The organism is Clostridium sediminicola, from assembly GCF_050402865.1.
Lineage (GTDB): Bacteria > Bacillota > Clostridia > Clostridiales > Clostridiaceae > Clostridium_AF > Clostridium_AF sediminicola.
Map to the genome: position 1 here is coordinate 115,343 of NZ_BAABMF010000011.1, position 57,671 is coordinate 173,013.

56 protein-coding genes (2 of these 56 running past the window's edge) are annotated in these 57,671 nt (G+C 28.8%); 6 read left to right on the plus strand and 50 right to left on the minus strand.

Annotated elements, in window-relative coordinates; genetic code table 11:
* The 3 genes from yhbH to ACQ3F0_RS17130 form a co-directional block, all read right to left on the minus strand.
* Window positions 1-680, minus strand: the 5' portion of a protein-coding gene (yhbH, locus tag ACQ3F0_RS17120; RefSeq protein WP_428866573.1) for a sporulation protein YhbH. 490 nt of this gene lie to the left of the window's left edge; only the first 680 of its 1,170 coding nucleotides appear in the window; its start codon is at window positions 678-680; its stop codon lies off the left edge, out of view.
* Between the two features lie 4 nt (window positions 681-684).
* On the minus strand, window positions 685-2,610 hold the full coding sequence (locus tag ACQ3F0_RS17125) for a serine protein kinase (RefSeq protein WP_428866574.1): 1,926 nt from the start codon (window positions 2,608-2,610) through the stop codon (window positions 685-687).
* A 352-nt stretch (window positions 2,611-2,962) separates the two neighbouring features.
* Window positions 2,963-3,094 carry a hypothetical protein gene (locus ACQ3F0_RS17130; protein ID WP_428866575.1) on the minus strand — a complete coding sequence of 44 codons (132 nt, stop codon included), beginning with the start codon at window positions 3,092-3,094 and terminating at the stop codon, window positions 2,963-2,965.
* A gap of 109 nt (window positions 3,095-3,203) precedes the next feature.
* Here ACQ3F0_RS17130 and ACQ3F0_RS17135 point away from each other — a divergent pair, with 109 nt between their 5' ends.
* From ACQ3F0_RS17135 to nagB, 3 genes are read left to right on the plus strand one after another with little or no spacing between them, the layout of a single operon-like run.
* A complete protein-coding gene (locus tag ACQ3F0_RS17135) occupies window positions 3,204-3,950 on the plus strand; it encodes a GntR family transcriptional regulator (protein WP_428866576.1) in 747 nt (248 codons plus the stop codon).
* Window position 3,951: 1 nt separating this feature from the next.
* On the plus strand, window positions 3,952-5,094 hold the full coding sequence (nagA, locus tag ACQ3F0_RS17140; protein WP_428866577.1) for an N-acetylglucosamine-6-phosphate deacetylase: 1,143 nt from the start codon (window positions 3,952-3,954) through the stop codon (window positions 5,092-5,094).
* 5 nt (window positions 5,095-5,099) lie between these two features.
* The gene (gene nagB, locus ACQ3F0_RS17145; protein WP_428866578.1) at window positions 5,100-5,825 is read left to right on the plus strand and encodes a glucosamine-6-phosphate deaminase; all 726 of its coding nucleotides are present in this window, start codon (window positions 5,100-5,102) and stop codon (window positions 5,823-5,825) included.
* Between the two features lie 85 nt (window positions 5,826-5,910).
* On the opposite strand, the gene speB is transcribed toward nagB, so the two are convergent.
* The 32 genes from speB to ACQ3F0_RS17305 form a co-directional block, all read right to left on the minus strand.
* Window positions 5,911-6,768, minus strand: coding sequence for an agmatinase (gene speB / locus ACQ3F0_RS17150; protein ID WP_428866579.1), 858 nt, complete (start codon window positions 6,766-6,768; stop codon window positions 5,911-5,913).
* Window positions 6,755-7,609 (minus strand): polyamine aminopropyltransferase, encoded by an 855-nt coding sequence (gene speE, locus ACQ3F0_RS17155; RefSeq protein ID WP_428866580.1) that lies wholly within the window; start codon window positions 7,607-7,609, stop codon window positions 6,755-6,757. The genes speB and speE overlap by 14 nt, the downstream gene beginning before the upstream one ends.
* Window positions 7,610-7,649: 40 nt before the next feature.
* Entirely contained in the window at window positions 7,650-8,066 is a 417-nt protein-coding gene (speD, locus tag ACQ3F0_RS17160) for an adenosylmethionine decarboxylase (RefSeq protein WP_428866581.1), read from the minus strand.
* A 36-nt stretch (window positions 8,067-8,102) separates the two neighbouring features.
* The gene (locus tag ACQ3F0_RS17165) at window positions 8,103-9,551 is read right to left on the minus strand and encodes an aminotransferase class I/II-fold pyridoxal phosphate-dependent enzyme (RefSeq protein WP_428866582.1); all 1,449 of its coding nucleotides are present in this window, start codon (window positions 9,549-9,551) and stop codon (window positions 8,103-8,105) included.
* Window positions 9,552-9,926: 375 nt separating this feature from the next.
* Window positions 9,927-10,616 (minus strand): response regulator transcription factor, encoded by a 690-nt coding sequence (locus ACQ3F0_RS17170; RefSeq protein WP_428866583.1) that lies wholly within the window; start codon window positions 10,614-10,616, stop codon window positions 9,927-9,929.
* A 26-nt stretch (window positions 10,617-10,642) separates the two neighbouring features.
* Window positions 10,643-12,106 carry a sensor histidine kinase gene (locus ACQ3F0_RS17175; protein ID WP_428866584.1) on the minus strand — a complete coding sequence of 488 codons (1,464 nt, stop codon included), beginning with the start codon at window positions 12,104-12,106 and terminating at the stop codon, window positions 10,643-10,645.
* 151 nt (window positions 12,107-12,257) lie between these two features.
* On the minus strand, window positions 12,258-13,853 hold the full coding sequence (locus ACQ3F0_RS17180) for a MutS-related protein (protein ID WP_428866585.1): 1,596 nt from the start codon (window positions 13,851-13,853) through the stop codon (window positions 12,258-12,260).
* 139 nt (window positions 13,854-13,992) lie between these two features.
* Window positions 13,993-14,916, minus strand: a complete 924-nt coding sequence (locus ACQ3F0_RS17185; RefSeq protein WP_428866586.1) for a tetratricopeptide repeat protein — start codon at window positions 14,914-14,916, stop codon at window positions 13,993-13,995.
* Between the two features lie 9 nt (window positions 14,917-14,925).
* A complete protein-coding gene (locus ACQ3F0_RS17190) occupies window positions 14,926-15,558 on the minus strand; it encodes a trimeric intracellular cation channel family protein (RefSeq protein WP_428866587.1) in 633 nt (210 codons plus the stop codon).
* A gap of 80 nt (window positions 15,559-15,638) precedes the next feature.
* Window positions 15,639-16,178, minus strand: a complete 540-nt coding sequence (locus tag ACQ3F0_RS17195; RefSeq protein WP_428866588.1) for a helix-turn-helix domain-containing protein — start codon at window positions 16,176-16,178, stop codon at window positions 15,639-15,641.
* 154 nt (window positions 16,179-16,332) lie between these two features.
* Window positions 16,333-17,295 carry a DUF4349 domain-containing protein gene (locus ACQ3F0_RS17200; RefSeq protein ID WP_428866589.1) on the minus strand — a complete coding sequence of 321 codons (963 nt, stop codon included), beginning with the start codon at window positions 17,293-17,295 and terminating at the stop codon, window positions 16,333-16,335.
* Between the two features lie 322 nt (window positions 17,296-17,617).
* Entirely contained in the window at window positions 17,618-17,818 is a 201-nt protein-coding gene (locus tag ACQ3F0_RS17205) for a cold-shock protein (RefSeq protein ID WP_428866590.1), read from the minus strand.
* A gap of 268 nt (window positions 17,819-18,086) precedes the next feature.
* Window positions 18,087-19,421: an NADP-specific glutamate dehydrogenase gene (gene gdhA / locus ACQ3F0_RS17210; RefSeq protein WP_428866635.1), complete on the minus strand. Its 1,335-nt coding sequence runs from the start codon at window positions 19,419-19,421 to the stop codon at window positions 18,087-18,089.
* A gap of 82 nt (window positions 19,422-19,503) precedes the next feature.
* Entirely contained in the window at window positions 19,504-19,929 is a 426-nt protein-coding gene (aroQ, locus tag ACQ3F0_RS17215) for a type II 3-dehydroquinate dehydratase (protein ID WP_428866591.1), read from the minus strand.
* Window positions 19,930-19,933: 4 nt separating this feature from the next.
* On the minus strand, window positions 19,934-20,455 hold the full coding sequence (locus tag ACQ3F0_RS17220; protein WP_428866592.1) for a shikimate kinase: 522 nt from the start codon (window positions 20,453-20,455) through the stop codon (window positions 19,934-19,936).
* Window positions 20,452-21,315: a shikimate dehydrogenase gene (aroE, locus tag ACQ3F0_RS17225; RefSeq protein ID WP_428866593.1), complete on the minus strand. Its 864-nt coding sequence runs from the start codon at window positions 21,313-21,315 to the stop codon at window positions 20,452-20,454. The genes ACQ3F0_RS17220 and aroE overlap by 4 nt, the downstream gene beginning before the upstream one ends.
* A 144-nt stretch (window positions 21,316-21,459) precedes the next feature.
* On the minus strand, window positions 21,460-22,629 hold the full coding sequence (gene pheA, locus ACQ3F0_RS17230; protein WP_428866594.1) for a prephenate dehydratase: 1,170 nt from the start codon (window positions 22,627-22,629) through the stop codon (window positions 21,460-21,462).
* Between the two features lie 12 nt (window positions 22,630-22,641).
* Window positions 22,642-23,712 (minus strand): chorismate synthase, encoded by a 1,071-nt coding sequence (gene aroC, locus ACQ3F0_RS17235; protein ID WP_428866595.1) that lies wholly within the window; start codon window positions 23,710-23,712, stop codon window positions 22,642-22,644.
* The gene (gene aroA, locus ACQ3F0_RS17240) at window positions 23,690-24,970 is read right to left on the minus strand and encodes a 3-phosphoshikimate 1-carboxyvinyltransferase (RefSeq protein ID WP_428866596.1); all 1,281 of its coding nucleotides are present in this window, start codon (window positions 24,968-24,970) and stop codon (window positions 23,690-23,692) included. Before aroA ends, aroC begins: the two co-directional genes overlap by 23 nt.
* Window positions 24,971-24,983: 13 nt before the next feature.
* Window positions 24,984-26,051: a 3-dehydroquinate synthase gene (gene aroB / locus ACQ3F0_RS17245; protein ID WP_428866597.1), complete on the minus strand. Its 1,068-nt coding sequence runs from the start codon at window positions 26,049-26,051 to the stop codon at window positions 24,984-24,986.
* Window positions 26,052-26,388: 337 nt separating this feature from the next.
* On the minus strand, window positions 26,389-27,402 hold the full coding sequence (aroF, locus tag ACQ3F0_RS17250; RefSeq protein ID WP_428866598.1) for a 3-deoxy-7-phosphoheptulonate synthase: 1,014 nt from the start codon (window positions 27,400-27,402) through the stop codon (window positions 26,389-26,391).
* Window positions 27,403-27,437: 35 nt separating this feature from the next.
* Window positions 27,438-28,298, minus strand: a complete 861-nt coding sequence (locus tag ACQ3F0_RS17255) for a prephenate dehydrogenase (protein ID WP_428866599.1) — start codon at window positions 28,296-28,298, stop codon at window positions 27,438-27,440.
* 13 nt (window positions 28,299-28,311) lie between these two features.
* The gene (aroF, locus tag ACQ3F0_RS17260; RefSeq protein WP_428866600.1) at window positions 28,312-29,325 is read right to left on the minus strand and encodes a 3-deoxy-7-phosphoheptulonate synthase; all 1,014 of its coding nucleotides are present in this window, start codon (window positions 29,323-29,325) and stop codon (window positions 28,312-28,314) included.
* Window positions 29,326-29,438: 113 nt separating this feature from the next.
* Window positions 29,439-29,579, minus strand: a complete 141-nt coding sequence (locus tag ACQ3F0_RS17265) for a hypothetical protein (RefSeq protein ID WP_428866601.1) — start codon at window positions 29,577-29,579, stop codon at window positions 29,439-29,441.
* 205 nt (window positions 29,580-29,784) lie between these two features.
* The gene (locus tag ACQ3F0_RS17270; RefSeq protein ID WP_428866602.1) at window positions 29,785-30,285 is read right to left on the minus strand and encodes an acyl-CoA dehydratase activase-related protein; all 501 of its coding nucleotides are present in this window, start codon (window positions 30,283-30,285) and stop codon (window positions 29,785-29,787) included.
* Window positions 30,286-30,388: 103 nt separating this feature from the next.
* Window positions 30,389-30,937, minus strand: coding sequence for a hypothetical protein (locus tag ACQ3F0_RS17275; protein WP_428866603.1), 549 nt, complete (start codon window positions 30,935-30,937; stop codon window positions 30,389-30,391).
* A gap of 22 nt (window positions 30,938-30,959) precedes the next feature.
* A complete protein-coding gene (locus ACQ3F0_RS17280; protein WP_428866604.1) occupies window positions 30,960-33,761 on the minus strand; it encodes a hypothetical protein in 2,802 nt (933 codons plus the stop codon).
* A 144-nt stretch (window positions 33,762-33,905) separates the two neighbouring features.
* Window positions 33,906-34,910: a LacI family DNA-binding transcriptional regulator gene (locus ACQ3F0_RS17285; RefSeq protein WP_428866605.1), complete on the minus strand. Its 1,005-nt coding sequence runs from the start codon at window positions 34,908-34,910 to the stop codon at window positions 33,906-33,908.
* 425 nt (window positions 34,911-35,335) lie between these two features.
* The gene (gene ileS, locus ACQ3F0_RS17290; protein ID WP_428866606.1) at window positions 35,336-38,443 is read right to left on the minus strand and encodes an isoleucine--tRNA ligase; all 3,108 of its coding nucleotides are present in this window, start codon (window positions 38,441-38,443) and stop codon (window positions 35,336-35,338) included.
* Between the two features lie 551 nt (window positions 38,444-38,994).
* Window positions 38,995-39,888: a hypothetical protein gene (locus tag ACQ3F0_RS17295; protein WP_428866607.1), complete on the minus strand. Its 894-nt coding sequence runs from the start codon at window positions 39,886-39,888 to the stop codon at window positions 38,995-38,997.
* Window positions 39,889-39,907: 19 nt separating this feature from the next.
* Window positions 39,908-40,840, minus strand: a complete 933-nt coding sequence (locus tag ACQ3F0_RS17300; RefSeq protein WP_428866608.1) for a CPBP family intramembrane glutamic endopeptidase — start codon at window positions 40,838-40,840, stop codon at window positions 39,908-39,910.
* Window positions 40,841-40,930: 90 nt separating this feature from the next.
* Window positions 40,931-42,952 (minus strand): N-acetylmuramoyl-L-alanine amidase, encoded by a 2,022-nt coding sequence (locus ACQ3F0_RS17305; protein ID WP_428866609.1) that lies wholly within the window; start codon window positions 42,950-42,952, stop codon window positions 40,931-40,933.
* A 315-nt stretch (window positions 42,953-43,267) separates the two neighbouring features.
* Here ACQ3F0_RS17305 and ACQ3F0_RS17310 point away from each other — a divergent pair, with 315 nt between their 5' ends.
* On the plus strand, window positions 43,268-43,906 hold the full coding sequence (locus ACQ3F0_RS17310) for an MBL fold metallo-hydrolase (RefSeq protein ID WP_428866610.1): 639 nt from the start codon (window positions 43,268-43,270) through the stop codon (window positions 43,904-43,906).
* A 278-nt stretch (window positions 43,907-44,184) separates the two neighbouring features.
* Here ACQ3F0_RS17310 and ACQ3F0_RS17315 read toward each other — a convergent pair whose 3' ends face one another.
* The 4 genes from ACQ3F0_RS17315 to ACQ3F0_RS17330 all read right to left on the minus strand — a co-directional run bounded on the left by ACQ3F0_RS17315 (window position 44,185) and on the right by ACQ3F0_RS17330 (window position 48,753).
* Complete coding sequence (locus tag ACQ3F0_RS17315; RefSeq protein ID WP_428866611.1) at window positions 44,185-45,144, minus strand: P1 family peptidase; 960 nt, start codon at window positions 45,142-45,144, stop codon at window positions 44,185-44,187.
* Window positions 45,145-45,291: 147 nt separating this feature from the next.
* Window positions 45,292-45,885: an ECF transporter S component gene (locus tag ACQ3F0_RS17320; RefSeq protein ID WP_428866612.1), complete on the minus strand. Its 594-nt coding sequence runs from the start codon at window positions 45,883-45,885 to the stop codon at window positions 45,292-45,294.
* Window positions 45,886-46,140: 255 nt separating this feature from the next.
* Entirely contained in the window at window positions 46,141-47,532 is a 1,392-nt protein-coding gene (gene pepV, locus ACQ3F0_RS17325) for a dipeptidase PepV (RefSeq protein ID WP_428866613.1), read from the minus strand.
* A gap of 15 nt (window positions 47,533-47,547) precedes the next feature.
* Window positions 47,548-48,753 (minus strand): patatin-like phospholipase family protein, encoded by a 1,206-nt coding sequence (locus tag ACQ3F0_RS17330; RefSeq protein WP_428866614.1) that lies wholly within the window; start codon window positions 48,751-48,753, stop codon window positions 47,548-47,550.
* A gap of 341 nt (window positions 48,754-49,094) precedes the next feature.
* Here ACQ3F0_RS17330 and ACQ3F0_RS17335 point away from each other — a divergent pair, with 341 nt between their 5' ends.
* The gene (locus ACQ3F0_RS17335) at window positions 49,095-49,859 is read left to right on the plus strand and encodes a tetratricopeptide repeat protein (RefSeq protein ID WP_428866615.1); all 765 of its coding nucleotides are present in this window, start codon (window positions 49,095-49,097) and stop codon (window positions 49,857-49,859) included.
* 29 nt (window positions 49,860-49,888) lie between these two features.
* Here the strand turns inward: ACQ3F0_RS17335 and ACQ3F0_RS17340 are convergent, their stop codons facing one another.
* Window positions 49,889-50,065 carry a small, acid-soluble spore protein, alpha/beta type gene (locus tag ACQ3F0_RS17340; protein WP_428866616.1) on the minus strand — a complete coding sequence of 59 codons (177 nt, stop codon included), beginning with the start codon at window positions 50,063-50,065 and terminating at the stop codon, window positions 49,889-49,891.
* A 238-nt stretch (window positions 50,066-50,303) separates the two neighbouring features.
* Between ACQ3F0_RS17340 and ACQ3F0_RS17345 the strand changes: the two genes are divergently transcribed.
* A complete protein-coding gene (locus ACQ3F0_RS17345) occupies window positions 50,304-50,447 on the plus strand; it encodes a hypothetical protein (RefSeq protein ID WP_428866617.1) in 144 nt (47 codons plus the stop codon).
* 102 nt (window positions 50,448-50,549) lie between these two features.
* Here the strand turns inward: ACQ3F0_RS17345 and hisE are convergent, their stop codons facing one another.
* The 10 genes from hisE to ACQ3F0_RS17395 form a co-directional block, all read right to left on the minus strand.
* Window positions 50,550-50,882: a phosphoribosyl-ATP diphosphatase gene (hisE, locus tag ACQ3F0_RS17350; RefSeq protein ID WP_428866618.1), complete on the minus strand. Its 333-nt coding sequence runs from the start codon at window positions 50,880-50,882 to the stop codon at window positions 50,550-50,552.
* A gap of 4 nt (window positions 50,883-50,886) precedes the next feature.
* Entirely contained in the window at window positions 50,887-51,228 is a 342-nt protein-coding gene (hisI, locus tag ACQ3F0_RS17355) for a phosphoribosyl-AMP cyclohydrolase (protein ID WP_428866619.1), read from the minus strand.
* Between the two features lie 59 nt (window positions 51,229-51,287).
* Entirely contained in the window at window positions 51,288-52,049 is a 762-nt protein-coding gene (hisF, locus tag ACQ3F0_RS17360) for an imidazole glycerol phosphate synthase subunit HisF (protein ID WP_428866620.1), read from the minus strand.
* Window positions 52,050-52,064: 15 nt separating this feature from the next.
* On the minus strand, window positions 52,065-52,781 hold the full coding sequence (gene hisA / locus ACQ3F0_RS17365) for a 1-(5-phosphoribosyl)-5-[(5-phosphoribosylamino)methylideneamino]imidazole-4-carboxamide isomerase (RefSeq protein ID WP_428866621.1): 717 nt from the start codon (window positions 52,779-52,781) through the stop codon (window positions 52,065-52,067).
* On the minus strand, window positions 52,778-53,383 hold the full coding sequence (gene hisH, locus ACQ3F0_RS17370; protein ID WP_428866622.1) for an imidazole glycerol phosphate synthase subunit HisH: 606 nt from the start codon (window positions 53,381-53,383) through the stop codon (window positions 52,778-52,780). Before hisH ends, hisA begins: the two co-directional genes overlap by 4 nt.
* Window positions 53,384-53,397: 14 nt before the next feature.
* Complete coding sequence (hisB, locus tag ACQ3F0_RS17375) at window positions 53,398-53,988, minus strand: imidazoleglycerol-phosphate dehydratase HisB (RefSeq protein WP_428866623.1); 591 nt, start codon at window positions 53,986-53,988, stop codon at window positions 53,398-53,400.
* Between the two features lie 14 nt (window positions 53,989-54,002).
* The gene (gene hisD, locus ACQ3F0_RS17380) at window positions 54,003-55,295 is read right to left on the minus strand and encodes a histidinol dehydrogenase (protein WP_428866624.1); all 1,293 of its coding nucleotides are present in this window, start codon (window positions 55,293-55,295) and stop codon (window positions 54,003-54,005) included.
* Window positions 55,296-55,310: 15 nt separating this feature from the next.
* Window positions 55,311-55,955 (minus strand): ATP phosphoribosyltransferase, encoded by a 645-nt coding sequence (gene hisG / locus ACQ3F0_RS17385; RefSeq protein ID WP_428866625.1) that lies wholly within the window; start codon window positions 55,953-55,955, stop codon window positions 55,311-55,313.
* Window positions 55,956-55,985: 30 nt separating this feature from the next.
* On the minus strand, window positions 55,986-57,248 hold the full coding sequence (locus ACQ3F0_RS17390) for an ATP phosphoribosyltransferase regulatory subunit (RefSeq protein ID WP_428866626.1): 1,263 nt from the start codon (window positions 57,246-57,248) through the stop codon (window positions 55,986-55,988).
* A gap of 248 nt (window positions 57,249-57,496) precedes the next feature.
* Window positions 57,497-57,671: the end of an ROK family protein gene (locus ACQ3F0_RS17395; RefSeq protein WP_428866627.1), read on the minus strand. Its footprint extends 776 nt past the window's final position; the window shows 175 of its 951 coding nt (coding positions 777-951); the start codon falls outside the window, past its right edge — the gene reads right to left on this strand; it ends in the stop codon at window positions 57,497-57,499.

The following is a 57,671-nucleotide window of genomic DNA, read 5'->3' on the forward strand; positions in this document are numbered from 1 at the left end:
GTCATAGAGCCTGACACATCCATAATACAGGCTATCAAAGCATTACATTCTTTTTTAATTGTAGGCTTAATCCTATGGTATCTTAAATCATCTTCGTTAAATGGAAATCTTTCGATGTTATCATCTAAATTTTGTTCTCTTAGCCCTTTTATATATCCTTGTCTTCTTTTGAGTTTTTCCATAACAGTTCTTTTTTTTGCAAGTCTCGGCCTTATTCCTCTTTTTTGGTAACCAGATCTTTTTGTTGAATTTTCTGTTTCAATTTCCGAGAATTTTTTCTTATTCATATTAGGAAGTTCTAATTCTTCAAATAAATAGTTGAGTATATCTTCGATGGTTACTTCTGTTTCATAAATATCTTCACCCTCATTGTTACCCGCACCATTTTTACCTTGACCCTTCCCATCAGATTTGTCAGTTCCTATTTTATCTCCTCTTTTTTGGTTTCCATCTCCACTACCTACTCCATTAGAGTTTTTTCCATAAATAAATTGATACTCCTTTAAACCTCTAATAGGAATTTTGATTTTCTTGTTCTTACTCTGACCTATAATGCTCTCTTCTGATAAAATATCTGCTAGATTTTTTTTAATTGTATCTTTTACTAGTTCTTTATGACGCCTTCTATCTTCTACTGCTCTATCGTGATCAATGGGATTAAACTGTCTGAAAATTGCCATGGAATCAATCCTTCCATAGGTTATTTGCAGCATATTTTAATATAACATTGCAACAATGATCACAATATCCATTAGCTTTCATTTCTTCTACCATCGAATTATATTTTTTAGCTTGCTGTTTATCTCTTACTCTTGATTTTGTTATTATTCTAGATAAATCTTTCACTGATGCAGTTAATTTAGATTCGATAGCTTCTTTTAATGGTTCATAAGCAGTATAATCTAACTTGCCTCCACTTCTAATCAAATAGAACATATATGAAGTTACATCAGTTCTAAATCCTTTAGCTGAATTCTCTGAAATACCTATTTGCTCTTCAATTGAACGCATAAATTTCAAATCTGGCTCTAATTCCTCACCTGTAGATTTATCTTTTAATTTACTCTTATTCACATAGGCTTCTGCATTATCAAGGTAATTATCAAATAAGCTTTCTGCTTGTTCTCTAAAACTTTGTATAAATGCTTTCGTTATTTCTTTTTCAAGGATTTTATTATACTCTTTCCTTATTGTGTCTTGTATAAATGCTAGATACTTTTTCTTTATTTCATCACTTATATCTACTTCTTTAACTGCTTTAATTAAGCTTTCCATTACACTTAATGGATTAATACAATCATATTCTGAATTAGATAAAGCATCGTCTATACTTTTAATAATAAATCTAGTTGAGATTCCTGACATTCCCTCTCTTAATGATGCAACTTCTTCCTTTAACTCCATTACATTAATTTTTTTAGTAGTTCCTTTTTCTACTATGTCTTCACCATTATATATTCTCAACTTTGTTAATGAATCAACTTTATTTGAAGGAGCTAATCTTGATAAAATAGCAAACATTGATGCTATTTCAATGGTATGTGGTGCCATGTGTGCTTTAAAATAACTTCTGTTTAATATTTTATTATAAATTTTAATTTCTTCATTTAATTCGAGACAATAAGGAACTTCAATTTTAACAATTCTATCTAATATAGCTTCATTAGTATGATCTGATTTAAATTTATTCCATTCTGCCTCATTTGAATGAGCTATGATAACTCCATCAAAGTATATCATGGAATTTTTTCCAGGAGATGGTATAGATTTTTCCTGTGTAGCTGTAATAATAGTATGCAAATATTCAACATCATTTTTAAATACTTCAATGAATTCTATCATACCTCTATTACCAACATTGAAAGCACCATTTAATGAAAGTATTCTAGGATCATCTTCTGGATATAAGTCCATCTTTGATATATCTACACTACCAGTAAGAACACTAGTATCTTGATTATTTGGATCAACTGGAGGCACAACACCTATCCCTTTTCTTGATCTTATAGAAAAATCAGTAGCAACTACAGGGAATCTTTCATATTCACCATTAAATTCGTGTTTCAATTTATATCTACATACAGGACATAAATCTCCTTCGATGTTAACTCCTAAAACTTCTTCAAATTGTGATCTTAAATGTTTTGGTACCAAATGTAATGGATCTTCTCTCATCGGACAACCTTCTAAAGAATAAATTGGTTCACTACTCTCTAAGGCACCCTTTAAGATTTCTACTAAAGAAGACTTTCCTGCTCCAACAGGTCCTACTAAATACAAAACTTGTCTTGATTCTTCACCTTTCATTCCTGATGAATGAAAATAATTCACCAATTTCATTATTACTCTATCGATTCCAAAGAATTCATCTTTGAAAAAATTGTATTTTTTTATAATTTCATTTCCGTATATTTTTCTTATTCTTGGATTTTCTTCAGGTTTTAGTATCTTTAAGCCATCCCTTGTAATTATGTCATATAGTCTTTTATGTGCAAGTTTAACTATATCTGGCTCATCTTTTACCTTTTCCAAATAATCAAGGAATGTACCCTCAAACTTGTTCTTCTTATTATTTTCGCGGTCTTTCTGAATAATATTTTTAAAATCCAAACTATCCCTCCTCCACATAATTTATGGATTACTATTAAAGTCTTCTTTTCTAATATATATGTAGGTACTTATTGAACTTATACCTCATTATTTAAGCTAATTATTTTGAGACGTTAGAAAAATCCTTCTTACATCAATATATAGTGTCTTCTCTAACCTTTAAATACACTATGTATAATAAAAAAAGCTCAAATATCAAAATATGATTGATATTTGAGCTTTTCTATTATTTAGTAGTATTACCTTTTTGATTATTTACCTGATGTTTTTGTTTAGATTCTTTTGACCCTGATCTTTTTTCAATACCTTTCTTTGCCATAAAATATCCTCCTGAATTATAAATTAACTACTTTTATTTTTTATTCTTCTTTTTAGGTTCATTTAAATTCCCGTTGTTACCATTATCACTTTGTTTAATTCCCATTGCGGCCTTTTGTTTATTAGACAGTTTTTCTTTAAATCCCATTTTGATAACTCCTTTCAAAAATATTATTCCACCTCGAAAATCAATTATGCTTGAAAACGTAAAAATTTCATGTTAAAATTGGTATATACAACATATCAACAATACATTAATGTTTTGAGGTGATTATATGAAAAAAGTTAATAAAAATAACCCCCTTCCACTTTATTATCAATTAAAAGAAATACTAAATGAAATGATTGATAATAATGAACTAAACCCTGGTGATTTAATTCCAACAGAAAGAGAATTATGTGAGTATCAAAACATAAGCAGAATGACTGCTAGAAAAGCAGTTATGACTTTAGTTCATGAGGGCGTTTTATATAGAGAACAAGGTAAAGGTACCTTTGTGTCACAACCTAAAACCTTTCATCAATTATACGATTTAAATAAAGGATTTACAGGTGCTATGAAAAAAATGGGGTTACAAACTTCTTCTAAATTACTTCAATTTGCAATTAAAGATGCAAATATGCAAGTATTTAATAATCTAAAATTAAACGAAAAAAATAACAAAGTAATAAAAATCAAAAGATTAAGAATAGTTGAAGATGTTCCTTTTGCCATTGAAACAACATATTTACCCCTTTATTTGTGTAAAGATTTATCAAAATCAGAGCTAGAAGAAAAATCTTTATATTCTATACTAGAAGAAAAATATAATTACTCAGTTTATAGCGATAATCAAACTATTGAACCAATCATTTTAAATGATTACGAAAGTGAACTCTTAAATTTAGAAAATGCACCTTTAGCTTTATACATAGAGAGAACAGTATACTTAAAAGACAGTACCCCTCTAGAATTCACCAAATCCATTTTTACAAGTAATAAGTATAAATATGAAATTGCTTTTAAGTTGGGAGATGATTAATATGAAAGCACTCATAAATGGAAAAGTCATATTAGAAGATAGCATCGTAGAAGAAAAAGTTTTAATTTTTGATGATAAAATTAAAGATATCAAAGATGATTATAATTTAGACTATAGTATTTTTGATGAAGTTATAGATGCTAATGGTGCCTTTGTGTCACCAGGATTTATAGATGTACACATTCATGGTAACGGTGGAAGTGATACTATGGATGGAACTATTGATGCTCTAAAAACAATTAGCTCTAGTATTGCAAAGAATGGCGTTACATCTTTTCTGCCTACAACATGTACAATGAGTAACGAAAAAATTCAAATAGTTCTCAATACTATAAGATTGGCAATGAAAGATAAGATGCCTGGTGCAACAGTTTTAGGAGCACATCTTGAAGGACCCTTTATTAATAAATCTTATAAAGGGGCACAAAATGAGAAATATATATTATTACCTGATTTTAAATTAATACAAAATCATTTGGATGTAGTAAAAATAGTGTCATATGCACCTGAGAAAGATAACAATTTTGAATTTGCTAAAAAAGTAACCGAAAATAGTGATATCATTTTATCAATAGGTCATACTATGGCATCTTATGAAACAGCAATAGAAGCTATAAAGGAGGGTATAAGTCATGTAACTCATACCTTTAATGCAATGACACCTCTTAAACACAGAGAACCTGGAGTAGTTGGTGCTGCTTTTACTACAGATGTAAATTGTGAAATCATTGCAGATATGATTCACATTCATCCTTCATTATTTCAATTTATCATAAATGTAAAAGGTATTGATCATACATTATTGATAACCGATTCCATGAAAGCTGGTAATATAGAAAAAGGTTCTTATGATTTAGGTGGTTTAAAAGTAATTGTCGATGATAACTCAGCAAGACTTGAAAATGGTACATTAGCTGGTAGTATATTAAAGATGAATAATGCTATTAAAAATATATTTAATAATACAAACCTCTCATTACCGGAAGTAATAAAAATGGCATCTTTGAATCAAGCCAGAGAACTAAAACTAGATGAATATATTGGTAGTATTAGTAAAGGTAAAAATGCTGATATTACTATATTTAACGATAGTTTTGAAGTAAATAAAACTTTTGTTAATGGCAAAATTGTTTATGGAAGGTGATGTAAATGAAAATAATAATAACTGAAAACTATGATGAAATGAGTATTAAAGCAGCAAGAATGATATCAAGTCAAATCACCCTAAAAAATAATAGTGTTTTAGGATTAGCAACAGGCTCCACTCCAGAAGGTATGTACAGGGAATTAATAAATATGTATAACAATAAGGAAATAAGTTTTAACGAAATTGTTACATTTAATTTAGATGAATATTATAATCTTGAAAAAGATAACACTGAAAGCTATGACTACTTTATGAGAAAAAATTTATTCAACCATATTGATATAAACAAAGAAAATATTCATATTCCAAATGGTATGACAGATGATATAGACTTTGAATGTCAAAATTATGATAATATGATTAAATCATCTGGCGGAATAGATATGCAAATATTAGGTATAGGTGGTAATGGACATATTGGTTTTAATGAACCTAATATAAATTTTGAAGCAACTACTCATTTGGTAAACTTAACTGAAGATACAATAGAAGCAAATTCTAGATTTTTTGACTCTATTGAAGAAGTCCCAACCAAAGCAATAAGTATGGGAGTTAAAACAATAATGAATTCAAGAAAGATAATTTTATTAGCTAATGGAAAAGGTAAAGCAGAAGCTATATATAACGCTGTTAAAGGAAAGATAACACCAACTCATCCTGCATCAGTTCTTCAACTTCATAATGACGTAACTTTAATTTTAGATAAAGAAGCAGCATCACTGCTATAAAAGTTACAAAAGGGCTATCTCCGATTTTATCTGAGATAGCCGCTTATATTTTTATAGTTAGTAATTAAAATTTAATAATATAGAATTATTTTTTGCATATTGCCAAAACAGTTTCTCTTAAAACTTTGCATGCAACCGCTGTAGATGTACCACTTGCATCATAATGTGGAGATAATTCAACTATATCCGCTCCAACAATATTCAATTTTGATATATGTGTTATTACTTCCATCATTTCTTTAAAGGTAATTCCACCAGGCTCTATAGTTCCTGTTCCAGAAAAAACTGATGGATCTAAAATATCCAAATCAATAGTTACATATACTGGTTTATCCCCTATTAGGTTAACAACTTCATGTAATTTATCACAATTAAATTTATTCATAAAAGTGTGATTTTGTGACCATAAGAATTCTGTCTTCTCACCTGATCTAATACCAAATTGATATATTTTATTATCCCCTACAATCTCCCATATTCTTCTAATTACAGTAGCATGAGATAATTTTTCACCAAGGTAATCTTCTCTTAAATCAGTATGTGCATCAAAATGAAGTAGAACTAGATCATTATACTTATTGTAAACAGACTTAACTGCTGGCAACGTAACTAAATGTTCTCCACCAATCATGAGTGGTACTTTACCATCTTTCACAACATTATCTGTAAAATCTTCTATTATCCCTAATACTTTTTCTGTATTTCCAAAAGGAAATTCTAAATCTCCCCCATCATATATTTTGTATTCCTCTAAATCTAAGTCTAAATACGGACTATAACTTTCAAGTCCATATGATTCGTTTCTCATTATATTAGGGGCAAATCTAGTTCCAGGTCTAAAAGATGTTGTTCCATCAAAAGGACTTCCAAATACAACAACGTCAGATTCATCATATTCATTATCAAAAGACATAAAAGTAAAAACATTTTTATTCAGTTGCATTATCTAGCATCTCCTTAACATACGTAGGAAGAGCAAATGCACCTACATGAATATCCGTATTATAATACTTTGTCTTTATACCTCTTGAATTCCATTTTTCTGCATCTAGATTTTTAATTGGATCTAATTTCTTTGATGCAAAACCAAACAACCAATATCCAGATGGGTAAGAAGGTGTATTATATTGATATGTTTTGCAAATAGGAAAAATATTTTTTATTTTACTATTAGCTCTCTTCATTTCTCTTGCATTATTATCATAAAAAGGACTTTCATTCTGATTTACCAATATTCCATTCTCAGTTAATGCACTATGACAATTATTATAAAATTCATTTGTAAACAATCCTTCTCCTGGGCCTATTGGATCAGTAGAATCTACAATTATCAAATCATAAACATTTTGTTTATCTTGGACAAACTTTATTCCATCTTCAAAATACAATGATACTCTATTATCATCTAATTTGCATGCTGTTTGCTGAAAATGTTCTCTGCAGGCTTTTACAACTATCTCATCTATTTCAACCATATCAATATTTTTTATAGAATCATATTTTGTAAGTTCCCTAACAGTACCCCCATCGCCACCTCCAATAACTAGAACACTCTTGATTTCAGGATTAGTTGCCATAGCTACATGAGTTATCATATCATGATATACGAACTCATCTTTCTCTGTAACCATAACTAACCCATCTATTGTAAGCAACTTTCCAAATTCATAAGTATCAAATATATCTATTTGCTGAAAAGGACTTTTTTCTGAATATAATTGTTCCTTTATTTTCATTGAAAGTTTAACATTATCTGTATGTTTCTCTGAATACCATAATTCCATTCTAAACACCCCTAATTAGTATTTTTAGTAATAATTTTAACTATATATTATCTGGTTTAAATTTTATATCTCCTAATTCTTCCCTTGATATTCTTCTGATTTTATCAACCATTCCTCTTGACACTTCCATAGATTCACTTCTTTCAGCTTTTAAAGCATCTTCTAAATATTCAAAGCCTATCCATGGATTCACTTTATCTCCACATGTAAATAAATCTACTGCTGCATACCCATATTCTGGCCATGTGTGGATTGTTAAATGAGATTCTTGAATAATAACAGCTCCACTTACTCCCCAGGGGTTAAATGTATGGAAACAGCTTTGTACAATTGTGGCTTTTGATTTTATTGCTGCTTCATTCATATATTTTTCTATCAATTCAGTATTATTTAATATCTCTTTATCACAGTTATAATACTCAACTAAAATGTGTCTTCCTAATTGTTCTAATCTCATAATTACCACTCCTTCATACATTTTAATTTAATTATTTTAAATCCCAAGAACTTTTATATATTCAATTTTGGAATCCTCAATATCCGTTATCATACTTTTTTGTTTTTTCAAATACTTAATATAATCTATTATTTCTTTAGTTATTCGTTCCCCTGGAGTTATTATTGGTATTCCAGGTGGATAAATCATTATTGATTCTCCACTTATTTGTCCTGCTGATTTTTCTATAAGTATCCTCTTTTTTCTTGCATAAAAAGCATTTCTTGGTGATACAACTAAATCTGGATTTTGTAGTATTATACCCTCATAGTTTAAGGGTTCACTCTTTTTATATTTTTTGCTAATATCCTTTAAAGCATCTACAAGTTTGGCTAATGATTCCTCACTATCTCCTATACTTACAACTGCTAAAATATTCAAAACATCCGCTAGCTCTACTTGAATTTTATATTCTTCTCTCAAAATATCATAAACTTCGAAACCAGTTAGTCCTAACCCTGATACATTTACTCCAAGTTTTGATTCATCAAAATCAAATACTCCAGCAGTTCCGATCAGTTCTTTCCCAAATGCATATAAGCCGTCTATCATATTTATTTCTTTTCTAGCATTCCTCAGATGAAATAATAGATTCGTAAAAATCTCTTCACCATTTACAGCTAAATTTTTCCTTGCCACATCAACACTGGCCATCAAAAGATAAGATGCACTTGTAGTTTGAGTTAAATTCAATACTGTTTTTACTTTAAATCTATCAATTAAACCTTCGTTCAATAACAAAGCTGAACTTTGTGTTAATGATCCACCTGTTTTATGCAAACTAACTGCAGCCATATCTGCCCCAATCTCCATTGCTTCGTAAGGAAAGTCTCTATGAAATTTAAAATGTGCCCCATGTGCTTCATCTACAAGAACACATATATTTTTCTTATGTGCATAATCAATTATCTTTTTTATTTCCGATACTGCACCATAATAAGTTGGATTTATTAAAAATATTGCCTTTATTCCTCTATTTCCATCTATAGCTTTTTTTATACTTTTAAATGTAACACCCATTGCTACACCTAATTTTTTGCTTGTTTCTGGTTGTATATAAACTGGAATTGCACCACTCAAAATTAATCCATTAATTGCTGATTTATGAGCATTTCTTGGAATAATTATCTTATCCCCTGGAGTACATGCACTCATTATCATTGCCTGTACTCCACCAGTGGTTCCATTTATTAAAAAGAAACCATACTTCGCAGAATACGCCTTTGCTAATAGTTCTTCAGCTTTTTTGATAACTCCATTAGGGTTACTAATATTATCTAATTCCTTCATAGAATTAACATCTACTTCAAGAACTTTTTTTCCTAAATATTCTGCCAATTCGGGGTTACCTTTTCCTCTTTTATGTCCTGGAACGTCGAATGGTAATACACCCAAGGCATCATAATTTTTAAGTGCGGTAAATAGCGGAGTTATATTTTGTTCCATATAATTCGTTCTCCTCCATGAGGGTCGAAAAAAACAACTTATACTATTTTCCTTTAAAAATAAATAACACTTTCATGTTTTCAAAAGAAAATTAAAATTAATTATTGAGACGACCCATAATATAAAAATAAGGTAAGACTAAACTTGAAGTTTACGTCTACTAAACTTTTGCCTAGATAATTATACAAATTTTATTATTGAAAATCAATAGTTTATTTAAAAATTTTTCATAATTTTATTTTATTCTAGTCACACAAAAAATACACTTAATATACCAAATTTTAAAATATATTTTAATAAAAAATTTCTTCATTATTTTATTTATAATATAAAAAGCTAATACACGGCTCTTTCCATGTATTAGCTTGATTAAATTTAAACTTTAAATCTATACCCAACACCCCAAATAGTTTCTATATATTGTGGATTTGATGGATCTTCTTCAATCTTTTCCCTAATTTTTCTTATATGAACAGTTACAGTGGCTATTTCACCTAAAGAATCATAACCCCATATACTCTCAAATATTCTATCTTTACTAAAAACTTTATTTGGATTTGTAGCTAAATGAAATAAAATATCAAATTCTTTTGAGGTTAAAATTATCTCTTTATTATTTATGAATACCCTTCTTGATTCCACCTCAATTTTTAATCCTCTAATTTCAATAGTATTGTCATCAACAACACTTTTTTTTGTTAATCTCTCATACCTAGATATGTGTGCATTTACTCTAGCAACTAATTCACTAGGGCTAAAGGGTTTTGTTATATAATCATCTGCCCCTAATCCTAGCCCTCTAATTTTATCTATATCTTCTTTTTTTGCTGATACTAATAAAATCGGTATATCTTTATTCTTTCTAATTCTTTTGCATATCTCAAATCCATCTATTTCAGGCAACATTAAATCTAAAATAATAAGACTATATTGATTTTCTAATGCTGTTTCCAAGCCTTTTAATCCTGTATGTTCTATATCTACTTTATATCCATTAATCTCTAAATAATCTCTTTCTAACTCGCCTATACTAACATCATCTTCAATAATAAGTATTTTATTCAATATTTACCCTCCAAATTTTCACATTTTTAACCACCGTACTTAAATAGTGTAAACATTATAGTTGTACCTTTCCCTAAAGTACTTTCTACCCAAATTTCACCTTTATGTTCTTCTATAATATTCTTTGAAATAGCAAGACCCAATCCGCTTCCTCCTGTTGTGGAATTTCTTGAAGAATCTCCTCTATAAAATCTATCAAAAATAAAAGGTAACATATCTTTTGATATACCTATTCCATTATCAGATATTGCAACTATAACTTTTTCTTCTTTTTCTTCTAAAGATATTTTTAATTTACCTTTTCTATCTTTATCTAAATATTTGGTACCATTAGTTATAATATTAAGTATAACCCTTTTTAATTGTTGAGGGTCTGCCATAACAAAAATATTTTTTTCTTCATATATAAATTGAAGTTCGATTTCATTTTTATTTAAATCAAAACTCACCTCTTCTACGCAGTCTTTTAAATAGTCAGTCATATTAACTTTCTGAAAATTAAAAGGCACCCTTTTTAAATCTAACTTAGAAAATAAAAACAACTCTTCAATTAATTTATCCATATTATCAGCTTTAGCACTTATTGTATTTATATATCTTTCCATTTTTTCTGGTGTATCTGCAATTCCATCTCTGATTCCTTGAATATATCCATTTATTGATGTAATTGGTGTTTTTAAATCATGAGATATATTAGAAATCAATTCTTTTCTATTTTCTTCATATTGTTGTTGTTGAAGTAGTGATTCTTTTAACCTTATCCTCATTTCTTCAAAAGATTGATATAATTCTCCAATCTCATCTTTTGTATTTATATTAACTTCATAATCTAGATTTCCTTCTTTTATTTCATTTGCTGCTATTCTAAGTTTGTTAAGGGGATCTACTATTCCTTTACTCACAAAATAAGTTATTAGTCTATGGGTTGCAATTAATATTATAATAACAAATAAAAATATTATTATTGAAATTTTATTTACTTGGCTAATAATTGAATCTAATCTACACAAAATTGCTATACTTCCTGTACTTCCATCAGTAAAGTAAAAATCTTCTTGTTGGACTAAATGTAGTTCATTTTCAAATTCACTATGATTTATTGAATTTTTCACTGTGTTTTTTCCAAAATCATTCAGATGTTTTTTATAGTTAAATCCTTCAATGATTTCTGAATTATAAATCTCATCCTCATTCTTCATCACCACTATTCCAGCATCAATATTCAGTAATACATCATCTATATCATCTAAAAACTCTACATCTTGAAGCTTATCTGGATTATTTACTATAATATTATTTAATTTTCTAATATAAGGTTGTGCAATTTTCGGTATATCCTTTATATTAATTTTTTCAAAGGTATTAGAGAGAGGTTTTTGATAATTATTTATATAATGTAGTCTTGCAATAGCTATTAACAACGATACTAAGAGAACTGGTACTAATACCATCGCAACATGCGAATATTTCAATCTTGATCTTATTGTCATGTTTTCACATCCTTTGTAAATTACGAGATATATTTTCCATATCAACATTAGTTTAAAACATACCCTAATATAATTGTACAATTTCTATATAAAATTTTTATAGAATAAATATTAAATTTTTATAAAGAAATAGACCTTTACTCTTACAGGTCTATTTAGAAATCAAGTCTATTCTTTTATCAATCCTGTCTGTAATATCCTTTGGATATCCAAGATATTTAAGTATTCTAATAGCATTTCTTGTAGGGCTTACTCCCTCTTTCAACATATAATCAAATGTCAATTCATTTTCTGATACATGTTCTCTAAAATAATAGTTCTTATAATTATGGAGCATTTCAGTAAGTTCAATATCATGAGTAGCTGCTAAAATAATTGCATTAGAATTATTTAAATAATCTAATATTTCTTCAGCTGCGCTTATTCTCTCGATAGGATTTGTTCCCCTAAATATTTCATCAATCATTGATAGTAATGTTATCTCACCTTGTGCTGATTTCACTACTCTTAGTATCGATTCTGCCTCACCTAGATAATAACTTTTACCTTTAATAATATTATCTTCAGGGTCTATTGAAGTAACGATATTGAAAAAACATGCTTCATATTTCTTAGCTAAACACGTATAAATGGTTTGTGCAAATAGCGCATTTAAAGCCACTGTTCTAAGATAAGTTGATTTCCCTGACATATTTGAGCCTGTTATTAACATACCTTGCTCTTTTAATAGTATAGGATTAGGAATAGCATCATCAATCAACGGATGTTTTAGTTCCTCTCCACAAATATATTTCTTTTTACTAACAAATATAGGTTCTGAATACTCGCCAATTTCTTTTCTGTAAGAAGCTATAGAAATAAGAGCATCTATTTCTCCAACTAAATTAAAAGTTTTTAAAAGTTCACTTTTATTCTTCTCAATTTCAGAAAGTATCTTAAAATAATTTATCTCTTCAATTAAAAAAGCTATAAAAATATAATCAGCAATAACATCTAATCCTTTTAATCTTCCAATAAAAGCTGAACTTTTACCGATTTTCTTACATTTTCTACATAAGTCAACCAATTCCTCAGTATAGCTTTTAATAGATTCATTCTCAAATTTAGTGATTTTCAATGCTGTATTTACTACCATTCCTGCATAACTGGCCGCAGAAGCTCTTTCACTTATTAAGTTTTCCATTTTATGATGAAAAAACATATTCAATAAAAAATTTAAAAATATTAACATAATAAAACTTGATGATCTCGTAATAATTGCAATAATTATATTTAATACAAGACAAGTTGCTAATATAACGCTTAATGATTGATATAGATTATTTTTCTGTAGTTTATCAAACAATATTGAATTGATATTATGTTTTGTTTTTCCAAGTTTATATAAAATAATTTGTATTTTTTCCCTAAGATATTTATTATTTTGAAATTCATTTATAGTAATATTTCTTTTTTCTAATATTTCCTTATCTGAAACAGGATTCCTCAATATTGAATAAAGCTTAAATTCACCTGCTGTACTCATATTTCTATCCAATTTCTTGTACACTTCATCCATAGTCAAATCAATCCATGTAAAATCATCTATATTTATATCTGTTTTATCTGCTGATTCAAAAAATTTTTTTACTCTATCTAACTTTCTTTTTTTCTCAATTTTTTTGCCCCAATGAGCTCTAATATATGATAAAGCTTTTTTATTATTTATTTTTTCTAATAAGTACATCATTGAAAGATTATTATCCACATTTTCTACCTCATATTTTATATTTTTCCACATTATTTATATTAATTATACCATGGTTATTCCATAAACTTAGTATATTATAAAAAAGTGGTAAAATCAATCTTCTGATTTCACCACTTTTCACAGTCTTCTATTACATTTACTCAAAATCTAATATAAAGTTCTCAAATCTTTCAATATCTCTTAGATTGTTTAATTCCATATCCCTTTTTATATACTCAATAAAATCTGAGTTCATCTCTAATGACTTTTCTAAATCATCTAATGCTTTTTCTAATTCATTATTAATTGCATAAAAACAAGCTCTGTTATAATATAAATATGAAGTATCACTATTATTTTTTATACCTTCACTTATAATTGCTATTGCTCTAGTAAAATCTTCTTTTTCCTTATAAATAATTGCTAAATTTAAATAACTAAATGGATAGTCTTTTCTTTGATTAATTGCCTTTTCATAATACTCTACTGCTTTATTTTTTCTATTTAATTTATTAGAAATAACCCCCATATTGAATAATACCATATGATTATTAGGATTAATCATTAAAGCTTTTTCTGTTATTTCATTAGATTTCTCATATTGTTTCTGTTCTTCATAGATAGATCCCAAATTTAAATAGGCCCAAAAATCATCTGAATTTAGTTCAATTGCTTTATTATAATACTCTATAGCTTCTTCTTTATGTCCTAAAGCATCATAAGCGCCTGCTGCAAAAAAATATGCCTTTTGATAAAAAGGATTTATTCCAATAGCTTTATTATAATACAAAATAGCATTATCAAATTCATTTAAGTTATCAAAAATTATTGCTTTTCCATAGTACGCCCTCTCGTCTTGGTTATCAATTCTTATAATTTCGTCATAAGTTGTCATTGCAAGCTCGTATTGCTGGAGTTCATCATAAATTAAAGCTAGCTCTAGAAGAATTTCCACATCTTGTGAATCTTTATTTAATTTTTGTGCTTTCTTATAAAATTGAATAGCTTTTATAAAGTTCTTTTCCTTTTTAAACTGTTGTGCAATATTCTTGTAATTGTTTATCATATAATTTTCTTTCATAACATCATCCTATAATTCTTTATTGTATTTTATATTTCCGGCTCTTACTATAGGCAAATTCAACTTATGCATTATGGCTAGAATTCTTATTAAAAACGTTATCAAAAAACAAATATACATAGCAATGTTATTTGTGAAAATGATATTTGCAAAATAAAAAGATATAGCCCCTATAATTGACGCAACTGCATAAATTTCTTTTCTAAAAACTAAAGGTATATCATTTACAAAAACATCCCTCAAAATACCTCCACCAACACCTGTCAGAAGACCCATTACTACAACAACAAATATTTCATCATATCCATTTGTAAATGCAGAATTTGAACCTATTGCAGTAAAAACACCTAATCCAATAGCATCCATAATTAGTATTATGTTTTGTAATTTAATTATTTTATCATTGAAAATAAATGTTAAAATCGCAAATACAATACCAAGTATACAATATATTGGCTTAGTAAGAGCAGTGGGTGGTATTGTTCCAATCATTACATCACGAAATATACCTCCACCAACAGCTGTAGTTATAGCTAAAAATATTACTCCAAATATATCTAATTCTTTTTTTATTCCCAGTAATGCACCTGAAACAGCAAATGCAATAGTCCCTAAATAATCAAAAATATATAACAGTAACATCTCTATCCCCTCTTTTCAAATAATCCCCTTAATAATTATATATCTAAAATATAAAATGTTAAAGTCGAATTTTGCTTATATTAAAAACTTGGTGGTGTACTTACCCATAGTACTTTAGATTTTAACTTACTTGCATTTTCGATATAATGATTATTCTTAGCCTTATAATAGAAGCATTCACCTTTTCTAGCTCTATATTTCTTATTCCCCAAATTAATATAAATCATTCCAGATAAAACATAACCAAATTCTTCTCCTTCATGAGGTTCATGAATATCATATCTTCCTCCAATATCTAAAGTTAGCAGAATAGGCTCCATCATATTTTTTTGAGCATTTGGTATGACCCATTCTAATTTATATAATAAATCATCATTTTGAACTTCAAAAATATCTTCTCTTGAAAAAATTATTTTTTCTTCTTCTGGTTCACTAAAAAATTCTTTTAAGTTTGTACCCAAACTTTCTAACATATCTGACAAAGTAGCAATTGAAGGTGAAGTCAAATCCCTTTCTACCTGAGAAATAAAACCTTTTGATAATTCACACCTATCGGCTACTTCCTCTTGAGTCAATCCTTTTTCTACTCTAATGGCTTTTATTTTTTTACCTAAATTCATCATTACTCCTTTTAAAATATTATTTTCTATTAATTGTTTACCAATACTAAATATTTCAAAGTATATTATAAAGTTCAATATTCTAAAAATCAATAGATTATATGATTAATTATACAATAAAAAAAGCGGCAAAGCCGCATCTAAACAGTTATTCTTAATCTTTATGTTTATTATTATTTTTATTTTCTTTTATAGTTTTAACTTTTTTTCTAACCTTTAAGATAATGAAAGCTACCAATAAAACTACAATTATATATGGTATCATAACCACTAATACAATAATCATATGCCTTATTAATTTATACAAAGTGTTTAAAGAATTAATAAATCCCTGCTTTATTTGATTAATAAAATCAGTTGGACTTTCTTCAGATAGTTCAGTCACTTCATCAACGTCTATTGAAATAGTACAATAATCTATTAGGTTATCCCATTTTCTTAATGTTCCTGTAAGACTTTCAATTTGATATCTCACATTAGAAAGCTCTTTTTCAATTTGAAGTATATCACTAAGTTCTCCACTTTTCTGTAATAATTCAAGTAACCTTTCTTCTTGAATTTTGAGAGCCTTTAAATGAGCTTCTGAATCAAAATATTCTGCTGTTATTTCTTGAGAATCTTGTCTTTCATTTAATACATTTCCAATATCACCAAGGTCATTAATAAAAGAATCACTTTTTTCTTTAGGAATTCTTAAAATATATGATGCATTTCTTTTTTCATAATCATAACCTTCTAATATTCTTCTTCCACTAACATGTGAGCTTTCTACATAACCTCCTATTGATTCAACTTTCATTACTATTTTATTGTTAGTATCTTCAAAATTTTTAGTTTCTAGACTCACATAATAATTTTTAATTATTTTTCTTCCAGTATCAAGAGTGTTTTCTACACTTTCAGGATTGCTAGACTTATCTGCGGCTTCTTTACTTTTTACTGACTGATTAAATTCTCCTCCAAATCCCTCTTCTGCCATATCCATTTTGTTTTCAGCCGTGCTATTTTCTTCGTAATATCCGTCTGATTTACTACCACAGCCTACAAAAGTAAATGATATCATTAGTGCTAAAATAATAAAAATTGTTATAAATTTCTTTTTACTAACCATTTTCATACAAATCACCTCAACTTTTTAATTATGCCTTATTAGGCACTACAGCTAATTTCTTTACGTGATTTCATCTTTATATATAATTATATACGAAAAATAAAAAGAAAAGTTTACAAAAAACAAAAAATCAGTAGAATAAATTCTACTGATTGGTTTCTTAATTGATTTGCTTATTAATTATTAATTACAGATTACTTTTCTCAAAACTTCATTATTTATCTGAACTCATACTTTAAAGTAATTTCTCATTAATAAACTTGCTTTAGAGAAAGCAAATTCCTCCATTTTTCGGAACATCTGCAAATGAATAATCAAAAGGAATCAATTAAAGTTTAACGATGTTTGCTGCTTGTGGGCCTCTAGCACCTTCAGTGATTTCAAATTCAACTTCTTGACCTTCTTCTAAAGATTTGAATCCATCACCAGTGATAGCTGTGTAGTGAGCGAATACGTCTCCTTCACCTTCAACTGAAATAAAACCATAGCCTTTTTCTGCGTTAAACCATTTTACTGTTCCTTTTTTCATTTAAAAAATCCTCCTAAAAATAAATATTATAATTATTAAAAAAATTTTTAATAACATACTGATAGTAACATAGCTTTCAATCAATGTCAATCAAATTATTCCATGCTACATACTTATTATATTCTATAAATAGGAATATATTCACAATTATATGTTCTTATTTATACTTAAAAAACTACTTTTTCAAAAAAATTATACAAGCCTAAATCTCATTAATTCTTGAGATTTAGAACTTGTATAAATTGACTTTAAATACTATTTATTCCTATTATACTATTCCATGAGCAAACATTGCTCCTGCAACTTTCATAAATCCTGCAATATTAGCTCCAACTACAAGATTATCTTCAGCTCCATATTCTTTTGCTGCATTCTTACTATTAAGGAAAATATTTTGCATTATTTCTTTTAATTTTGCATCTACTTCTTCAAATGTCCAAGAGTATCTCATACTGTTTTGAGACATTTCAAGGGCTGATACTGCAACACCACCAGCGTTTGCAGCTTTAGCAGGTGCAAATAAAACTTTATTTTCTAAATAAACATCAATAGCTTCTAAAGTTGAAGGCATGTTAGCTCCTTCTCCAACTGCAATACATCCATTCTTAACTAAGAATTCTGCTTGCTCTTTGTTTATTTCATTTTGAGTAGCACATGGTAATGCTACATCACATGCAACTTCCCAAACACTAGCGTCAGCTTTATAAGTAGCATTTGGTTTAGCATCTACATACTCTTTAATTCTTCCTCTTCTTACTTCTTTTATTTGTTGTACTATTGTATAATCAATTCCATCTTCATCATATACATAACCTGAAGAATCACTACAAGCTACAACTTTTCCACCAAGTTCATTGATCTTTTGAATTGAATATATTGCAACGTTTCCTGAACCTGAAACAACAACTCTTTTACCTTCAAAACTTAAACCTTTATCTTTTAGCATCTCATCAACAAAGTATACTAATCCATAACCAGTAGCTTCTGTTCTAGTTAAACTTCCACCATAAGTCAATCCTTTACCAGTTAAAACTCCAGGTGTTGACATCTTTCTTACTTTCTTATATTGTCCATATAAGTATCCAATTTCTCTACCACCAACACCAATATCTCCTGCTGGTACATCTGTATCATGACCAATATGATGACATAACTCAGTCATAAAGCTTTGGCAGAATCTCATTACTTCGCTATCAGATTTACCTTTAGGATCAAAATCAGAACCACCTTTTGCGCCCCCAATAGGAAGTCCAGTTAAAGAATCCTTGAATATTTGCTCAAATCCTAAAAACTTAATTATACTCAAGTTAACACTTGGATGAAATCTTAGTCCACCCTTGTAAGGTCCTAAAGAGTTATTAAATTGTACTCTATATCCTCTATTTACTCTAACTACTCCTTCATCATCTACCCAAGGAACTCTAAACATAGTCATTCTATCTGGCTCAATGATTCTCTCCAAAATACCAGCTTCTATGAATTCAGGATGCTTTTCAAAAACTGGTGCTAAAGAAAACAAAACTTCCTTTGCAGCTTGTTGAAATTCCTTCTCGTTTGGATTTCTGTCTACTAGTTCTTGGTAAACTTTTTCTACATACTTCATTGTCATAATAATTGCCCCCTTAATTTATATCTTTATTATTTATAGTAACATTTAAAGCACCTTGAATAAGTATATGTTTATTCTATAAGTCCTTTAATGTTTCTAATGCAAGTTTATACCCCAGAAACCCAAAACCACTTATTTGCCCTATGCAAGCAGCAGCTGTTACTGAATTTCTTCTATACTCTTCTCTTTTATGAATATTGCTTATATGCACTTCAACAGTTGGCAGTTGCACACCTTTTAGAGCATCATATATTGCATAACTATAGTGAGTGTAGGCTCCTGGATTGATTATTATTCCATCAAATTTATCTAAAGCATTATGTATAAATTCAATAATTTCACCTTCATAATTGCTTTGTACTGTTTCAATTTCCATATCCAAACATTTACTTTTCTCTTTAATATATTTGCATAAATCATCATATGTTTTATTACCATAAATATTTTTTTCTCTTATACCTAAAAGATTAAGATTTGGTCCGTTTATAACTAATACTTTCATATCATCATCTCCCAGAATCAAAATTCTTAGTTAAATGAATTATTTGTTCTAATATATTTTCTATTGTAGAATTATTTATTATCTCAAAATCACAATATTTTTTATACAATTGGTACCTTTCATTGTACAAACTCTCTAATGCTTTAATATTATCTTTAAGCAATGGTCGGTCATCAGTCGTAATATCTTTAAAAATTAGTTCTAAAGGCCTATTAATAAATATAATTATTCCTGTTTCTTTAAGAACATCAATATTTTCTTTATCTTTTATAACCCCTCCTCCTGTAGAAATAACAGAAGGTGTTTTTTGACTAACAACTTTTATAGCTTCTTTTTCAATTTTCCTAAAAAAGCTCTCTCCATTCTTAAAAATATCAACTATTTTTTGTTCTTGTTGCTTTTCTATATAAGCATCAACATCATAAAATTCAATTTCGAGTTTTTCTGATAAAAGTTTCCCTATAGTACTTTTACCACATCCAGGCATTCCAATCAATACTTTATTTGATTTTTTTTTGTTTTTCATAAAATTTCTCCACTTTTTTTATCTTTTTCATATAAATTATCCATTATTTTTAATTTTTTCTTTATTTCCTCAGAAATATTATTGGTAATTTTGTAATTTACTTCAATTTCATTCCAGAGCTCTTCAGCCTTTATTGCTTGACTTATTAACATGTATAAACCATTAACTGTTTTTAATCCAAGTTCATTTGCATATTTAAGAAATAGTGTTTGCTCTGGATTATAAATCATATCAACTGCTATTTTATAATTCAATAATATCTCTTTATCAACAGGACTTTTATCAACTTTCGGATACATTCCTACAGGAGTACAATTCACTATAATATCAAAATCTTTAATACTCTCTAAACAAGAGTATGAGATTATCTCTGCGTCTTCATATTCATTTAATTGAATATTGTTATTTCTTGACACTATTTTTATTTCTTTAATATCATTATCGATAAAATATTGATATGCCGCCTTGGCTGCCCCACCAGTTCCAAGAAGAATAACTTTCTTATTCTTCGTTTCCACTCCATATTTTTGCAACATTGCTCCAAATCCAAAATAATCTGTATTATATCCAATAGTTTTGCCATTTTTTAATGCAATAGTATTAACTGCACCGATTTTAGCCGCTTCCGATGATATTTCATCTATAAAATTCATAATATCCACTTTGTATGGAATCGTTACATTTAATCCACAAATATTTAGCACTTTCATTGAATTTACTACTTGTGATAAATCATTTCTATTAACTTCAAATAAGTGATAATAAGCATCCAAATTTATTTTTTCAAATAAGGATGAATGAATTTGAGGCGAATAACTATGTCCAAGTTTTTCCCCTAATAACCCACATAATATTTTCAAAAAACCACCCCTTTTTTAGTTGACAGTGTTCAGTTCTCAGTTATTGATGATAAGGAGTGATTTCTTTTGCTTTAATTAAAAGCTTTCACAAAGTGAAAGCTCTCCTTTACTGTCAACTGTAGACTGTCAACCGTCAACTGTCTCCTATAAGTCTGCTTTGTAATTTCCTAGTACTTTAAAATAATGGCTTTCTTTTTTCAATTCTTCCATTGACTTTTTAACTAAATCATCTTGAATATTTCCTTCAAAGTCTATATAGAAAAAATACTCCCATGGTTTATTAATCATTGGTCTTGATTCGATTTTAACCATATTTAATTTATTTTTCCAAAACACTTTCAACGCATTAAAGAGTGCCCCGCTCTCATGTTGAACTGATAAAACTACACTTATTTTATTGTTGTTTTTATTTTGGACTAATTTTTTTCCGATAATAACAAATCTTGTGTAATTATTTTTATTATAATTTATATTGGATGCAAGTATATCAAGATCATAAATTTCTTTTGTTTCAATGCTCGCTATAGCTGCTTTAGTTATATCATTATTTTCTTTTATAAATTTAGCACTTGTTGCAGTATTTCTATACGGAATCATTTTCCAATCAGAGTATTTATTTAGAAAAGTTTTACTTTGTTCTAATGCTTGAGGATGAGAATACACTTCTTTTATATCATCTAGTTTCGAGCCTTTTAACCCCATAAGATAATGATTAACTTTTATTTTTCGTTCACCAACTATATAGTAATCGTTATTTCTCAACAAATCATAAGTAGCAGTGACTGCCCCTGTAGATGAATTTTCTATTGGTAAAATTCCATATTGTATTTTATCATCTTCTAACGCTTTGAATACATCTGAAAAATTTTCAACGTTTATTTTATTGATATTATCTGCATCTAATTCTTGTCGAAAAAATTCATTTAATGCAATGGAACTAAATGAACCTGGCACTCCTTGATAAACTATATTAATTTTACCATTTATAACTTCATTGATAGTTTCTTCTTTCATACCATAATTTATTACATCTTTACTTTTCCAAGAAGATATTTTTTTTGACTGATAGTTTCTACTTACCATCATAAGATTCTTAAAGAATTCTTCCAAAGAATCATTCAAATCATTGTTATTCAAGTATTCTTTATTTTTTTCAATGACTATATTCTCTCTACCACTATTTAGTATGGGGATTTCATTATTTAACTTATACTTAGCTACATTAATAACAACTTCCATTCTCTTTTCAAATAATTTAACAATTTCTTTATCTATTTCATCTATTTCATTACGATATTCTATTAAATCACTCATTCTACTCGCCCCCTAAATGTACTCTAAAATCCCCATGGCAGTAACAGCTTCAACAACAGGTACTGCTCTTTGAACAATACATGGATCGTGTCTTCCAACTACCTCTAACTCCGAATTCTCTTTTGCATCAATATTAACGGTTCTCTGCTTCTTAGCAATGGATGGTGTAGGTTTTATTGCTACTTTAAACACCAAAGGCATACCATTGGTTATTCCCCCCAATATACCGCCATTATTATTAGAGTATGTTTTTATCTCATCGGACTCTAAATAATACTCATCATTAGCTTCTGAACCATATAGTTCTGTTATGTCAAATCCTAATCCAAATTCTACGCCTTTTACTGCTGGTATAGAGAACAATAATTGAGACAAAGTACTTTCTACAGATTGAAAAAATGGGCTTCCTAATCCAACAGGTATATTTATAGATGCACATTCGATAATTCCACCTACAGAGTCTTTGTTATCTTTAGCATCAAGTATTGTATTCTGCATAATATCATTTTTCGAGTTATCTAATAAAGGAAATTGCATACGTACAAGCTCTTTCAATTTAGATTCACTAATATTGGTTTTATCAAAAGAAACATCTTTTATGTTTTTAATACTTAATATATGACTGCCGATATGTATATTTTTCTTTTTTAAGATTTGCTTTGCAATTGCTCCTGCAAAGACGATAGGTGCTGTTAATCTCCCTGAAAAATGTCCTCCACCTCTATAATCATTGAAATTATTATACTTTATTCTTCCTGAATAATCTGCGTGTCCAGGTCTTAATAAATCTTTTGTCTTGCTATAATCTTTAGAATGTTGATTGCTATTTCTTATAATTGCACATAAAGGTGTTCCAGTTGTCTTATTTTGAAATAAACCGCTTTGAATTTCAAATTTATCTTTTTCATTTCTAGGAGTTGATAGTTTGTTTTTTCCTGGTGCTCTTCTTTCCATTTCTTTTTTAATGCTTTCTATATCTAGTTCAATACCAGGATCTAATCCATCAATAACTATCCCAATTGACTCTCCATGAGATTCGCCAAATATTGAATACTTTACTTTATTTCCCCAAACTCCACTCAACTATATTCCCTCCTAACTTCTCAAAATCTTGCCAAAAATTCGGGTATGATTTTTCAACGGCTTTGCTACCGTCTATAATAACTTCATCTTTACATCTAATGGATGCTATTGCAAGGGCCATAGCAATTCTGTGATCATTCCAGCTCTCCACTTGCCCCCCTTGTAAACTTTCCTTTCCATTTATAACTAGACCTTCTCCAACTTCATTTATATCCGCTCCAAGTTTTTTAAGTTCAGTTGTTATAGCCTTTAATCTATCGCTTTCTTTAATTCTTAATCTTTCTGCATTTATAATTTCAGTTTTACCTTCACTTAAAGATGCTAGAACCGCTAAAATAGGTACTAAATCTGGACATTGTGATACATCAATAACTGTTCCTTTAGTTTTAGACGGTTTAACTACTAAAGAACCATTTACTTCTTCTATATGGCCGTTCATCTCTCTAATAATATCTATAATAGCTTTATCTCCTTGAAGAGATTGAAGATTTATATCACTACATTGGATTTCAGTCCCAATAATACCTGCTGTAAGCCAAAATGCAGCTTGTGAGAAGTCGCCCTCAACTCTATAATCAACAGACTTGTATTTTTGGTTACCTTTTATCTCAAAACTTTTGTAATCATTATTAATAATTTCTACACCAAACTTTTGTAAAATATCAAGAGTCAAATCAACATATCCTATTGATTCTAAATCAGTTGTTATGTTTATTACTGAATCTCCATCTAATAATGGCAATGTGAAAAGTAAACCCGTTATAAATTGTGAACTAATATTACCTTTTACATTATATCTACCTGGCGAAAGTTTCCCTTTTATTCTTAAAGGTAACTCTCCTTCTGTAGTACTATAAGCTACTTCTTTTTCATCAAATATTTTATAATAAACATCTTGAGGGCGTGACACTAGTTTGCCCTTACCAATGAATTTCACATCATTTTCAACTGCTAAAGATAAAGGTATAAGAAACCTAATAGTTGAACCAGATTCTTCACAATCAAATACTTTACGTTTGGAGATAACTCCGCCTTCCCCTTTTATGATTGCACTACTAGAATTTATCTTAGTCTTTGCACCTAAGTTTTCCATACCTTTCAGTGTTGCAGTTATATCTTTAGAATATATCAGATTACTAACTTCACTTTCTCCACTACATAGTGCAGCTGCAATAACTGCTCTATGTGCCAAGCTCTTTGATGGTGGTATATTAATAGTCCCTTTTAGTTTATTTGGAATGATCTTTACCCTATTCATATCTACTATCCTTTCATATAACAATAATATTTTTTACATCATTTTTATTAACTTTTTCAATAAATACATTCCCTATTTCTTTTATCATGATCAAATTCAAGTATTGCCCAGAGTTCTTTTTGTCTACACCTATAGCTTCGATTATTTCATCCATATTCTCAATATTAACTTCATATGGAAGATTATATCCTTTTAATATTGTTTTTATTTCTTGAGAAGTTCCTTTTGCTGTAAGACCTTGCTCTTCCCCAATTCTAGTCATCAAGTACATTCCTATTGCCACGGCTTCCCCATGAGAGTATTTATCAAATTTATAATATTTCTCAATTGCATGACCTATAGTATGACCGAAATTCAATACCATTCTTTCTCCAGTATCTTTTTCATCATTCTCAACAACTCTTCTTTTTATATCACAGCATGTATAAATGATAGGTTCCATTTCAGATAACAATTGCTCTTTTGATTCAATACCACTTAACAAATCAAAGAGATTTTTATCTTTTATGCACCCATACTTTATCACTTCACCCATACCATCATACAAATATCTATCTTCCAAGGTTTCTAAAACATTAGGATCAATTATAACTTTTTTAGGATGATAAAAACTTCCCACCAAATTTTTTCCTCTTGGTAAATCAACAGCTACTTTACCTCCAATACTACTATCAATTTGAGCTAATAGCGATGTTGGAACTTGAACAAAAGGAATTCCTCTAAGCAGTGTAGATGCAACAAATCCACCAAGGTCTCCAATTACTCCACCGCCTAAAGTTATTATTAAATCCCCTCTTGTTATTGAAAAATCTAATAATTCATCGTACAACCCTACTAAGTTCTCTATAGATTTCGTCTTTTCACCTGGTTCTAAAGTTATTTTTTTTACGTTAAAACCTTCATTTTCTAGAGAATTAACAACTATTTCTCCATAATATTTATCAACATTACTATCCGTTATAATAGCAATCTTATTTCCATTAAATATTTTTTTCATCTCAAAACCAATATTATTGATTATTCCTTTTTCAATTATTATGGAATACTCATTTCCTGGTAAGTTAACAGTTAAACTTTTCATTGCTACGCCCCCATTTATAGATAAATCACTACGTGAACTTATCTATCATTGTCAGTTCACAGTGCACAGCGCACAGTTATGGACACCTTTTGCGTAGCAAAAGTACCTTATCCTAATCTGCAAAGCAGATAAAGGCTTAGTTAAAGATTTTCTGCAAGAGAATCATCCTAAGAGTCGGCTTAAGGATTAGTTCTACTTTTCTTTCAAAAATATGCAATCTTCAAGCATTTTTTGAAAAAATTAAAAGAAATTAGTAGATGTTATTCTTCATCGATCTCTTTCCTTTACTGTGGACTGTGCACTAATATAGATAAATCTACGCAGTAGTATATCTATATTAAATTTCTCTATCTTCTATTTTTGCAATCTTCTTCAATTTTGCCATTAAATCATCAAATCTTTCAGGTTTTATTGATTGTTGTCCATCACATTTTGCATTGGCTGGATCATTATGAACTTCAATCATTAGTCCATCAGCACCAGCTGATATAGCTGCTTTTGCAAGTGGCTCAACCATCCACCACATTCCTGCAGCATGACTTGGATCAACAATAACAGGTAAGTGACTTAATTTCTTTATTGCAGGTATAACACTTAAATCAAGAGTATTTCTTGTATATGTTTCAAAAGTTCTTATACCTCTTTCACATAATATTACATTCTCATTTCCACCAGACATAATATATTCTGCACTCATTAATAGTTCTTCAACTTTAGAGGACATCCCCCTTTTTAATAATACAGGCTTATTTGTTTTTCCAACCTCTTTTAACAAATCAAAGTTTGACATATTTCTAGCGCCTATTTGTATAATATCTACATCTTCAACAAATCTATCTAACATACCTATTGACATTAATTCAGATATTATTGGAAGACCTGTTTCTTCTCTTGCCGCTTTTAGTATCTCAAGACCTTCTTCTCTCATACCTTGAAAACTGTATGGTGAAGTTCTTGGCTTAAAAGCTCCCCCACGTAAAACTGTAGCACCTGATTTTTTAATTGATTTTGCTATAGTAAGTACTTGGTCATAACTTTCAACTGAACATGGTCCTGCCATGATTGACAAACTTTTTCCTCCAATTAAGCTATCCTTTACATTAACAATAGTTCTTTCAGGATGAAAAACTTTATTAGCTTTCTTATAAGGTTCTTGAACATACATTACTCTTTCTACAATTCTGTGAGCTTGTATAGTATCATGGTCAATAACAGTTGTATCCCCTACTAATCCAAATATACTTTGCATTTCTCCGATTATTGGATGAACCTCAACACCTAATCCTTCTAAATATCTTTGAAAATTATCAACTTCCTCTTTTTTAACTCCATTTTTTAAAACAACTATCATTTTAAGTCCCCCTCTTTTTTGTTTTAAGCTTTATTTTAAGTTATTTTTTCTCTTCTTTTAGATGATTCAATGAATAATTCAATAAGCCCATCTTCATTCTTATCTTCTAAACATTTTTTTAACTTATCTAGTTTGTTTTGAAATAAATCAATTTGATTAATCAAATTATTTCTATTTCCCATAAATAATTCACACCATAATTTCTCATTAATTCTCGCGATTCTTGTTAATTCTCTGTAACTATCACCTATAAATAAATCTGTTTCTGGTATCCATTCATCACTATCAATCAATGAAACAGCAATAGCATGTGGTAATTGACTTGTATATGCAATTATTTCATCATGTTTATCAACATCAACTCTTGAAACTCTTTTGAAGCCTAAAGCCTTTACAAAAGCCTCAATAAATTTAACATTCGCTTCCTTATTTCTTTTGTTTGGAGTAATTAAATAATTTGCTCCCATAAATACTTCTTTTGAAGCATAATCAATTCCCTTTTTTTCTCTTCCAGCCATAGGATGACCAAAAACAAAATCTACATGCTCAGGTAAAATAGGATTAATCATATCAATGTATCCATTTTTTATACCAGTCACATCTGTGATAATAGCGCCTTTTTTGAAAAACTTCTTATATTTCGTTATAAAATCTGTTATTTGTTTTGGGTATACACATAATATTATCAAATCAGACTCACTTACAGGAATTGTTGAATCTTTATATCCTTCATCTATTATTTCTAATTCCTTTGCCTTTTCTAATGTATAACTGTCTATATCAACAGCCCAAACCTTGTCAACTTCTAATCCTTTAATAGCTTTTGCAAATGATCCACCAATTACTCCTAGACCAACTATTGTTATTTTTAATTTCTTAAAATCAATCTCTGACAATATCATCACCTCATTAAATTTCTCTTCCCACTACCTTTGCGATACCGCTTAAAGAATCCATCAATGCTTCGAATCTTTCTGGTTTTATTGATTGTTGCCCATCACATTTCGCATTAACTGGGTCATTATGAACTTCAATCATTAACCCATCAGCTCCAACTGCTATAGCTGCTTTTGCTAAAGGTTCAACCATCCACCACATTCCTGAAGCATGTGAAGGGTCTACTATTATTGGTAAATGACTTAATCTCTTTATTGCTGGTATAGCGCTTAGATCAAGAGTATTTCTTGTATACTTTTCAAATGTTCTAATTCCTCTTTCACATAGGATAACATTTGTATTTCCTTCAGACATTATATATTCAGCAGACATAAGAAATTCTTCAATAGTAGATGACATTCCTCTTTTCAATAAAATCGGTTTATTAGTTTTTCCTACTGCTTTTAGTAGATTGAAATTTTGCATATTTCTAGCACCTATTTGAATAATATCAACATCTTCAACGAATTTTTCAACCATATCAATTGACATAAGCTCCGTTACTATTGGTAATCCAGTTTCTTTTCTTGCTTTTTTTAATAGCTCTAGTCCTTCTTCTCCTAATCCTTGAAAGCTATATGGTGATGTTCTTGGTTTAAATGCTCCTCCTCTAAGAAAAGTAGCTCCAGATTTTTTTATTGTTCTTGATATATCAATGATTTGCTCTTCACTTTCTACTGAACAAGGGCCTGCCATTGTAACTATTTTCTTTCCACCTATAACAAAATCTCCAACTTTTATTTCACTATTTTCTGGGTGAAACATTCTATTAGCTTTCTTGTAAGGTTCTTGTACATGCATAACTTTCTCAACAAAATCATAAGCCTCGACTTGTCTTGGGTTAATTTTAGTTGTATCACCAACAAGTCCCATAATTAAATACTCGGTTCCTTGAGACTTATGAAGTGATACTCCCTTAGCCTCTAGTGCTTTTGAAAACTTTTCAATTTTATCTTCTGATGTTCCCGGTTTAATTACTATAATCATTTTTCACCCTCCAATAATAAAAATCTAAATAGTTTGATAATAAATTTTAATAATAAAAAAAGGCACTCATCTAATGAGTGCCTGTATTTTCTATAACAGAAAAAAATATATATCTATAATGCTATGCATATCTCATCAGGATTAAATTTATTGGATTTTTTGCAGCAAAAATATCTAGCGCTAAAATAAAAGCCCCAGCTAAAATAAAAATAAAAAAAGTTTTTGCTATATTCTTTTCCAATAAAATTTTCCATTTCTATATCCTCCTACATTATAGTATTCCCTTATGTTTATTACATTTTATACATATTAGCATTTAATGTCAACCTATTTTGCAAAGAAAATTAAATTTTTTTATAATTATATGCATAAAAATACACACCTTAACTCCTAAAGTTTAATAAATATACCTTACAAAATGTATATTTATTAATTTTAAGAACAAATTATATGGATGGCCTAATAATGCTCCCTTGTATTTGCTTTGTCATTATAGCCACAAGTAAATGCAATTTGTCTTTTCATTGCTTTATGAAATGCAATTTTGATTTCTTTATTTTTTGCTCCTATCATTTTGCCAAGATTTTTACACCAGTAGAATAATTTAGTTTTATTATTTATATATAATGGCATAGATGTTATTTGTGGCAATCCAGTAAGAGAGTTAGATATTATCTCTGGTAAACCACAGAACTTTGGACAAATAAACTCTTTGTCTCTAATACTCATAATTCTTGGGATAACTATTAAATCACACTCTTCTTTTATAGATTCTACATGTCCTGTAAAAATTTTAATTGGTACACATGCGTCATCAACGCAATACTTTATACCTAAATCTAATATTCTTTTATTTGTATCTTGAGATAATATCACTTCGGCACCTAAATCATTCAAAAATTCTTGAATAAAAACTCTATATTTATAATAAAATAATCCTTTTTGGACTCCAACTTTCAACTAGTTACACCCCTTTCAATTACACCTTGATATTATTTAACTATTTTTCTAAATTTATTCATTTTTTATACCAAAAAAAGAAGTACTGGTAAACAGCACTTCTTTATAACCTTTTAATTATTTCTTTAGATTTTAATCTATAGCTTTCTTCTATAATTCCACTTTTATAATTAATATTTTTACTTAATCTATTTTTATATTGTTCATATAATTTATCATCTATATAATTTTGAGTCACGATTTTTGAGTCATCAATAATATGCTTTACTTCAACGCCATTTTTTTTCAAAGAATATCCTAATAATACACCTCTTGGACATAATGCTGGATTCTTTTCTATACTTAGTATTGCAATTCTATGTTTTCTTCTTATTCCTTCTATTATCATATTTACACCTTTATTATACTTTGGGTGATTATAGATTTCATTTTGATGCTTAGTATCCATAAAAATATTATTGATGTCTATCCAATTAATCCCCTCCATATTTAGTTTTTGTTTTAAATTATGTTTTAAATACTGACATTGTTCTGGTCTCAAATTAGAATTGTTACTTCTTATATCCATGACACAATCAATCTTCATAGATTTTATAATATTAATAAACTCTGTAAAATTTCTAGTAGAATGTCCTATTGTGTAGCAAACCATTATTAGCCTCCATATTCAATTACTATGCAATTCCTCTATTTACTTTATATTCTTTAATATCTTTTAGAACCTTCTCAATAGATAATTGAGGATTCCTATAAAATTCACTCCCTCTTATTAGAATTGTTTTCCAACCTAAATTTTCAAATTTTTTTCCAATATTATATCTATTCATCAATAAATTATTATTGAATTCAAAATCTCCATCACACTGGATAATATATCTTTCATCATTAGTATCTATAAAGAAATCAAAATAATTCGATGACTCATTATTAATTTTTATATTATACCCCTTCTCTTTAAAAATCTTATATACATCTTTTTTAAATTGAGATTTAAAATCTGAGTTATTATAAACTTCATTATTATCATGAATCCATTGCTCAAACTTTATACTTTGCATATTAGAATAAAGATTTAACTCTTTATATATTTTTTTTGAAAATTGGTAAATACTATCATTGTTTTTATTGTTATAAATTATTTTATCATTATTACATAATTTAGTATTCTCACTCCAAATCATGCTTTTTTTACCTCTCAAAAGTATAGATATGCTTTGCAAACTTATATGATTACCATCAAACATAATGATTAAATCAAACAAATTATTATTTAGAGGCATATTAATTATTACGTCCTCTAATGGCATAACCCATAGCGGTATAAATTTATAACATTTTATCATTTTATTTTGTAGTATATTTTTTTTCTCAATATACTCCTTATAATTACTCCTGCTTTTTTTCAACATTTCAAACCATTGATTTAAATCACTTATACTGCTTTTTCCAGTTTCTAATACTCCATTATAAATTATATTCTCACATATCAATGAAGTTTTTAAATTATCAATTTTGTTCTTATGCTTTTTCAACTTTCTTTGCAAAACATTAATGTCTAATCCTTCATACCTTTTTAAAAAATCATGGAATTTTTTCCACATGAATGCTTTACTAAAATTCTTATATCTATCTAGCATAGTTACTCTATCATCATCAGATATTATTGTTTTTACTAGTATAGGGCACTTATCTCTTAAAGGTAAAATCATCCTATTTATATTTTTAATAGTTATTTCATTAGCTTTAAAATTTTCTACTTTGTTGTATTCTTCTCTTATTACATCTAATCTACTTTTCTTAATAATTTCAGATATTTTTTTAAGTGACTTGTATTGTTTCATAATATCTACAAGATTTTCAATATACATATTTAAATCATTGTATTCTCTTATACCATTCAATGCAATAATGCCTTTATGTATTTCTTCCAAAGAATTTAAATCTGATAAATCAAGGTCTTCATCTACTTCAATTCCATTCATGCTTTCTTTGAATTTTTCTATAAATCCATAAAAATTTATTATTTCTTCTAGTTTTTTTATAGCAATATTAATTTTATTTAAATTAAGTATATTTAATTCTTCAACTTCACCGTATTTATAATAATCTAGATTCTCATTCCAATAATTTATCAATTTAATCTCTATAATATTTTTTTCTATAAAATAATTAAATAATTCTATATTATCCAAATTATCAATCTCACTGCTATCAACTATAGAATTTTCAATAATATAATTATATTTGCTATGCATTATTCTATAAACTTTATTAATCTTCCCTTTGCTTATATACTGATCCTTAGCTTTATTCATTTCTTCAAAAATTGATTCCATTTCCATATCTTCTGGAATTATGAATTTATGATCTTTTATTTTATCATTTATTATTTCTATTCTTTTTGTATAAGAATTTGTTTTTAGAATAAATTCTCTAATATTATCCAATATAGTTTTATTATTATTCGCATTGATAACAATTTGCTTGATCCACTTCTCTTCTATTGAAGTGAAATAATTCTTAATCACACTAATTTCTGTAAGCAACTTTTTATAATTATACTGTTTATTCTTATTAATATTCCATTTTGAAATAAGTTTTTCATATTCACTATATTTTTTAGAAAGCATATTAACTTTTTCGATTTTACCCCAAAGTTCTTCAGAACTTGGAAGATAGCTTAAAATTTCATAACATTCATTATATTCAATAACCTCATTAGGATTTACATTACTCAAAAGATAAATCAATTTCGAAAACTTAGCATCACTCATAGGAGGCTCATCCTCCATTGAAATAAAATCTCCTATCCATCCATAGTTACTTTGATTTAAACTCACCCATTTGGCTAATTGCCATGGTTTTAATTTTTGCTTGTTATATCGAATTATAGAATTTTCCATTTTTTCTACTTCTACTATTTTCGAATAGATTTTTTTATAAATTTTATCCTCTTCATTTAAATTAGTTTTCAATTCTATAATCTTATTTCTAATTATCTCTTTGTTTCTAAAAATAGGTTTATTTATAATCTTTATTAAGTTGTCCATTTCGTTAAAAGTATTATCATTATCTGTAACTCTAAAAGATAATAATTTTAAATACTCTGGTAAACAAAATTCAATTTTTTTTAGATATGAGTAATCATTTGACGTTATTAATACTCTTTTCCCTTTTGCTAAAAAATCACAAACTATATTAATAATAGACTTGTACATTTCTTCTTTATCATCCGCTTGTATAGCTAGCCCTGAATTCAAATTAATTTCATTTATTAATTTAGATGAATCAAACTTCTGCTCAATTGGTAAGAAATATTCTTTATCCTTTTTTATATTTATACTCTTAACATCTTCATTAGTACTATTTTTTTTTAAAATATGAAGCAAATTTTCATAAACGCTATACTTTTTATCAAAAGATTCTATAATTTCTTTATACTCGATATCAATAACATTGCTAATTTTTTTATTCAAAAACCTCCCTCCTTTTATCCTTTTACATTTATAATCTATTATACCATATTATACCAATTTTAGTCCACTCTACTTTACTACAAAAAAAAGAACCATATTTTTAAATATGATTCAGCGTATTTATTTATTAAGTTTTTATAATCTTTACTTTACTGAGTTTCTTTCTATAAACCTATAGTCTAGCACATAATTTTCTTTTTCAAGCTCTTCTTTATTAATTATTTTTATTAACATTCTCGTTCCAACAGACCCCATATCATAAAGAGGCTGTGCAATAGTTGTAAGTTTAGGATAGAAGAAACATGAACCATATATATTATCAAATCCCATTACATTAACATCACCTGGAACATCAATGCCTTTTTCTCTAAGAGCATTTATAGCACCCATCGCAAGGCCATCATTACTACAGAATAATGAATCAAAATCCTTGTTTTTATCTAAAATTTTATTCATTGCAGAAAAACCAGAATCCGCTCTAGTACTTCCTTCACAAAAACTTATTAAATCACTATCAATTTCTAATCCTTTTTCTTCTAATGCTTTTTTATATCCTTCATATCTCATAGAAGAAGCATTCTTCTTTTCACTTGAAGTACCAATAAACGCCACTTTGCTACTACCTTTTTCAAAAAGATAATTTACAGCTTCCTTAGCCGCACTAATATTATCTATTGTAACACTTGGAAAAGTATTTGCATCGTCGACAGTTTCTACTAATACCGTAGGCATTTGTAAATCATGAATAGTATCTATTACTTCTTTTTCCAAAGAATTACTTATGTATACAACTCCATCTACCATCTTCTCTTTCAATACCTTTAGATACTCTTTTTCTTTTTCAGAATTCAAATCAGCATTACATAAAATTATATTATAATCATATATATTCGCTACATCCTCTACTCCACGAACAACTTCTGGATAAATTTGACTAGATATATCTGGTATTATTATACCCAAAGTCTTAGTTCTTTGAGTCTTTAAGCTTCTTGCAACAATATTAGGTCTATAGTTCAATTTTTTAATTGCATCTTCAACTTTCTTCTTAGTGTCCTCATTTACCACATCTATTCCATTTAGTACCCTGGAAACTGTAGCAATAGATACTCCTGCTTCCTTTGCAACATCTTTTATTGAAGCTGCCATATAATCCACTCCTATACCTTTATTTTGAATTATTATACTATATATATATACTTAAATACAAGATAATTTATTTTTTTTATAAGCTTTACTATAAAATATTTCTATTTTTATTGCAGTTATATAAATTATGGTATTACTATTATTATATCATTAATCTGTTAAAATATAAATTTATTCTAAAAAAAGCGGCAAAGCCGCCTCGCTAGGGAACCTTAGTTTACCTTCCACGACGCTAAAGCGTCTGAGCACCCTCCTGAAAGAAGCGGGGAATACTTCCCCTGCACCCCTTCATTTTTTATATCATAGGAAAGTAAAAAAATTTTACTATCCTATGATATAAAAAACTCTGCATAGAGATTCCAATCAAACTATAATTTTAGTTTCATAAAAGAATTTCAATTTAAGCAGAGTTTTTTAGTCAAACTTTATTCTACTACTTCAACAGCAACCTTAAGCATTTCACCATTGATTTTATATTCGTTATACTCTCTTGATTCATTATATTTTACTTCTACGGATAAAGTTTCTTTCATAATATGTTCTTCGAATTTCTTAATAGTATTAATTAACATCTCATTGTCAGCAACAAATAATCTAATTTTATCAGCTACTTGGAATCCACTTTCTTTTCTAAGGTTTTGTACTTTACTTAATATCTCTCTTACAAATCCTTCTTCTCTAAGTTCTTCAGTAATTGTTGTATCTAAAACAACTCCGACATCACCTTCACCAGCAAAAGCAAATCCTTCTAAACCTTGCATAGTAACTAATAAGTTCTCACTATTGAATACTATTTCTGTTCCATCAATATCTACAGTTACAGCTGAACCAGTGTTAATAGTTTGAGCTAGACTCATTTGGTTCATTTCACCTAAAGCTTTTCGGATTTTTGGAATAAGTCTTCCGTATTGCTTACCTAATACAGGTAGGTTTGGTTTTATCTCAAAGTTAACATACTTTGATAGATCTGAACCTGAAATTACAGTCTTGATGTTTAACTCTTCTTTAATGATATCTCCATAATAATCTGGTAGTGATTTTGTACTTAATAGCATCTCATTTAATGGCTGTCTGTTCTTGATATTAGCACCATTTCTTGCGCTTCTTCCAAGCTTAACTATTTTGTAAGCAAGGTCCATTTCTTCTTCTAATTCTTTATTTACTAAAGATTCATTATAAACAGGCCATTTACATAAATGTATACTTTCTGGAGCATCTTTATCTAAATTTACTACAAGATTTTGATATATTTCTTCAGTCATAAATGGTATAAATGGTGCTGCTACTTTTGCTAAAGTGGTTAAAACATTATACAAAGTAGTATATGCCCCTATTTTATCTTCTGTAAGCTCTGTAGTCCAATATCTAGATCTATTTCTTCTTACATACCAGTTTGATAATTCATCTACAAATTCTTGAAGTTCAAGTGCTGATTGAGTGATTCTATAATTATCAATATGACCTTCTACATTAATTATTAAAGTATTTAATTTAGATAAAATCCATTTATCCATTACATTATCTGAAACAAAGTCTGAGTATTTAGTAGGATCAAATCCATCTATGTCAGCATATAAAACATAGAAAGAATATACATTCCATAATGTACTCAGGAATTTTCTTTGAGTTTCTATTACGTCTTTTTCAGAGAATCTTGTTGGAAGCCATGGTGCACTAGCAGTATAGAAATGCCATCTAGTTGCATCTGCTCCTTCATTTTCTAGTACATCAAAAGGATCTACTACATTCCCTTTATGTTTAGACATTTTTATTCCTTTTCCATCTAATACATGACCTAAAACAACACAGTTTTCAAATGAGCTTTCTCCAAATATTGCAGTTGATATTGCAAGTAGAGTATAGAACCATCCTCTAGTTTGGTCAACTGCTTCTGATATGAATTGAGCTGGGAAAGTCTTTTCAAATACTTCTTTATTTTCAAATGGATAGTGATGTTGTGCAAAAGGCATTGACCCTGAATCAAACCAACAATCAATAACTTCGCTAGTTCTTGTCATTTTTCCTGAACACTTTGGACAAGTAAGTTTAACTTCATCTATGTAAGGCTTATGAAGTTCAATATTTTCAGGAACATCTATACCCTTTTCTTTTAACTCTTCTCTACTTCCTATACACTCTCTATGACCACAATCACATTCCCATATAGGAAGTGGTGTACCCCAGTATCTATCTCTACTTATACCCCAATCGATAACATTTTCTACGAATTTTCCAAATCTTCCTGTTCTTATATTATCAGGATACCAGTGAATCTTATTATTATTCTCTACAAGTTTATCTCTAAGAGTTGTCATTGCAACAAACCAACTATCTTTTGGATAATATAATAGTGGTGTATCACATCTCCAACAATGAGGATATGAATGAGTAAACTTTTCTGATTTATAAAGCGTTCCATTTTCTTCCATGTACTTGATAATCTTCGGATCTGCTTTTTTTACAAATAGTCCTGCCCAAGGTTCAACTTCTTCAACAAATTTCCCTTCAGCATTTACTAAATTTATTAGAGGTAAACCATATTTTTTACCGATTTGATTATCATCTTCACCATAAGCAGGTGCAATATGAACTATACCAGTACCATCAGATAATGTAACAAAATCTCCATGTACTACATAGAATGCTTTTTTATCTGGTTCGTGGAATTTAAATAATTGCTCATATTCTAGGCCTAATAATTCTTCACCTTTAAATTCTCTTATAATCTCATACTCATCAGTAATTATATTTAATAATTCTTTAGCTAAGATCAAGGTTTCATCGTTTGTAGATATTTCTACATACTCATAAGCTTTATTAACTGCTAAAGCAACATTTGAAGGTAACGTCCAAGGAGTTGTTGTCCATGCTAAAATATATTTATTTTCTTCTCCCTTTACTTTAAATTTAACCATTGCAGTAGCTTCTTTAACATCCATATAGCCTTGTGCAACTTCGTGAGAAGATAATGAAGTTCCACATCTTGGGCAGTAAGGAATAACTTTATGACCTTTATAAAGCAAGTCTTTATTCCACATCTGCTTTAATGCCCACCATTCTGACTCAATATAATTATCATGGTATGTTACATATGGATCATCCATATCTACCCAGAAAGCTAGCTTTTCAGACATATCTTTCCACATCTTTGAATAAGTAAATACACTGTCTTTACATTCCTTTATAAAAGCTTCAACCCCATGTTCTTCTATCTGAGGTTTTCCTGAAATCCCAAGTTTCTTTTCTACTTCAAGTTCTACTGGCAATCCATGAGTATCCCATCCAGCTTTTCTTAAAACTTTATATCCTTTCATTACTTTATATCTAGGTATAAAATCCTTCATTACCCTTGTTAACACGTGTCCCACATGTGGTTTACCATTAGCAGTTGGTGGTCCATCATAAAATGTGAAATACTCACCATCTTCATTTAAATTAAAGCTTTTTTTAACTACATTTTCTTTTTCCCATAACTTTGCAATGTCTTTTTCCATATCTACAAAGCTTCTAGAATTGTCAATTTTCTTATACATTTTCCCTTCTCCTTTCGTATATATAAAAACGTAATTTCTATCAAATAGCAATCATTTAATATTACTTACCAAATAATTTTTTTTTACACAAAAATTATTCTTTGACATATAAATAAAAAAACTGCGCCCTATAGGACGCAGTAGAATAACCACCTATTAAATCTGTCTTCAAGTACAATCATACTCTATTCTTTAACGCAGAATTACGGAAAAACTTACTGTTTATTTCAGTTCACGGCTCCATGGTGATTTTCCTCTAATCTTAGTTGTGAGTTTCCACCTATCCTCACTCTCTGTAAACATACAATTAGAATACTTTTCCATTTCTTTGCCTTTATTATTTATTCAATCAAACTCATTATATAATATGGTTTTTTTGTTGTCAAACTTTTATTATATTCTACACTATGGTTATTCCACAAAAAGTAATTTAGTTGAACTCCGACCACAATATATAGCGTCAGAACGCATCAATCTGCGGTAGATATTTTGGTCAACTTTAGTTCAACTTACTTTTTTTAGTTTAACCACTATGGTTAAACAACACATTTTTATCTGTCATCAAAAATTTCTTCGTATTTATTGCCTAAATAGTCCTCAATATAGACTTTTATTCTACCAGGTACTTTAATATCATTATTCAAACTCATACTTTCATTATAGTCAACAATCTCTAATCCATAAGGATTTTCAATTTTCAAACCTTCAATTTCTTCTATACCATCTTTTATAATGTCTTTATGAATAACTTCTTCATCTCCAATAAAAATTTCAAACCAAATATTTCTAATTTTTAATTTATCAATTATATTATCACTTATTATTGAATTACCAGCATTATTTTTTATTAAATAATCATTAACAAGGTTTATATACATATCAATATTAGTAGTACTTCTACTCTTAAAATAAGTTTGAATTTGAATTCTATCTTCAATCATTTTATTTAATTCTATATTTGTTAAGTTCTCTATTATAGTCTTTGAGCTATTCTTTACTTTAACTTTAAAATAGTAATTTTTATCAGCATTCAATGATAATTTTTCTTCATAATTTAGAGTATTATCTTTATCAACTAATACAATATCCCAATTTTCAATTTCACTTGGATCATCATCATAACATCCATAAATTAAATATACCTTATCTCCTTTATTTAACTCTCGTAAACTCCATTTAATTTTTACATTAGCTTCTTTTAAATCATCAGAAAAATTTATTATATCCATTGATTCTAATTTAAGCCATCGTTGCTCATCCGTAAACTCCTTAACAGAATCATTAACATTTTTTGAAATTGAATCTATGTCTTCTCTTAACTCAACATTCTGATATTGAATATCCATTATTTTATTGTCAACCTTACTTAACATTTTAAACAATAATAAATTAGATATCAAAAGAATTGAAATTAATACTATTGAAAATTTTTCTTTCTTCCCCATCACCCTACTCCATTCGTTATTATTTAAAATATAGAAAATACAAATCTGCTAATATTGAGATGCTAAATATACCTAAAAGTATCTTCATTGGTTTATCAAAAACCTTAATTTCCTTACCTTCATAATTTTCATTATAATTACGATTCTTTTTCTTCAAAACTCTTAATAACAAATAAATCAACCCAGAACATATTATAGCATTTATAACTAATCCAATAAGCATATTTAAAATAGTACTTGATGGCAATCCCTTTACCCCTAATTTTTGAATGTTTTGATATTCTTCTCCCATAAAATCCACTACCTTCAAAGCTATTTCTGCTTGAAGTACTTGTAGCCCATTAACGGTAAAATGTGCAATCATAGAAGTAAATATAGACCCTGTTATACGAACCATATACGCGAATAAAGTCCCTAATGCAAAAGCATATAAAAATTGCTGACCATTTAAATGCATTATTCCAAATATTAACCCGTTCATTAGTGAAGCTCTTTTAATATCAACATCATCATATCCTTTTAAAGCTATCCCTCTTGCAAATACCTCTTCACAAATTGCTGGTACCCCTGCAATAATTATCAATTTATAGATAAAAGGAATTTCCGCTAATCTTTGAAATAAATTCGCTATAGTATTTGGAAATACTAATTGAGAAATAAATGATAATAGCTGCGCTATTGGTTGGCTAAGTATAGCAATCCCTATAACAATTAATACTGTTACGATAGAAATTTTTTTGAATCTTAACGTTTGAATAACGGATTCTTTTGTTATTACAAAATATATTATTGCAGTAATTAAAAACAATAATATTTCTGGAAATACTAAATAGAATTCTAATGAAAAATGTAGCTTGGCAAGTAAAGGTGCTAATAAATATTTTAACAAAAGTGATGTTATAATAACTAATAATACATAAAAATTTGATCGTCTTACTTTATAGTCAAACATATAAAAATCCTTTCCAAATTAGAATAAAAGAACAGATATGTAAACATTATATAATTTACATATCTGCATAGTCAAATAGATTTATAAAATTTAATCAATTGTTCTTAAAATTCCTCTTGATATAGATTCTGCACATTGCATTTGGAAATTAGGATCATTTAATTGCATTTCTTTAGTTGGATTACTCAAAAATTCAACTTCTGTCAAAATTGAAGGTGCATTTGTATACCTAGTTACGTATAACCCTGCAGCCTTTGCTCCTCTACTAATTGAACCAATTCCTGTATATAATTCATCCAATACATTTGTAGCAAATTCTGTACTATCGCTACGCCCTCTATAATAATATGTCTCAACACCTGTTATTGCTGATGCACTTCCCATGCTGTTTCCATGTATTGATATAAAATAATCTGAATTAGCCTCATTAGAAATATCACATCTCATTTGTAGCTCTTCCGATTTATTACTTGGCCATGGGACATTATCACTAATTCTTGTAAAGACAACATCGACACCATTTTTAACTAGTATATCGCCTAACTTTAAACTTATAGCTAAATTAACATTTTTTTCTTTAACACCTGCAGCTCCTATTGCCCCTGGATCATATCCCCCATGTCCTGGGTCAATAGTAATTTTATACTGTTTTTTATTGAACGGCATTACCATAACAGCCATCGTAACCTTTTTGCTTCCGGCTTTTGTTCTTCCTGTTACAATATGCATACCTGGCTCATCAGTATTAACACTCTCTCTGTCCCATATCACACTTGCTCTAACTAAATTACCGTCAAGCCCTGTTGCTTCAACATATTCAGGCATTGAGAATACTTGTCCCTGATCAACTTTCATTGAAAAATCTTTTACTTTAGATAAAGGAGTAGTTTCATCTACTGGCAATTCATTATTATTAACAACAATTTCCATAAAGACACTATTGTTATACCCATCAACAGTTCCGTATAAGTAGAATGTACCACTTTGAGACGTATCTACTGATTGCATATTCCATTGAACATTAACTTTTTGGTGAGAATTATCACTCATCAAAGCATCAACTTTAGTCGGTAAAGTATAATTTTCACCTTTATATAATATAACATTTAAATCTTCTATAGTCTTAATAGTTTTTTCTTCTTCTACATCAAAGTAATTTATAATAGCATTAGCTATTGCTTTAGCACTTGATTGTTGAAATTCTGATGTAGCTAAAACTTTTTCTTCGTTTGGATTTGAAATGAACCCTAAATTAGCATAGACCCCAACCGCATTAACTGTATTTAACGTCTTTAACTCGTTTGGTGTTATTCCTCTATTAGGCAAATTAGTTCTATTCATCATTTCACTCTGTATGTTAGTTGCTAACTTTTTACCTTCTGCACTGCTATTCAAATAATACATTTCGTATCCACTACCTGTTGGAGACCAACTATTTGTATGTATACTTACAAGAATATCTGCATTTGCATCATTAACAATCTTACTTCTTGCCGCTATACTTTCAGTGCTTGTCCAAGGAACATCATCAGAAGTCCTTGTATACACTACGTTAAATCCATTACTCTGTAGAATAGCTCCTGCCTTCATAGCTACTGATAAATTAATATCCTTACCTAAAACACCTGTTGGGCCAACTTCATTTCCAACATCGTTTCCAGCTCTTCCTGCATCAAGCGCAACTGTATATTTATTAAAATTATTACCACCGTTGCTGTTTGAATTAGATTTAGTTGTGAAATTCATTCTTATCTCATTACTAAGAATCTTACCATTTGTTGACTTAACAGACTCCCTAACAATAAGAGTATACGTTTTTCCATATTCGTATCCATAAGTTGGAGATACTGCTATTGTTTTAGTATTGATCATTTTTCGTTTAATACTAACATATGTACCTGCCTCATCCAGGACTAATATATCATGATTATTTTCCACACTAGCTTTATCAACATCAAAATTGAAAGTAATATTCCAACTTTTATTTATGTCAACATTACTTTTAGATGCTAACTCATTATAGGATTTCGCAGCAAATACCTTATCCCCAAAAGCTGTCGTAAACACCAATATTATCATGATAAGAATTGATAAAATACTCTTTTTTCTCAATATAACCCTCCTATAATTCTGACATACTCTTATTTTATTTTAATCTTATCATTTTTTCAACCACTATAGGTACTTTAAAATGTAAATTTTAAATAATATTTTTAATAGTAATAAATATGATTTTATATTTATGGGAACATTAAAAAGAACACTATATGAACAAAGGAAGATATTTCTATATTTAAACAATATCTTGTTATTTAAGCAATTTATACTTGCCTGGAAAGTAGTATTTTTTTCATGGTATAATTTGTATAACAATTGTATTATAGAATATAATTTTTAAAATTAAATTTCATTGAGAAGGAGAAAATTATGAAAATAACATGGATAGCTCATGCAAGCTTTTTATTAGAAGACTCTAAAGGTAGAAAACTATTAACTGACCCATATGATAACTCTATTGGTCACAAAATCTATAAAGGTGATGCCGATATAATAACAATAAGCCATCATCATTTTGACCATGAATATACTGATGAAATAAACAAATCTTCAAAAATTCTAGATAAAGTTGGTATATTCAATCTATGTGATATACCTATAGAAGGTTTGCCTACATATCACGATAAATTTAAAGGGGCTAAAAGAGGGGAAAATACTATTTACATAATAGAAATGGATGGTTATAAAATTTGTCATCTAGGAGATTTAGGTCATAATCTATCAAATGATACCCTTGAAAAAATAGGTAAGATAGATGTATTGTTGATTCCAGTAGGTGGTAACTTCACAATAGATGCAAAAGAAGCCGCCACTATATGTAAACAAATCGGAAGTCATATTGTAATACCTATGCATTATAAAACTCCAAAAATTGATTTCCCAATTGATGGAGTAGATAAATTTATTACCGAAATGAAGAATGGAGAAAGAGTCAATAGCAGCACTATAGAAATCAATAAACCTCTCACTGGTAGCAATATGGTTAAACTTCTTGATTATAGTAATTAAGAAAGAAACTAATTCAAAATATATAAATTGCGAAGAAAAGCGCTTCGCAATTTATAGTTAAGAGTGAAGAGTTATGGACACCTATCGCAACCGAAAGCTTTTAATTAAATAAAAGATAAAATACCTTCCTTTTGCATAGCAAAAGATCAGATTTCCAGTTAGCGAAGCTAATAAAGGCTTAGTTAAAGATTTTCTGCAAGAAAATCAACCTTCACTCTTAACTTTTAACTCTTAACTCTTAACTAATCTGATTCGTCTTTTATTTTAATTGCGCTCTACTAAATATCCCTCGCCGCTATGTATCCTTCAATCCCTTTAGCTGTTTCTATAGCTTTAACTACTGCTTTTTCCATTACATTAGCTGCTGTGAAACCGATAGTATTAACATCAGCCTCAACTTTACCTGATGCCATTACAAAAATTGTATCCCCATCAAACATTGAATGAGCTGGTCTAATACTTCTTGCAAATCCATTATGTGCCATTGATGCTACTTTATTAGCTTCAGCTTTAGATAGTTTTGCATTAGTTATAATTGCACCTATTGTTGTATTTCCATTAAAAAGATTCTTTTTATCATCATATTTTGATGTCATAATTGACTCAGTATTTAACAATTGCCCTTTTTCTTTGTCATAGGCTCCTGCTATAATTTTATTATTCTCACTATCATATATATCTCCAAGTGCATTTACTGCTACGATTGCTCCTATCATTAAATCTCCGATTTCTACGGCATAAGTTCCAAGGCCGCCTTTCATAGCATTCTCAGGCCCAAGAACTTTACCAATAGTTGCTCCTAATCCTGCACCATAATTTCCTTCTTCTAAAGAATTCTTTTCTGATTCCAAGCATGCTTTATATCCCAGTTCTTTATCTGGTCTTATCTTGTGGTCACCTATAATTAAATCAAATAAAGCTGCCCCACAAACAATAGGAACCTTTGTAACTCCGACATCAAAGCCTATGTTCTTCTCTTCCAAGTAATTCATCACTCCAGAAGCTGAATCTAATCCAAATGCACTTCCTCCGGTCAATAACACAGCATGAATTTTATCTACTAAATTTATGGGATTCAATAGATCAGTTTCTCTTGTACCTGGAGCACCACCTCTTACATCAACACCTGCACTTGCTCCTTCTTTGGCTATTATAACTGTGCACCCAGTTGGTCCTTCATTATATTCTGCATTTCCTATTTTAAAATCTAAAATATCTGTAATTTTTATCTCTTTCATAAAATAACCCCCTATTAACACTTCACAATTCACAATGCACAATAAAATTGATTTTCTTCTGAAAATCTTTTAATTTACAATATTAAAATAACTTATCATCTTTGCTGATAAGTTATTTATTTATTTTTTAATTATTTATTATTATTTCTATCTTCTGATTTTTTTAACAGCTGTAACAACAGATACTACAATGACCATAGATACTGCTGCTTCTGGTAATCCATTTGTTAATGCTAATCCATATATAACCTTTCCTGATAATGATGGGTCAATTCCTATAGCTTTAGCAAATCTAGCAGCATACAACACATAAATCATTGTTAAAACACCAAAAGTGTTTATTAATGATCCTATCGCTCCTGCAAAACCAATTTTTATGTTTTCTTTTTTCATTGGAATAGCTTTGTAAACATAATATGTTCCAATTCCAATAAGTACTCTAGGGAGTACTGCCACCAAAGGATTCAAGAATAAAAATGATGTTGGTGTAGGTGTAACTACAGCTTGATACATACTAAACACACCAAATATCAAACCAATCATTGCTCCAACTATTGGACCTTCAATTATTGCTCCAATAATTACCGGCACATGCAAGATAGTTGCTTTAACCATTGGTAATGGTATAAACCCCAAACCTGTAAGCCCTAAGAAAATTGAAATCGACGACAACATACCAATAATTGCTATTTGCCTTGTTCCAAACTTTCTTCCAGCATTTGCACTAATTTTTCTTTCCATTTTACATACCTCCGTTCTTATTCCATAAGGATATAAGTCGAATAAGCAAAACTTGCTATATTCAATTTTTTAAAGTTCGGCTTTTTTTGCACAGATATAAACAACTTCAACTAAAATTTATACAAGTCCAAAACTCATTAATACCTGAGATTTTGTACATATATAAATTAAGTTTTCGTAGTGTTTATCTATAAAATACCGACTAATTTTATTTTATCATATTTTTTTTTGTTTTCAAAGAGTATCTATTAAATTTTACTTTTTTGCTAATCTATACATAGCTTCAGCGTAAATCTTTGCATTCATAATTAAATCATCAATATCAATATATTCATCAACCTGATGTGCTAATTCTTCTTGCCCAGGAAATAATGGACCAAACGCTACTGTATTTGGCATTTCTTTTGCATAAGTTCCTCCACCTATAGAAAAAGGCTTTCCTTCTAAACCAGTAACATTAGCATATACGTTCATTAATGTTTTAACCAATTCGTGATCTTCTGAAAAATACAAAGGCGCTTGATGAGACATATTTTGAATAATCATTCCGCTTCCTTCTAATGTCTTATCTATTCCTTTCATCATTTCTTCAAATGTATGAGTAACAGGATACCTCAAATTCAATTCTAATTTAACTGTGTTTTCATCCATATCTATTGTACCAACATTAAAAGATAACTCTCCAGATACATCATCTTTCATATAAACACCAAAGGACTCTCCATTAGTCTCAAATCCCACATTCATATTCATAAATTCAACAAACCTTGTTGCATCACATTTTTCAAATTCTAACTCCCCAATAAAAGCAAAGAGTTGCATAATTGCATTCATCCCAATTTCAGGTGTACTACCATGAGCAGATTTTCCTTTAGAAATAATAATTACTTTATCTTCAACTTTTTTCGCTGTTATATCAAAACCTAACATTTCTTTAAAATTATCAGCGTATTCAATTATCATATCAGCTCTATTAGTTTCTATGCACGCTTCACAATAATCTGGAACCATATTTGCTTTGTTACCACCCTTAATATAATTAATTTTTTCTTTACTTCCCTTTACATTAAATTCCTTTACTAATTCAAAAACAGTTATTCCCTTTTCACCATTAATTACTGGATAATCAGCATCAGGAGTGAAACCTGCTATAGGAGGTTTTTCTTTAGAAAGATAATATTCAATTTCTTCACAACCACTCTCTTCATTTGTACCAAATATTATTCTAATTTTCTTTGATAATTCTGTATTAGATTCTTTAATTGCCTTTAAACCGTACAAAGCAGCCATTATTGGCCCCTTATCATCAATAGTTCCTCTTCCATATATCTTGTTATCATGAATCTCAGCTCCATAAGGAGGATATTTCCACCCTTTTCCCTCTGGTACAACATCTAAGTGACCTAATACAGCCACATATTCATCTCCATTACCATATTCAACATATCCAACATAGTTATCCAAATTCACTGTGCGAAAACCCATCTCCCTACTCAATTCTAAAGCATATTCTAATGCCTTAGCAGGACCTTCTCCAAAAGGCTTACCCTCAAGTGCTTCTTCTTCTACACTCTTTATTTGTACAATTTCTCTTGTATTTTTTACTAATTTATCTTTATTTAAATCTATTAATTGATCAAAATTCATAAATACACATCCTTTCTATGCAATATTTTGAAGTAGCACTATTACTATTTCCTTTAAAACTTCATCCTTAACTACTTTTGATAAAATACTATTAGTCTTTATAAATTTAGGTATACTGCTTTTATATTCCTTATTGTTAGATTGAAATTTTGTATAAAGCTCTTCCAAAAAATCACCAAGTTCATATATTTTAAATCTTTCCATTTCTAATTCTAAAGCAATTATTTCACATAATTCTATACAAATATCTTCATAGTCTCTTTCTTTGTCCAAATCTAACAAATCTACAACTCTAGGAATTATTAATTCAAACAACATCCTTCTATGAGGTATTCCTTTATATCCAAATATTTCTCCAATCATATTACAGTTTTCTTTACTTAATTTCCATAATAATTCTGTAAAAAAATCTGGATTATTACTATTATCTATATAATATTTATTACCTTTAAGTCCATCAAGTACCTTTAGAGCATCATAATATCCTAGCTTCAAATTCTTTCTTGATGTTTCTTTATTAAAATCTAAAGTATTACCCAAATCTTCAGATGGATTTATATAAGTAATATCTAATTTTTTAGTATTGATTTTTCTTTCCACACCAATTCCATAAGTTCTTATTGCAATGATTTTATCATATCCTTTAGATAACATTAATCTTATTGGAAAATTATCATATAATCCTCCGTCAATAAAAACTTTACCGTCTAATTTTTCAAGTTTAAATGCTGGAAAATTAGCACTAGCCATTAAATAATCCTTTACTTTCTCTTTTGGTATATCTTCAACAAAAATTTCCATAGGTTTCATATCTGATAATGATACTGTAACTATACCAAAATCAATCTTCGAATTTCTGAGCTTGTCTTCATTGATATTATCATTAATTATCTTTCTTATTGTTTTAGTATCTATGCCTTTATTATTCATAATCTTTAATGACTGTCTCAATAAATAAGAAATATTTGTTTGGTTTAATTGATATTTTTTTAATTCATCTAAAATTTCATCGTCTACATCAAATATTTGAGAATTGCTAATATTGTACCATAAATCATATGCCTTCTGAAAATCACCTTGAACAAGCATAGCGCCATTTAATGCTCCTATTGATGTCCCTGTAATTGCACTTATCTCTATATTTTTTTCCATTAAAGCTTTATATGCTCCTATGTGATAAGCTCCCTTTGCTCCACCGCCTTCTAAAACTAAGCCGTACATTTAATCACCTTTTTCTCTTAAATTTTTATTTATGTTTCAAAATAAAAATATGTAGTTCTAAATTTTTAATAAGCTAATATAACTTATTATACATTATAAAATGCTTATCATAAATATTTAATGAAACAATTCTTCCATATTCTCTATCTATAATTAACAGTTAAAGTTCTTATCTATAGAGTTCTACCGTGAAATTTAATTTATACATGTACCAAAATCTCGGGTGATAACGAGTTATGGTACATGTATAAATTAATTATTGAACTGAGATATCTATAACTTAGTATAAAAATCATGATCCTCGGATATACTTTGAGGTAAAACATAAAAGGAGTGAATTTATGAATAACTCAAATATTGAAAATTATGATACAGAAAAATTAGTGAATCGATATCTCACTCATGGTAAGAGCTTTTTTGAAAAAGGACAAATAGCATCAGCATTTAACTGTTTTAATAAAGCCTTATTATTAGACCCTAATAATTCAGAAACATACCTTGTTCTAGGCGAATCCTACATGGGAATGTTTGATTTTGATAATGCAATTAAATATTTAAAAAAATATCTAACTTTTCACCCTAAAAATATAAGAGCACATATTGATTTAACAGAAGTTTATTCATTGTACGGAGATTATAAAAAAGCCTTAACTCATTGTAATTTTGCTATTACATTACAAAAAAGTAACTTTGCACTATATTATAAAAAAGCTCATATCTTATATAAATTAGAAAATCTAGAAGATGCAATAGAATCCTATAAAAAATGCATTTATTTAAAAGATGATCATTATGACGCCTATATTGAAATGTGCGAAATATTAATATTGCTAAAACGTTTTAAAGATGCAATTATTAATTATAACTTTGCAATTAAAATAAATAATAAAAGACATGAAGCATATTATGGCATTTCACTAGCATACATAAATCTTGGCATTTACACAGAAGCTTATCGTTACTCAAAAAAAGTATATAAAATCGACCCATTTAATAAAAAAAATAAATGTAATTATTTATTACTAAAAAACATGATTAAAAGTAAGTATAAAAATAATAAATTAATTAACTTAAAAGAAACTACGATAAATACCGTAGATAAGTAGATAACTACAATATTTATCATAGTTTATAGCTATTGATTTTTACTTGTTTGTTTATTAGGTCTTTCTTTATCATTACCTAATTTTCTTGATTCTTTTGAATATCCAATTTCATTAGAAGTTTCAAAATTCATTTTATTTAATTCACGCTTAGACTTCTGTTTTGATTTTTTGTTGTTTTTGCTATTCTTGTTATCTTTGTGAGACATAAATAGACCTCCTAATTTTTATTTCAATGCACTATAAATTGCGAAACTCTTTTCTTCGCAATTTATAATTATTGTGCCCATATATATTTTTTTTAATATAGCTAGATTCAAAATTATCATTTTATCTTTTATATAATTTCAGAATTTATTATTGTTATTTTATTCCAGTAGTGATATAATCTTTTTACATGTCTTACCAATTTTGGTTTAGAATGATTATTTAAAGGTAGGTGGCTATATGAAAAAAAATAAAAATAATACTGTTAAAAATCACGAGAAAACACTTCTTTCAAAAAACAGTCCTAATATGAAAATAAAAAAAGCTATTAAGAAAGATATACCTCAATCTGTAATAGAAGAATGTTTATCAATATTAGGGTAAAGAACTAACTAAAGGATGGAATTTATAATTCCTAAAAATAAATAAAACCCACATTTGTGGGTTTTAATAAGCCTTTTATATTTGAAACATATTTTTCTTTTTTTATAGATTATCAATTTCTTTTCTTTCTGCTTTTTTGTTTCCAATTTTCTTTCTTCTTTCTGCTAATTCCTCATACACATTTTCAATACTAACATCTTTTTCTGCCATTAGAACTAATAAGTGGTACATCAAATCACATAATTCATCTGTTAATTCATTAGAATCAGAATTTTTTGCAGCAATTATAACTTCTGTACTTTCTTCTCCAACTTTCTTAAGGATTTTATCTAATCCTTTTTGGAACAAATAACTTGTATATGATCCTTCTTCTGGATTCTCTTTTCTCTCTAAAACAATATTATATAAGTCTGATAAAACTTTTTCGTTATTCATTTTTTTACTCCTTAATATTAATTTTTCTATAAAAACAACTTCTATTTCCTGTATGACAAGCTGGTCCTTTTTGTTCAACCTCAATAACAAGTGTATCACCATCACAATCTACACTTATACTCTTTACTAACTGAAAATTTCCAGATGTTTCACCTTTATTCCAGAACTGATTTCTTGATCTACTCCAAAACCAAGTCTTTCCTGATTCTATTGTTCTTTTTAAAGATTCCTCATTCATATAAGCCATCATTAAAATTTCTTTATCACTATAATCTTGCACTATTGTAGGTACAAGTCCATTGCACTTGTCAAAATCTATTTCATTAAATAATTCTTGTATATCCATAATTGCCCCCTTTTATTCACAGTTTACAATACACAGTGCACAGTCTACAGTTAATATTCTTAGTATCTAACTTCAATATCATCTTTACTTAAAAAATCTTTAACTTCATCTATAGTTAATTCTCTGTAATGGAATAATGAAGCTGCTAATGCTGCATCTGCGCCAGTTTTTTCAAAGACTTCAGTAAAGTGTTCTAATTTCCCACATCCACCTGAAGCAATAACAGGTATATTTAAAATACTACTAATTGCATCAGTTAGGCCTATATCAAATCCAGCCTTAGTTCCATCAGCATCCATACTAGTTAATAATATTTCTCCTGCACCTAAATCTTCTACTTTCTTTGCCCATTCTAATGCATCTAATCCTGTATCTATCCTACCGCCATTAATAAATACATTCCATCCACTTCCATCTTCTCTTTTTCTCCCATCAATGGCCACTACAACGCACTGACTACCAAATTTCTCAGCTGCATCAGAAATCAACTGTGGATTTCTAATTGCTGCTGAATTAATCGAAATCTTATCAGCCCCTGCTCGTAAAATATCCTTGAAATCTTCTACTGTTCTTATTCCTCCTCCTACAGTTAATGGAATAAAAACTTTTTCAGCAGTTCTTCTAACTACATCTATCATTGTACTCCTACCTTCATGAGTAGCAGTTATATCTAAAAATACAAGTTCGTCAGCTCCTTGTTCATTATAGAACTCTGCTATTTCAACAGGATCACCAACATCTTTTAAATCAACAAAATTAACACCCTTAACAACTCTCCCCATATCTACATCTAAACATGGAATAATTCTTTTTGTTAACATTTATAAGCCCCCTCGTTAACTTTTACTTAATGTAACAGCTTCCCTTAAATCCAAAGTACCACTATAAACTGATTTTCCAGCAATTGCTCCATATAAATTCATATCCTTTAAATCTTTAATATTTTGGATATCTCTAACTCCCCCAGAAGCTATAATATTGCAAGATATATTTTGTCTTAATTCATCTAATTGTTTTAAATTCGGACCTGCTAAAGTTCCATCTTTACTGATATCAGTGAAGATAATTGTTTTCACTCCTATTTGCTCCATTTGCTTAGCAAAATCTACAAAGTATACTTCACTTACATCTAACCAACCTTGTACAGCAACATAACCATCTTTCGCATCTATCCCAACTGCAATTTTATCTCCGTATTTCTTTACAGCAGTTTTAACAAGATCAGGGTTCTTTAAAGCTGCAGTTCCAAGAATTACTCTACTTATACCTTTTTTTATTAATAAATCTATTTTATCCATATCCCTTATACCGCCGCCTAATTCAATAGGGATATCTACTGTTTCAATAACTTTTGATACAACATCGATATTTTTTAAACTACCTTCAAGAGCACCATCAAGATCTACCATATGTAAATACTCCGCACCTTGAGCTTTAAAAGATTTTGCTGTTTCTACTGCACTTTCAGCTACTACTTCTGTCTGTTCAAATTTCCCTTGATACAATCTAACGCATTTTCCATCTTTTAAATCTATAGCTGGTAAAATAATCATTTTATCATCTCCCCAAAGTTCTTTAACATTTGTAATCCAATATCTCCACTTTTTTCTGGATGAAATTGAAGTCCGTATACATTCCCACTACTAACTACGCCAGGAACTTTTATTCCATAGTCAGCGTAAGCATTTAGAATACTTTCATCAGCTATATCAGCATAATAAGAATGAACAAAGTATACAAAAGATCCTTCTTTCACATCCTTAAGAATAGGAGTTTGGTTTGCATAGTTCAAGCTATTCCATCCCATATGAGGAACTTTATAATCAACATCTAATTTTACAATGTTCCCTTTAAGGAAACCTAATCCATCACATTCTTTTCCTTCAAAGCTCTTCTCGAATAATAATTGCATTCCAAGACAAATCCCTAATAGAGGTTTGCCTTTAGAAACTGCCTTTTTAAGAATTATATCCATTCCAATATCTTTTATATGTTTAATAGCATCTGGGAATGCACCAACACCAGGTAAAATTATCCCATCACTATTCAATATAGTCTCGCTTTCACTTGTTATTACAGAATCTAACCCCAGATATTTAAGAGCATTTTGAACACTCATCAAATTACCCATTCCATAATCTACTATAGAAATCATCTTAAGTCCCCCTTTTATAATGAACCTTTTGTTGACATAACTCCTTTTATTCTACTATCTTTCTCAACAGCTTCTCTAAGTGCTCTTCCAAGAGCCTTAAATATCCCCTCGATTTTATGATGATTATTTTTTCCATGAATAATCTTTACATGTAATGTTATTCCCGCATTAAAAGCTAATGCTCTCAAAAATTCCTCAACCATTTCAGTATCCATAGTTCCAACTCTATCATTTGTAAACTCCGCATCAAATACTAAAAATGGTCTACCACTAATATCTAATGATACTAATGCTAATGTTTCATCCATTGGTACATAAGATGTTCCATATCTTTTTATTCCACTTTTATCCCCTAATGCTTCTTTTATACAAGCCCCTAAAGCTATTCCTACATCTTCAATTGTATGATGAGAGTCTACTTCTAAATCGCCATTTGCTTTTATTTCTATATCCATTAACCCATGCTTAGTCATAAGATTTAACATATGGTCGAAAAAACCTATTCCTGTATCTATATTATAATTTCCTGTTCCATCTAAAGAAACATTTACATTTATATCAGTTTCCCCTGTTTTTCTGCTAATACCTGCACTTCTATTATCCACAATTTTCACCTCATTTACTCGTATCTAACTTTTATAGAGTTGGCATGAGCAGTTAGCCCCTCTGTTTCTGCCAAAGTAACTATATCATCTTTTATTTTTCCTAAAGCAGTATCTGAATAATAAATATAGCTTGATTTTTTGATATAATCATCTACAGAAAGTGCAGAATAGAATTTTGCTGTTCCGTTAGTTGGTAAAACATGATTTGGACCAGCTGCATAATCTCCTAATGGCTCCGGAGAATATTTTCCCAAGAAAATTGATCCTGCATTTTTAATATCTCCTAATAACAAGAAAGGATCTTTTACCATAACTTCTAAATGCTCAGGAGCAATTTCATTAGATACATCCACAGCAGTTTTTAAATCATCCACAACTATAATAGCTCCATAGTCCTTTAATGATTTTAATATTATATCTTTTCTAGATAATAATTCTATTTGCCTTGCTAATTCTTCATTTACTTTCTCTGCTAATTCCATTGAAGTAGTTACAAGAATTGATGATGCTAATACATCATGCTCCGCTTGTGACATCAAGTCGGCTGCAATAAATTTTGCCTCTCCCGTTTCGTCTGATATTATCAATATTTCTGAAGGTCCTGCAATCATATCAATATCAACATTTCCGTAAACATTCTTTTTAGCCATTGCTACATAAATATTTCCAGGTCCTACTATCTTATCAACTTTTGGAATAGTATCAGTTCCATAAGCTAAAGCTCCAACTGCTTGAGCTCCTCCAACTTTGTATATTACATCTACCTCTGCAATATCCGCAGCTACTAAAATATTTGGATTAATCTTTCCGTCTTCTGATGGAGGCGTAACCATTACAACTTTACTAACACCTGCTACTTTTGCTGGAATAGTATTCATCAATACAGATGACGGATATGCTGCAGTTCCACCTGGAACATATATACCAACAGTTTCTAAAGCAGTAACTTTTTGTCCTAATATTACCCCATCTGCTTTATTTGTCATCCAAGAATTCTGTTTTTGTTTTTCGTGGAAAAAACTGATGTTTTCTTTTGCTAATTTTAAAGCTTTAACAAATTTCTCATCAACAATTTCATATGCCTCTTTTATTTCTGAGTCAGTAACTCTCAAATTATTCTCATAAATATTTTTGCTATCAAATTTATTTGTATACTTTATAACTGCTTTATCCCCGTTCTTCTCAACATCTTTCAATATCTCATCAACTGCAATAAGAACATCTTGGTGAACTGATTCAGATCTACTCTTTAAATTTTTTATATATAACTCTTTAGATTGAGTTGTCAATCTTTCAATATTAATCATTTCATTCGCCCCTTATTATTTCGCATTTTCTATTACTTTACTAACTTCATCGATTACTTTCAATATTTCTTCTCTTTTTATTTTCATACTTGCACGATTTACAATCATCCTTGCACTGATATCGCAAATATCTTCTACAACCACTAACCCATTTTCTTTCAAAGTACTACCAGTTTCTACTATATCCACTATAGCATCTGCAAGACCTAATATAGGGGCTAGTTCTACTGACCCTTCTATTTTTATTACTTCAACATCTTGTCCTTTTTTTCTGAAATATTCCTTTGCCACATTTGGATACTTAGTAGCTATTAGTTTTCTATTATACCCTTTATCCACTTTAAATTCTGGAAGAGCAGCTAAGGCAAATCTACACTTTCCCACATTCAAGTCTAAAACTTCATAGTAACTTCTTTCCTTTTCAAGCATAGTATCTTTACCAACTATTCCAATATCCGCAGCACCATACTCTACATATGTTGTAACATCTGGAGCTTTCACAAGAAAAAATTCTAAATTATAATTTTCATTTTTCCCTTTAAAAACAAGCTTTCTACCTTTATCTTCAAGTTCACTAACATCTGCCCCAATTTGCCTAAAAATCTTAACCGCCTGTTTCTCTAATCTACCTTTAGTTAGTGCTATTTTAATCTTTTTCACCTAATCCACCTCATTATAAATAATTTCTCTTTATATTCTTTCAAGCACCTCATAACTCTTACATTTATAACTGCTCTCACTATCTAATTCTTTTATATTAATTTCATCTTCGTCAATGATTGTTAGAATTTTGTTAGCTGAAACCTTCTCAGCATATTTCAAAGTTTTTTCTTTATCATCAAATAAACTTAATTCACAAATCATATCATTACTTTGAATATGGTTTAATAATTCTATAGCTTTACTATATAACTCTTCTTTATATGAGATAATTATTTTTTCTTCACTTGTTTTATATGTTTTATTTATATTCTTTAATGCAGTAATTACGTTATCCACATTTATCGCGAATCCTGTTGCTGGATAGTCTTTGCCAAAATGTTTTATTAGATTATCATATCTTCCACCACTAACAATATAATCTCCAACATTTTCTACATACCCTCTGAAAATTATTCCAGTATAATAATTAATATGCTGTACCATTCCTAAATCTATGCTTAAATAATCAGCTAGCCCCGCAGCATTTACCATATCATATACCTTTTGAATATTTTCTAAAGCTTTTTGTGCTTTCTCATTGTTTGTCATATCTTTTGCCTTTTGAACTATTTCAATACCACCAAAAAGTTCAGGAAGTTTTTGAAGTAATTTAATTTTTTCATATTCATTAGAATTCTTCATTGAATTAACAAAATCACTTAGTGCCGAAAAGTTCTTGCTTTCAATAAAATCTCTTATATCTTCAATTACTTCTTTGTCTAACTCAACATCTTCTATAAGAGCTTTAAAGAAATTCGCTTGACCTAATTCAATTTTAAAATTTTCAAGTCCTAACTCTCTTAATGATTTTATAACTGTTATTATTATTTCAACATCAGCTTTATAATTTTCAATTCCAATTATTTCTCCACCTGATTGAGTTATTTCACTAGTTTTTCCACCATAATCTTCATTTATTCTAAATATATTTGAAGTATATGAAAGCTTTAACGGAAGCACTGCATTATTTATTTTTGTAGATGCTATTCTTGCTATAGGAGTAGTAACATCTGGTTTAAGAACAAGTATTCTTCCTTTATTATCAAAAAGTTTATACATTTTTTGCTGTTCAATTGGTTGATTTTCTATATCAAATACATCATAAAACTCCAATGTAGGTGAAATTATTTCTGCGTATCCATTTCTGTGATAAACTTTTCTTAACTTTTCCTCTATTTTTAATTTCATATTACTCTCATTAAACAAAGTATCTTTCATTCCATCTGGTATATATCTTTTTAAATTTCTCAAAATAGCACCTCCGCTTTATCACTTTACTGCGTTAAATCGTTGAATCAATATTATTATATTAACATTTACTTATCATTATTGTCAAATGTTTTATTTTTGTCAACTGTATATTGTGATTGAAGTTCAACTAAATTACTTTTTGTGAAATAACTTTATTATAATATAAAAAAATAAAACCAACTTATAAAATTGTTGATTTTATTTATATTATATTTGTGAATTACATAGTAATCATTATGAACTTTTATTTACTTACTTTCTGAAATTCCTAATGCAGCTGCACCAACTATTCCTGCATCTGTGCCTAATCCTGCTGGTACTATCTTACATGATTCAGCCATTTGCTTTAAGCATCTCACTTTAACGACTTCATTTATTTTATCAAATACAATTTTTCCTGCCATTGAAACTCCACCGCCTATT

Coding starts and splice junctions, on each gene's coding strand:
- ACQ3F0_RS17135 (WP_428866576.1), top strand. CDS start 3,204: ATGAAAAAAGTTAATAAAAATAACCCCCTTCCACTTTATTATCAATTA.
- nagA (WP_428866577.1), top strand. CDS start 3,952: ATGAAAGCACTCATAAATGGAAAAGTCATATTAGAAGATAGCATCGTA.
- nagB (WP_428866578.1), top strand. CDS start 5,100: ATGAAAATAATAATAACTGAAAACTATGATGAAATGAGTATTAAAGCA.
- speB (WP_428866579.1), bottom strand. CDS start 6,768: ATGCAACTGAATAAAAATGTTTTTACTTTTATGTCTTTTGATAATGAA.
- speE (WP_428866580.1), bottom strand. CDS start 7,609: ATGGAATTATGGTATTCAGAGAAACATACAGATAATGTTAAACTTTCA.
- speD (WP_428866581.1), bottom strand. CDS start 8,066: ATGAGATTAGAACAATTAGGAAGACACATTTTAGTTGAGTATTATAAC.
- ACQ3F0_RS17165 (WP_428866582.1), bottom strand. CDS start 9,551: ATGGAACAAAATATAACTCCGCTATTTACCGCACTTAAAAATTATGAT.
- ACQ3F0_RS17175 (WP_428866584.1), bottom strand. CDS start 12,106: ATGACAATAAGATCAAGATTGAAATATTCGCATGTTGCGATGGTATTA.
- ACQ3F0_RS17185 (WP_428866586.1), bottom strand. CDS start 14,916: ATGAAAGAAAATTATATGATAAACAATTACAAGAATATTGCACAACAG.
- ACQ3F0_RS17190 (WP_428866587.1), bottom strand. CDS start 15,558: ATGTTACTGTTATATATTTTTGATTATTTAGGGACTATTGCATTTGCT.
- ACQ3F0_RS17195 (WP_428866588.1), bottom strand. CDS start 16,178: ATGAATTTAGGTAAAAAAATAAAAGCCATTAGAGTAGAAAAAGGATTG.
- ACQ3F0_RS17200 (WP_428866589.1), bottom strand. CDS start 17,295: ATGAAAATGGTTAGTAAAAAGAAATTTATAACAATTTTTATTATTTTA.
- ACQ3F0_RS17205 (WP_428866590.1), bottom strand. CDS start 17,818: ATGAAAAAAGGAACAGTAAAATGGTTTAACGCAGAAAAAGGCTATGGT.
- gdhA (WP_428866635.1), bottom strand. CDS start 19,421: ATGAAGTATGTAGAAAAAGTTTACCAAGAACTAGTAGACAGAAATCCA.
- aroQ (WP_428866591.1), bottom strand. CDS start 19,929: ATGAAAGTATTAGTTATAAACGGACCAAATCTTAATCTTTTAGGTATA.
- ACQ3F0_RS17220 (WP_428866592.1), bottom strand. CDS start 20,455: ATGAAAAACAAAAAAAAATCAAATAAAGTATTGATTGGAATGCCTGGA.
- pheA (WP_428866594.1), bottom strand. CDS start 22,629: ATGAGTGATTTAATAGAATATCGTAATGAAATAGATGAAATAGATAAA.
- aroA (WP_428866596.1), bottom strand. CDS start 24,970: ATGAATAGGGTAAAGATCATTCCAAATAAACTAAAAGGGACTATTAAT.
- aroB (WP_428866597.1), bottom strand. CDS start 26,051: ATGAAAAGTTTAACTGTTAACTTACCAGGAAATGAGTATTCCATAATA.
- aroF (WP_428866598.1), bottom strand. CDS start 27,402: ATGATAGTTGTTTTAAAAAATGGAGTTAAAAAAGAGGAAGTTGATAAT.
- aroF (WP_428866600.1), bottom strand. CDS start 29,325: ATGATTATAGTAATTAAACCGGGAACATCAGAAGATAAAATTGAAAAG.
- ACQ3F0_RS17265 (WP_428866601.1), bottom strand. CDS start 29,579: ATGGAAAATTTTATTGGAAAAGAATATAGCAAAAACTTTTTTTATTTT.
- ACQ3F0_RS17275 (WP_428866603.1), bottom strand. CDS start 30,937: ATGGTTTGCTACACAATAGGACATTCTACTAGAAATTTTACAGAGTTT.
- ACQ3F0_RS17285 (WP_428866605.1), bottom strand. CDS start 34,910: ATGGCAGCTTCAATAAAAGATGTTGCAAAGGAAGCAGGAGTATCTATT.
- ileS (WP_428866606.1), bottom strand. CDS start 38,443: ATGTATAAGAAAATTGACAATTCTAGAAGCTTTGTAGATATGGAAAAA.
- ACQ3F0_RS17295 (WP_428866607.1), bottom strand. CDS start 39,888: ATGGGGAAGAAAGAAAAATTTTCAATAGTATTAATTTCAATTCTTTTG.
- ACQ3F0_RS17300 (WP_428866608.1), bottom strand. CDS start 40,840: ATGTTTGACTATAAAGTAAGACGATCAAATTTTTATGTATTATTAGTT.
- ACQ3F0_RS17310 (WP_428866610.1), top strand. CDS start 43,268: ATGAAAATAACATGGATAGCTCATGCAAGCTTTTTATTAGAAGACTCT.
- ACQ3F0_RS17315 (WP_428866611.1), bottom strand. CDS start 45,144: ATGAAAGAGATAAAAATTACAGATATTTTAGATTTTAAAATAGGAAAT.
- ACQ3F0_RS17320 (WP_428866612.1), bottom strand. CDS start 45,885: ATGGAAAGAAAAATTAGTGCAAATGCTGGAAGAAAGTTTGGAACAAGG.
- pepV (WP_428866613.1), bottom strand. CDS start 47,532: ATGAATTTTGATCAATTAATAGATTTAAATAAAGATAAATTAGTAAAA.
- ACQ3F0_RS17330 (WP_428866614.1), bottom strand. CDS start 48,753: ATGTACGGCTTAGTTTTAGAAGGCGGTGGAGCAAAGGGAGCTTATCAC.
- ACQ3F0_RS17335 (WP_428866615.1), top strand. CDS start 49,095: ATGAATAACTCAAATATTGAAAATTATGATACAGAAAAATTAGTGAAT.
- ACQ3F0_RS17340 (WP_428866616.1), bottom strand. CDS start 50,065: ATGTCTCACAAAGATAACAAGAATAGCAAAAACAACAAAAAATCAAAA.
- ACQ3F0_RS17345 (WP_428866617.1), top strand. CDS start 50,304: ATGAAAAAAAATAAAAATAATACTGTTAAAAATCACGAGAAAACACTT.
- hisE (WP_428866618.1), bottom strand. CDS start 50,882: ATGAATAACGAAAAAGTTTTATCAGACTTATATAATATTGTTTTAGAG.
- hisI (WP_428866619.1), bottom strand. CDS start 51,228: ATGGATATACAAGAATTATTTAATGAAATAGATTTTGACAAGTGCAAT.
- hisF (WP_428866620.1), bottom strand. CDS start 52,049: ATGTTAACAAAAAGAATTATTCCATGTTTAGATGTAGATATGGGGAGA.
- hisA (WP_428866621.1), bottom strand. CDS start 52,781: ATGATTATTTTACCAGCTATAGATTTAAAAGATGGAAAATGCGTTAGA.
- hisH (WP_428866622.1), bottom strand. CDS start 53,383: ATGATTTCTATAGTAGATTATGGAATGGGTAATTTGATGAGTGTTCAA.
- hisD (WP_428866624.1), bottom strand. CDS start 55,295: ATGATTAATATTGAAAGATTGACAACTCAATCTAAAGAGTTATATATA.